The 54,614-nt window shown below is 29.9% G+C and carries 45 protein-coding genes, 1 pseudogene and 1 riboswitch; of the genes and pseudogenes, 45 read left to right on the top strand and 1 reads right to left on the bottom strand.

Going from position 1 to position 54,614, the window contains the following annotated elements:
• The first annotated feature begins 143 nt into the window (after positions 1-143).
• The 34 genes from BM384_RS00575 (at position 144) to BM384_RS18085 (ending at position 41,610) form a co-directional block, all read left to right on the top strand.
• Positions 144-734 (top strand): DUF1836 domain-containing protein, encoded by a 591-nt coding sequence (locus tag BM384_RS00575; RefSeq protein WP_090009534.1) that lies wholly within the window; start codon positions 144-146, stop codon positions 732-734.
• 72 nt (positions 735-806) lie between these two features.
• Positions 807-3,095 (top strand): ATP-dependent DNA helicase, encoded by a 2,289-nt coding sequence (locus BM384_RS00570; RefSeq protein WP_090009531.1) that lies wholly within the window; start codon positions 807-809, stop codon positions 3,093-3,095.
• A gap of 60 nt (positions 3,096-3,155) precedes the next feature.
• Positions 3,156-3,995, top strand: coding sequence for a YihY/virulence factor BrkB family protein (locus BM384_RS00565; RefSeq protein ID WP_090009528.1), 840 nt, complete (start codon positions 3,156-3,158; stop codon positions 3,993-3,995).
• Between the two features lie 69 nt (positions 3,996-4,064).
• Complete coding sequence (locus tag BM384_RS00560; RefSeq protein ID WP_090009525.1) at positions 4,065-4,421, top strand: single-stranded DNA-binding protein; 357 nt, start codon at positions 4,065-4,067, stop codon at positions 4,419-4,421.
• 350 nt (positions 4,422-4,771) lie between these two features.
• The gene (locus BM384_RS00555) at positions 4,772-5,062 is read left to right on the top strand and encodes a DUF6514 family protein (protein ID WP_090009522.1); all 291 of its coding nucleotides are present in this window, start codon (positions 4,772-4,774) and stop codon (positions 5,060-5,062) included.
• Between the two features lie 30 nt (positions 5,063-5,092).
• Positions 5,093-5,470 (top strand): holo-ACP synthase, encoded by a 378-nt coding sequence (gene acpS / locus BM384_RS00550; RefSeq protein ID WP_090009519.1) that lies wholly within the window; start codon positions 5,093-5,095, stop codon positions 5,468-5,470.
• Entirely contained in the window at positions 5,471-6,964 is a 1,494-nt protein-coding gene (locus BM384_RS00545) for an NAD(P)H-hydrate dehydratase (protein ID WP_090009516.1), read from the top strand.
• 57 nt (positions 6,965-7,021) lie between these two features.
• The gene (locus tag BM384_RS00540; protein ID WP_139232018.1) at positions 7,022-7,630 is read left to right on the top strand and encodes a germination lipoprotein GerS-related protein; all 609 of its coding nucleotides are present in this window, start codon (positions 7,022-7,024) and stop codon (positions 7,628-7,630) included.
• Between the two features lie 216 nt (positions 7,631-7,846).
• Positions 7,847-8,065 carry a hypothetical protein gene (locus tag BM384_RS00535; protein ID WP_090009509.1) on the top strand — a complete coding sequence of 73 codons (219 nt, stop codon included), beginning with the start codon at positions 7,847-7,849 and terminating at the stop codon, positions 8,063-8,065.
• An 8-nt stretch (positions 8,066-8,073) separates the two neighbouring features.
• The gene (locus BM384_RS00530) at positions 8,074-8,427 is read left to right on the top strand and encodes a type II toxin-antitoxin system PemK/MazF family toxin (RefSeq protein WP_090009506.1); all 354 of its coding nucleotides are present in this window, start codon (positions 8,074-8,076) and stop codon (positions 8,425-8,427) included.
• 231 nt (positions 8,428-8,658) lie between these two features.
• Complete coding sequence (locus BM384_RS00525) at positions 8,659-9,483, top strand: transketolase (protein ID WP_090009502.1); 825 nt, start codon at positions 8,659-8,661, stop codon at positions 9,481-9,483.
• Positions 9,483-10,424, top strand: a complete 942-nt coding sequence (locus BM384_RS00520) for a transketolase family protein (RefSeq protein WP_090009498.1) — start codon at positions 9,483-9,485, stop codon at positions 10,422-10,424. Before BM384_RS00525 ends, BM384_RS00520 begins: the two co-directional genes overlap by 1 nt.
• A 142-nt stretch (positions 10,425-10,566) precedes the next feature.
• Positions 10,567-11,415 carry a YitT family protein gene (locus tag BM384_RS00515; RefSeq protein ID WP_090009494.1) on the top strand — a complete coding sequence of 283 codons (849 nt, stop codon included), beginning with the start codon at positions 10,567-10,569 and terminating at the stop codon, positions 11,413-11,415.
• Positions 11,416-11,431: 16 nt separating this feature from the next.
• Complete coding sequence (locus BM384_RS00510; protein ID WP_090009492.1) at positions 11,432-12,277, top strand: YitT family protein; 846 nt, start codon at positions 11,432-11,434, stop codon at positions 12,275-12,277.
• Positions 12,278-12,411: 134 nt separating this feature from the next.
• On the top strand, positions 12,412-13,098 hold the full coding sequence (ftsE, locus tag BM384_RS00505; protein WP_090009489.1) for a cell division ATP-binding protein FtsE: 687 nt from the start codon (positions 12,412-12,414) through the stop codon (positions 13,096-13,098).
• Complete coding sequence (gene ftsX, locus BM384_RS00500; RefSeq protein WP_090009486.1) at positions 13,088-13,981, top strand: permease-like cell division protein FtsX; 894 nt, start codon at positions 13,088-13,090, stop codon at positions 13,979-13,981. Before ftsE ends, ftsX begins: the two co-directional genes overlap by 11 nt.
• 69 nt (positions 13,982-14,050) lie before the next feature.
• Positions 14,051-15,271, top strand: a complete 1,221-nt coding sequence (locus BM384_RS00495; protein WP_090009484.1) for a S41 family peptidase — start codon at positions 14,051-14,053, stop codon at positions 15,269-15,271.
• Between the two features lie 17 nt (positions 15,272-15,288).
• A complete protein-coding gene (locus BM384_RS00490) occupies positions 15,289-16,569 on the top strand; it encodes a PDZ domain-containing protein (RefSeq protein WP_090009481.1) in 1,281 nt (426 codons plus the stop codon).
• Positions 16,570-16,703: 134 nt separating this feature from the next.
• The gene (gene uvrB / locus BM384_RS00485) at positions 16,704-18,674 is read left to right on the top strand and encodes an excinuclease ABC subunit UvrB (protein ID WP_090009478.1); all 1,971 of its coding nucleotides are present in this window, start codon (positions 16,704-16,706) and stop codon (positions 18,672-18,674) included.
• Positions 18,675-18,707: 33 nt separating this feature from the next.
• Positions 18,708-21,530 (top strand): excinuclease ABC subunit UvrA, encoded by a 2,823-nt coding sequence (gene uvrA, locus BM384_RS00480; protein WP_090009475.1) that lies wholly within the window; start codon positions 18,708-18,710, stop codon positions 21,528-21,530.
• A gap of 93 nt (positions 21,531-21,623) precedes the next feature.
• Positions 21,624-22,061: an FHA domain-containing protein gene (locus BM384_RS00475; RefSeq protein ID WP_090009472.1), complete on the top strand. Its 438-nt coding sequence runs from the start codon at positions 21,624-21,626 to the stop codon at positions 22,059-22,061.
• Between the two features lie 21 nt (positions 22,062-22,082).
• Positions 22,083-23,303: an FtsW/RodA/SpoVE family cell cycle protein gene (locus BM384_RS00470; RefSeq protein WP_090009469.1), complete on the top strand. Its 1,221-nt coding sequence runs from the start codon at positions 22,083-22,085 to the stop codon at positions 23,301-23,303.
• Between the two features lie 6 nt (positions 23,304-23,309).
• Complete coding sequence (locus BM384_RS00465; RefSeq protein ID WP_090009466.1) at positions 23,310-24,770, top strand: peptidoglycan D,D-transpeptidase FtsI family protein; 1,461 nt, start codon at positions 23,310-23,312, stop codon at positions 24,768-24,770.
• 76 nt (positions 24,771-24,846) lie between these two features.
• Positions 24,847-26,706 carry an excinuclease ABC subunit UvrC gene (uvrC, locus tag BM384_RS00460; protein WP_090009463.1) on the top strand — a complete coding sequence of 620 codons (1,860 nt, stop codon included), beginning with the start codon at positions 24,847-24,849 and terminating at the stop codon, positions 26,704-26,706.
• An 88-nt stretch (positions 26,707-26,794) separates the two neighbouring features.
• On the top strand, positions 26,795-27,709 hold the full coding sequence (gene murB, locus BM384_RS00455) for a UDP-N-acetylmuramate dehydrogenase (protein WP_090009460.1): 915 nt from the start codon (positions 26,795-26,797) through the stop codon (positions 27,707-27,709).
• A gap of 188 nt (positions 27,710-27,897) precedes the next feature.
• Positions 27,898-28,776, top strand: a complete 879-nt coding sequence (rapZ, locus tag BM384_RS00450; RefSeq protein WP_090009458.1) for an RNase adapter RapZ — start codon at positions 27,898-27,900, stop codon at positions 28,774-28,776.
• Positions 28,773-30,116, top strand: coding sequence for a gluconeogenesis factor YvcK family protein (locus BM384_RS00445; RefSeq protein ID WP_090009455.1), 1,344 nt, complete (start codon positions 28,773-28,775; stop codon positions 30,114-30,116). Before rapZ ends, BM384_RS00445 begins: the two co-directional genes overlap by 4 nt.
• Positions 30,117-30,264: 148 nt before the next feature.
• The gene (whiA, locus tag BM384_RS00440) at positions 30,265-31,212 is read left to right on the top strand and encodes a DNA-binding protein WhiA (protein WP_090009453.1); all 948 of its coding nucleotides are present in this window, start codon (positions 30,265-30,267) and stop codon (positions 31,210-31,212) included.
• 27 nt (positions 31,213-31,239) lie between these two features.
• The gene (locus tag BM384_RS00435) at positions 31,240-34,818 is read left to right on the top strand and encodes a DNA polymerase III subunit alpha (RefSeq protein ID WP_175537237.1); all 3,579 of its coding nucleotides are present in this window, start codon (positions 31,240-31,242) and stop codon (positions 34,816-34,818) included.
• Between the two features lie 393 nt (positions 34,819-35,211).
• On the top strand, positions 35,212-36,171 hold the full coding sequence (pfkA, locus tag BM384_RS00430) for a 6-phosphofructokinase (protein WP_090009446.1): 960 nt from the start codon (positions 35,212-35,214) through the stop codon (positions 36,169-36,171).
• A 66-nt stretch (positions 36,172-36,237) separates the two neighbouring features.
• On the top strand, positions 36,238-37,656 hold the full coding sequence (gene pyk, locus BM384_RS00425) for a pyruvate kinase (RefSeq protein WP_090009443.1): 1,419 nt from the start codon (positions 36,238-36,240) through the stop codon (positions 37,654-37,656).
• A gap of 704 nt (positions 37,657-38,360) precedes the next feature.
• Positions 38,361-39,068: a GntR family transcriptional regulator gene (locus tag BM384_RS00420; RefSeq protein WP_090009440.1), complete on the top strand. Its 708-nt coding sequence runs from the start codon at positions 38,361-38,363 to the stop codon at positions 39,066-39,068.
• 240 nt (positions 39,069-39,308) lie between these two features.
• On the top strand, positions 39,309-40,676 hold the full coding sequence (rlmD, locus tag BM384_RS00415) for a 23S rRNA (uracil(1939)-C(5))-methyltransferase RlmD (protein WP_090009437.1): 1,368 nt from the start codon (positions 39,309-39,311) through the stop codon (positions 40,674-40,676).
• 538 nt (positions 40,677-41,214) lie between these two features.
• Positions 41,215-41,610: a hypothetical protein gene (locus BM384_RS18085; RefSeq protein WP_090009434.1), complete on the top strand. Its 396-nt coding sequence runs from the start codon at positions 41,215-41,217 to the stop codon at positions 41,608-41,610.
• Positions 41,611-41,674: 64 nt separating this feature from the next.
• On the opposite strand, the gene BM384_RS00405 is transcribed toward BM384_RS18085, so the two are convergent.
• Complete coding sequence (locus BM384_RS00405) at positions 41,675-42,082, bottom strand: YtxH domain-containing protein (RefSeq protein WP_175537236.1); 408 nt, start codon at positions 42,080-42,082, stop codon at positions 41,675-41,677.
• Between the two features lie 185 nt (positions 42,083-42,267).
• Positions 42,268-42,382, top strand: a riboswitch (FMN riboswitch).
• Between the two features lie 132 nt (positions 42,383-42,514).
• On the opposite strand from BM384_RS00405, the gene ribD reads away from it, so the two are divergent.
• The 11 genes and pseudogenes from ribD to BM384_RS18080 all read left to right on the top strand — a co-directional run.
• A complete protein-coding gene (gene ribD, locus BM384_RS00400) occupies positions 42,515-43,609 on the top strand; it encodes a bifunctional diaminohydroxyphosphoribosylaminopyrimidine deaminase/5-amino-6-(5-phosphoribosylamino)uracil reductase RibD (RefSeq protein WP_090009429.1) in 1,095 nt (364 codons plus the stop codon).
• A gap of 3 nt (positions 43,610-43,612) precedes the next feature.
• Positions 43,613-44,266, top strand: coding sequence for a riboflavin synthase (locus BM384_RS00395; protein ID WP_090009426.1), 654 nt, complete (start codon positions 43,613-43,615; stop codon positions 44,264-44,266).
• Positions 44,267-44,279: 13 nt separating this feature from the next.
• Positions 44,280-45,479, top strand: coding sequence for a bifunctional 3,4-dihydroxy-2-butanone-4-phosphate synthase/GTP cyclohydrolase II (locus tag BM384_RS00390; protein WP_090009422.1), 1,200 nt, complete (start codon positions 44,280-44,282; stop codon positions 45,477-45,479).
• A gap of 55 nt (positions 45,480-45,534) precedes the next feature.
• Positions 45,535-45,996, top strand: a complete 462-nt coding sequence (ribE, locus tag BM384_RS00385; RefSeq protein ID WP_090009419.1) for a 6,7-dimethyl-8-ribityllumazine synthase — start codon at positions 45,535-45,537, stop codon at positions 45,994-45,996.
• A 147-nt stretch (positions 45,997-46,143) separates the two neighbouring features.
• Positions 46,144-47,637 (top strand): 4-alpha-glucanotransferase, encoded by a 1,494-nt coding sequence (gene malQ / locus BM384_RS00380; protein WP_090009416.1) that lies wholly within the window; start codon positions 46,144-46,146, stop codon positions 47,635-47,637.
• Positions 47,638-47,815: 178 nt separating this feature from the next.
• Positions 47,816-48,772, top strand: a complete 957-nt coding sequence (locus BM384_RS00375) for a PucR family transcriptional regulator (protein ID WP_175537235.1) — start codon at positions 47,816-47,818, stop codon at positions 48,770-48,772.
• 41 nt (positions 48,773-48,813) lie between these two features.
• A complete protein-coding gene (locus tag BM384_RS00370; RefSeq protein WP_090009410.1) occupies positions 48,814-51,177 on the top strand; it encodes a glycogen/starch/alpha-glucan phosphorylase in 2,364 nt (787 codons plus the stop codon).
• Between the two features lie 154 nt (positions 51,178-51,331).
• Complete coding sequence (locus BM384_RS00365; RefSeq protein ID WP_242945919.1) at positions 51,332-52,234, top strand: cation diffusion facilitator family transporter; 903 nt, start codon at positions 51,332-51,334, stop codon at positions 52,232-52,234.
• A gap of 215 nt (positions 52,235-52,449) precedes the next feature.
• Positions 52,450-53,169, top strand: coding sequence for a peptidoglycan recognition protein family protein (locus BM384_RS00360; protein WP_090009407.1), 720 nt, complete (start codon positions 52,450-52,452; stop codon positions 53,167-53,169).
• 321 nt (positions 53,170-53,490) lie between these two features.
• Positions 53,491-54,183: a DNA/RNA nuclease SfsA gene (sfsA, locus tag BM384_RS00355; protein ID WP_090009404.1), complete on the top strand. Its 693-nt coding sequence runs from the start codon at positions 53,491-53,493 to the stop codon at positions 54,181-54,183.
• A gap of 115 nt (positions 54,184-54,298) precedes the next feature.
• Positions 54,299-54,415: pseudogene (locus BM384_RS18080) on the top strand (hydrolase); the annotation flags it as partial.
• Between the last annotated feature and the right edge of the window lie 199 nt (positions 54,416-54,614).

The raw sequence follows: 54,614 nt of genomic DNA, 5'->3' as shown, positions 1-54,614 counted from the left end.
GAAAAAATACTATTCTTTAGAACAAATATACTATAAATATGAAAAATTATCAATAGGAAAATACAAAAATGGATAAAATAACTTGTAATAAGTTTTCGTATACTATATAATATAATCAAAATAATAATGAAGGTGGAATTTGTATGGGTGATAAGCTTAATATTGACTACATAAAAAGTTTGGCTAAAGAAATATCCGAAAATAACATGATTCCATATAGCGATTTGCCACAATATGATTTATTTCTTTCTCAGGTAATAGACTTTTTAAATGATAAGTTTACAGATGAAAAGTATACGAATAATATAGTACAGAACTATATTAAGAGTGAAGTAATAACTAGACCTGAGGATGGAAAAAAGAGAGGTTATACAAAGCTACATTTAGTACAGCTTATATTATTAAGTTATATGAGACCAGTACTTACAACGGAAGAAATTAGAAAAGTTTTTAGCCTTGCATTTAATGAAATAAATGATAGAAATGACGATATAATATCATGGGAAACTGCTTATAAAATTTTCACAGAAATTCAGGAAGAAAGTTATGATTCTATATTGGGAAAACCGCTAGTTGATGAATGTAAACTTGATGGTATAATGGGTAATTTAAAGTTAGATGAAAAAGATGAAGATAGAATTAGAGTGTTTGTTAGTGTTATTTCATTAATAGCACAAGCTAGTGCCATCAAAAAATTAGTACAAAAAATTGCAAATGAGTATAATGTTGAATAGGAGAAATTTTTTCTCCTATTTTTAATGTTTAAAAATGAAAATTTTACAATTACAGAATTAGGGTGATTTTTTGTGAAGATAGAGATTAAAAAGTCAGTTAGAGAATTTGTTGAACTTACATTAAAAAGTGGAAGTTTAGATAATACTTTTAAAACAAATGCAAGAGCAATTGAAGGGGTAAGAGCCCATCAAAAACTTCAAAAAAATAATGAAGAAATATTTAAAAATTATGAAAAAGAAGTTTATTTACAAACAACCATAGATGTAGGAACCTTTTTATTAAATATAGAAGGAAGATGTGATGGGATAATAATAGATAATGATAAGGTAATAGTTGAAGAAATTAAATCAACATATGTTACATTAAGTGCAATATATGATGACTTTAATATTATGCATTGGAGTCAGGGAAAAATATATGCTTATATGATTTCTAAAGAAAGAAATTTAAATGTAGTATATGTTCAATTAACTTATTATAATCTTGAAAGTAATGAAGTAAAATCATTTTTGAAAAAGTACTCTAAAGAAGAGTTAGAAGATTATATGTGGGAACTTATCAATTATTATAAAATTTATGTAGAGACTCAAGTTAATAATAGAATACTTCGTAATAGGAGTATAAAAAATCTTAAATTTCCTTTTAATGAATATAGAGAGGGACAATTATCCTTTATAAAGTCTTGCTATGGAACTATTAGAGAAAAAGAAAAAATATTTATTCAAGCACCTACTGGTACTGGAAAAACTATTTCAACTATATTTCCAAGTATTAAAGCTTTAGGAGAAGAGCTTGGAGAGAAAATTTTTTATTTAACATCTAAAGGTGCAAATAAGGGTGTGGCAGAGCAGACAATAAAAATTTTAAAGGAAGAGGGACTTAAAGCAAAAAGTATTACTTTAAATGCAAAGGAAAAAATATGTTTAAATGATTGTGTGAATTGTAATGCTGAAGAATGTGAATATGCCAATTTATACTATGACAAATTAAAAAAATCTATTTTGGAGATAGTAAGTAATGAACACGAGTTTTCTACAGAAAAGATAATTGATTATGCTAAGAAATATAAGATTTGTGCCTTTGAATTATCTTTAGATTTAATAGAATGGTGCGATATAGTAATTTGTGATTACAATTATATATTTGATCCAAGAGTATCTTTAAGAAGAGTTGTTGATTATGCTGACAATATTATATTGCTAATAGATGAAGCTCATAATTTAGTAGAAAGAAGCAGGGCTAGCTATAGTTCTAGTTTATCTAAAAGAAAATTTATGGATTTAAAAAAAGAGCTTAAAGGCATAGCTCCAAAACTTTATAGAATCACAAATAAGATTAATAAATTATTTGTAGAGGAAAGACTTTATTCTGAAGAAAAAAATGAGAAGTATTCATATTATAGAGAAGTACCAAAGGAGTTGTGTAAAGAATTAAGAGTAATGGCAAGAGAAATAGATAAAAGTTTAAGCGAAAAGAAAGATAACAACTTTAATAATAAACTTTTAGATATATATTTTGATATTAATAACTTTTTAGGAATTTCAGAATTATATGATGATGATTACTATACATATATAGAGAGTACAAAAGATGAAGTTAAAATATCTCTATTTTGTGCTAATCCATCAAAAAAGTTGAAGTCTACAATGGATAAGTTTAGAGCTTCTGTATTATTTTCAGCTACTATGTCTCCCTTTAGATATTTCATAAATATTTTAGGAGGAAAAGAAGATGATTATAGATTGACTTTAAAATCACCATTTCCAAAAGAAAACTTTAAAGTATCTTTGTATAAAGCTAATACAAGATATAAGTTTAGAGATAAAACTATTCCTGAAATATGTCAGGTAATAAGTAAATTTATATTAAGCAATAAAGGTAATTGGATGGTATTCTTTCCTTCATATGAATATATGAAAAAGGTTCAAGAATATATAGAAGAAAATAATATGATAGATAGTATTTTATCTCAAGAGGCTAATATGACAGTTGAAAGCCAAGAAAGGTTTATTAATGAATTTAAGACTAAAGAAAATATTACTGGATTTTGTGTGATGGGAGGAAGTTTTTCAGAGGGAATAGACCTTCCAGGTGAAGATTTAATAGGAGTTATTATTATTGGTGTTGGATATCCTAAAGTATCTATTGAGGGGCAAATAATAAGAGAACATTTTGGGGAAGAGGAAGAAAATATTGCATATATTTATCCTGGCATTAATAAAGTTTTGCAAGCAGCAGGTAGAGTAATAAGAACAGAATGTGATAAAGGAAAGTTACTTCTAATTGATGATAGGTATGTGGAAAAAAGATATTTTGATTTATTACCTGAAATATGGAAACCTATAAATATTATTAAATAGGATGTTAGCTAGGCAAAATTAATATATAATTAAACAGAAAACTTATTTTCTTTAGGCAATATGAGAAGAAGGAGAATATCTGAAATGGAATTATTAATACATCTTATAGTAAAAGTAAAAAAAGATGATATTTTTGCACTGGCATCACAGTTAGCATATTATCTAATGTTATCATTTTTTCCATTCTTAATGTTTTTATTTACATTAATAGGGTTTATGCATTTAGATGGTAATGCAGTTTTAGAAGTACTTAGCACAGTGTTACCAACGTCAGTTTTTGAGCTTACAGAAACTATAGTCTTAGAAGTTGTAAGATCACAGAACACAGGATTATTAGGAGCATCTGTACTATTAGCTATATGGACAGCATCATCTGGATTTAGAGCAGTAATAAAAGGAGTAAATAAAGCTTATGAATTAAATGAACAGAGAAGTTATATAAATAGAGCTATCATGGCATTCTTTAGCATAATAGCATTAGCCGCTACTATATTATTATCATTGAGTTTATTGGTTTTTGGAGATGTTATAAGCGATAATTTAATAGCTTACCTTCCTTTTCCGGATATTGTGAGAACGGTTTGGAATATTCTTAGATATGTTGTAATTATTTTTGTATTCATATTAATATCAGCTACTATTTATAGATATAGCCCTGCAGAAAAAGTTAAGTGGAGATATGTATTTCCAGGTGCTATTTTTTCAACTATAGGATGGTTAATAGTATCAATAGGATTTTCTTTCTATATTAATAATTATAGTAATTATTCTAGATTTTATGGGAGTTTAGCTGCTGTTTTCATACTTATGATTTGGCTATTTCTAATGTCCATAATATTTATGCTAGGAGTAGAAATAAATTCGGTAGTACAAATTAGTAAAGATAAAGCCAAAAAATAACTTTTTATTGAATAATATATAAAAGTCATGTCAACACTTAATGAATGAAGATATTCAGGAGGTGTTGATATGAATAAAATAATATTATTAGGAAGGCTTATAAGAGACCCTGAACTTAGAACAACTGAATCAGGAGAAAAAGTTTTTACAAGATTTATTGTTGCAGTAGAGAGAAACTTTAAATCTGCAGATGGAACTAGAAAATCAGACTTGATTCCAGTAACAGTATGGGGTAAAAAGGCAGAGATTATATGCAAGTACTTAAAAAAAGGTAGTTCCTTAACTTTAAGCGGAAGATTAAGAACTGGAAGCTACGAAGATAAAGATGGAAATAAAAAATATATAGCAGAAGTAGTAGCGGAAGATTTTAAATTCTTAGGAGGTAATAAAGAGTTTTCAGACGAGAATAATAGGACTGTGCAATAAAATTTTTGGAAAAGATAACATAGAAGTTGATATTTTATACAAATGTGTTATAATAAGTATATAGATGATAACGTATTCATTAATCAACTATGGTATATTGAATTTATGGGGAAAAAGGCAAGTCTTAGAACTTGCCTTTTTAAATATTAAAAAAGTACTATATGTCGACAGACCTTTTGATTTCTCATATAAAAATAAACAAAAAATACAGATAAAAGGTATATTGAGTTTTTTTATGTCAGTAAATAAACAATATTTCTTGTGATTACTGGACATGCTTTGACAATGTTTTGATAATGACTGTGATAAGATAGAATTCATAAAAGGGTAGAATCTATAGGGGGGATAAAATGATAGAAGAAAAGAGTGTTAGGACAAAGTATTCTGAAGGTATTGAGAGAATATACACCTATCAGATAACTAAACAATATGAAGAAAACATTATTGAGTATGGTATTGAGGCCAAAAGAGAAGATAAATCACAAGGAAGCATAATAAAAATTGTGAAAAGTCAAATTAAAAATATATCTTCAGATCAAGATAGAATGGATGAAATAATAAATTTATTATGGAGAAATGAGGTATCTCCAATTCACTTACAGGATATTTTAAGTGATTATATAGATAAATATGTATCTTAAAAAAACTTAGATAAACAAGGGAGGAGTATAATGATAATTGGTATAGGAACAGATATAGTTGAAGTAGAAAGAATAGAAAGAGCAATAAATAGGACTCCTAGTTTTATTAATGGGGTGTATACTGAAAATGAAATAGAGCATTTTTCATCTAAAGGTAAACATAAGTATGAAAGTGCATCAGGAATTTTTGCAGCAAAAGAAGCAGTAAGTAAAGCATTAGGAAGTGGAGTAAGAGGATTTGGATTAAAAGATATAGAAGTTAATCATACAGAGATTGGTATGCCAATTATAAAATTAAGCAACAAAATAGAAGAATTATTTAAATTAAATAACTACAAAATACACGTTACTATTTCGCATACTAAAGAAAATGCTATTTCGTTTGTTGTAATCGAAGAGGTGAATTAAATGGAAATTATGAGTGTTAAACAAGGAAAAAGTATAGATAGAGAGACTATAGAAAAAATAGGAGTGCCAGGAATAGTTCTTATGGAGAATGCTGCTCAAGATATTTTTAATGGTATAGTACATAAGGGAAAGGCTTTTCTCTTTTTTTGTGGTGTAGGAAATAATGGTGGTGATGGATTAGCGATTGCAAGAAAGCTTTTCTTGTCAAATAAAGGTATAAGAGTATATATAATTGGAAATCTAAAAAAAGCTAGTAAAGAGTTTTTGATTAATTATAATATTTTAAAAAATATGGGTGTGAGTATTGAAGTTATTGAGGAGAAAATAACTTCTAAAGTATGTTTAGATATTGAAAAGGCAGATGTTGTATTAGATTGTATTATGGGAATAGGATTAAATCGAAATATTACGGGTACAATGTATGATTTAATTACTATAATTAATAAGTATGCTAAATATATAGTATCTGTAGATAATCCTACTGGATTAAATGCGGATAATGGGCAAGTTATGGGAGTAGCAATAAAGGCAAATGAGACTTTTGTAGTTGAGGTCCTAAAAAAGGGATACTTTAATTTAAGAGCAAAAGAATATTTAGGTGAAACTCATATTGTTCAAATAGGTATTCCAGAAGTAGTAAAAGAAAAGAATTCTGACAATGTAAGAATATTATCTAAAGAAGATTATAAAAATATGATTCCAAGTAGAGGGATATATGGTCACAAAGGTAGTTATGGAAGAACACTTATATTGTCTGGAAGTAATGGAATGACAGGTGCATCTTATATAACAACAGAATCAGCAATAAAAGCAGGGGCAGGATTAGTATCATTAGTAGTAGAAAAAGAAATTCAGCCAATATTATCATCTAAACTTATTGAAGCAATGACTGTTAATTACTCTGAAGAGGAAAAGATAAATAAGCTTATTAATGAAGCAGATGTTATTATTTGTGGCCCTGGATTAAGTAAAAATAAGGCTAATAAAGATATGCTATATAAGTTTATAAATGAGAGTAAGTGTTCGATGATTTTAGATGCAGATGCATTAAATATAGTAAGTGAAGATAAAGAACTTTTAAATAAATTAAAAGGAAGAACAATATTTACTCCACATTTAGGAGAGATGTCTAGACTTACTAATAAAACAATTAAAGAAATTGAAAGCAGTAGAATAGATGCATGTAGGGAATATGCAGATAATGGTTTAGTTATGCTTTTAAAAGGGTATAACACTGTTATTTCAAATGGTAGAGAAGTATTTGTGAATAATACTGGAAATAGTAAGATGGCATCAGGAGGAATGGGTGATTGTTTAACTGGAATAATAGGAGGATTGGTTTCACAAGGAATAGATCTTTTTAATGCTACTATTTTAGGAGCTTATATTCATGGTGCTATTGGCGATAAGCTATCAGAAAGTAGATATGTAGTAACGGCTAGAGACATTATAGAAGAAATACCTAAATTTATGCAGGAGATGCTTAGTGAATAGAATATTTCATATACCAATGTAATATAAGTATAAAGAATAATTTACATTGGGGGAATTATGAAATTGACACTAAAAAATAATAAAAAACTTTATTTGTTATTTCTAATACCATTTATATCAATTATTGCAGTTATTATTTACAGACATGTTTGTATTCCTACAAATGAAGATATAGTTAAATATGTGAAAAATGCAGAGATATATTCTTCAAAGGTACGATATTATATAAAAAATACTAAAAGAGAATATAAAGAAGACACTAATATATATTATTGCAGAAATCAAGGGATGAGAATAGAATTTGAGGGAGATAGAGTTAAGATATATAAAGATGGATTTATAAGCATGAATGATAATGGGGATGAGTATGAAATTGATGAAAATTTAGATCAGGTTTATCCATTGTCCTTCATGAGTAATATATTATCTAATAATATAAAAGAAATAAAAGAGGGAGCTGAAGAATGGGGAGACACTAAGTATATAGAAGTAAATGTAGAGATCCCATTTAAAAATAATCACATGAATTTGGCAAAATTATATATAAATAAAGATAGTAAAAAACCAATAGTTACAAAAGTATTTGATATTAACAACAAAGAAAAGATGGATATTATTTATGATGATTTTGAATATTTAAGAAAAATAGATAATGATTTGTTTTAGACAGCAACATAAGAGAAATTAATGAAGTAATAAGATTAATAATAACAAGTCTTTAATTATTCAAATTAACTTTAAGTTTAAAAGGTAAGAAAATAAAGGGATTATACTTATGAGTCATCAACTAGTAAAATAAAGATTAGTATACATTTTTTGACAAGAACATGTTTTTTGCATATAATTTAATTATACATACTCGTACTATCAGGGGGAAAAAACATGTCATCTATAGAAAAAATAAAAAGTAAAAATGTAAAAGGTAGCACATTATGCTGTGAATTAATACAATGTAATGAGGAAAAGCATAATGCTAGATTTTATACAAAAATGAGAGATGGGTATATAAAGATGGGAAAAATCAATCTACAACTAGCTAGTGATGATGAATGTGAATTAGTTGAGATTAATAATTATGAGACGTGGCTTTGCGGAGTGTGATTTTTCAAATGACGACTATGGTAGTAAAAAGAGGAGATATATTTTATGCTGATTTGAGCCCAGTAATAGGTTCAGAACAGGGGGGGATTAGACCAGTTATTATTATGCAGAATGATATAGGAAATAGATATAGTCCAACTGTTATTGTAGCTGCTATAACTTCTCAGATTAATAAGGCTAAGTTGCCGACACATGTAGAAATATCATCAGAAGATTATGGTCTAAATAGGGATTCAGTAGTACTTTTAGAGCAGATACGTACCCTAGATAAAAAGAGATTGAAAGAAAAAATAGGTCATATGACAGATTCTGATATGATAAAGGTTAATAAGGCACTATTGATTAGTCTTAGTTTAGCATAAATAGATTTTAAAAGTGATAGTTTTAAGTCTTTTAGATTTAAAACTATCACTTTTTATTTATAAATAATACTAAATATTTAAATAGTATATACTATTTGGTTAATTTATGTTAAAAAATATAACAAATATATAGAATAGAGTATGCAAACAATAAAGATTGTGATAAAATAGTTTTAGAAAATTGGATAAAATAAAGTATGTATCATAATAACTATCTAGGAGGAAATGATAATGAAAAAGAATAAGGAAGAGCTAATTCAAATATCTAAACAGATTAGAACAGATATAGTAGAAATGCTGACAGAAGCAGGATCAGGACATCCAGGAGGATCATTATCAGCAGCAGATGTTATGACAACATTATTCTTTAATGAGTTAAACATTGATCCACAAAACCCAAAAGACGAAAACAGAGATAGATTTGTATTATCTAAAGGACATGCAGCACCAGTTTTATATAGTGTTTTAGCAAGAAGAGGTTTCTTTAATCCTGAAGAATTAAAGACATTAAGAAAGTTTGGGTCTAAATTACAAGGACATCCAAATATGAATGACGTTCCAGGTATAGATATGTCAACTGGTTCATTAGGACAAGGAGTATCAGCAGCTGTAGGAATGGCTTTAGCAGGTAAACTTGATAATAAAGATTATAGAGTTTATTCAGTATTAGGTGATGGTGAACTAGAAGAAGGTCAGGTTTGGGAAGCAGCGATGTCTGCAGCACATTATAAACTTAATAACCTTACTATTTTTATAGATTTTAATGGTCTTCAAATAGATGGAAATATAACTGAAGTTATGAACCCTTCTCCAATCGATAAGAAGTTTGAAGCATTTGGATGGAATGTATTAGTTATAGATGGTCATAATTATGATGAAATACTTGATGCAATAGAAAAAGCTAAAGAATGTAAATTAAAACCAACAGCAATAGTATGTAAAACTATTAAGGGTAAAGGAGTTTCATTCATGGAAAATGAAGCATCATGGCATGGTGCAGCACCAAGTTTAGAACAATGTGAAATAGCAGTTAAAGAATTAGGAGGAGAAAGATAATGGGTAATAAACAAGCAACAAGAGAAGCATACGGAAAAACTTTAGCAGGATTAGCTAATGTTAATCCTAATATAGTAGTTTTAGATGCAGATTTATCTAAATCAACAAAGACTGCAGAATTTAAGGCAGTAGCTCCTGAAAGATTCATTAACATGGGTATAGCTGAAGCAAACATGATGGGTGTAGCAGCTGGTCTTGCAACATGTGGAAAGATACCTTTTGTAAGTTCTTTTGCAATGTTTGCAGCTGGAAGAGCATTTAAACAAATAAGAAACTCAATATGCTATCCAAGATTAAATGTTAAGATTTGTGCCACTCATGCTGGATTAACAGTAGGAGAAGACGGTGCAACTCACCAAGCAAATGAAGATATATCATTAATGAGAAGTATTCCTAACATGGTTGTTATCAATCCTTCAGATGCTGTTGAAACTGAAGCGGCTATTAAAGCAGTTGCTGAATATGAAGGACCTTGTTATGTAAGACTTGGAAGAATGGCAGTAGAAACTATAAATGATAAAGAAAATTATAAGTTTGAAATTGGAAAGGGAATTACTCTTTCAGAAGGAAATGATATAACTATAATAGCAACAGGAATAATGGTTGAGGCTGCTATGAAGGCAAAAGAAATGTTAAAGGACCTTAAAATTAACGCAAGAGTTATTAATATTCATACTATAAAGCCAATTGATAAGGACTTAGTCATAAAAGCAGCAAAAGAAACAGGTGTAATAATTACAGCAGAAGAACACAGCGTTATAGGTGGACTTGGATCAGCTGTATCAGAAGTAGTATCTGAAAATTGTCCTGCTTATGTTTATAAGATAGGAATTAATGATACATTTGGAGAAAGCGGAAAACCAAGTGAATTATTAGAAGCTTACGGATTAACAGCAGAAGCTATAGTAGAAAAAGCAAAAAAATTAGTTTCTGAAAAATAGTTTTTGACAAAAAAAGAGTGCCTATATGGCACTCTTTTTTTATTTTATTGGCAAAAAATTAAAAAAGTTAACTATTAGGATATTTTTTTTCCTATAGAGGAATTATAATGATATAAAGAAAAGAATAATGGAGGTAGCAGTTATGAACAAAAAAATATTTAAAGAATATGCATTAATAGTTTTTGGCTTAATACTTGTGGCTATATCAGTTGAATACTTTTTTGCGCCAAATAATCTTGCTGCAGGAGGGATTACTGGATTAGCTATTGTTATTAATGCTTTGATGCAAGGATTAAATATAGGAACTATAACACTAGTATTAAATTTAATATTATTTGTTGCGGCATTTGGCGTTATAGGAGGAGGCTTTGGGGGGAGAACCGTTTTTGCAAGCCTTGGACTATCCGTAATTATGTGGGTAATAGAAAGGTTTTTTAATCCTTTTGCAATAACAACAGATCTTGTTATAGCTACTGTTTTTGGAACATTAATTTCAGCTTTTGGTATGGCGGTAGTATTTAATAATAATGCATCAACTGGAGGGACAGATATACTAGCAAAGATATTAAATAAGTTTTTTCATATAAACATAGGAATATCTTTACTTATAGTAGATATAATAATCACAGTTGCTGGAGCTATTGTATTTGGAGTTGATACAGGTTTTTATGCTATGCTTAGTGTAATCATTTTAGGAATTACAGTAGATAGATTTATTGATGGATTTAATACTAGTAAGGAAGTAACTATAATTAGCAAAAATTATGAGCTTATAGGTAAATATATTCTTGATGAATTAGATAGAGGATGTACATATCTCCATGGAGAAGGGGCTTACAGTGGAAAAAATGTGAAAGTAATATACACTATCCTTAGCAGAAATGAATTTATAAAACTTAAGGAATTCATAAAGGAAAATGATAAAGATGCTTTTATTAGTGTTAGAGAGTCCTATGAAGTAATGGGAGAAGGATTTATGAAAATAGAGTAGTGAGAGGTTAAAACAAATGAAGAAGGTAGAAGAGTTTTTTTTTATAACTATAGGAATTATTTTAATATCACTGGGACTTGAGTTTTTTCTTTTCCCTAATAATATTGCAGCAGGAGGGGTATCTGGGCTTGCACTTGTAGTGCAAAATATCCTTAATATTCCTGCTGGAATAGTAATGTGGGTTGTTAATATAATATTATTTGTTATTGCATTTATTTTTATTGGTGGAAATTTTGGAGCAAAAAGTATATATGCTGCTTTTGGTTTATCAACTATACTTTCTGTAATGGAGAAGGTAGGTATGACTTATGCAGTTACTAATGATTTATTCTTAGCTACAATTTTTGGAAGCGCTTTAGCTGCTTTAGGAAATGCAATTGTATTTAATCAAGGTGCCTCTACAGGGGGAACAAGCATTACTGCAAAGTTAATGAATAAGTATTTAAATATGGATATAGGAAAAGGATTATTAATTTCAGATTCTGTAGTAATACTATTAGCAATTTATAACTTTGGAATAGAGCTTGGATTATTTGGATTAGTGTCAGTATATTTATCAAGTAACTTGGTTGATAAGTTTATAGATGGAGTAAATTCATGTAAACAGGTAATGGTCTTTACAAATAATGAAGAAATGGTATCGCAGTATATAATTAAGGATATTGATAGAGGATGTACTGTATTTAATGGAAAAGGTGGATACACTCACAAAGATAATAGTGTAGTATTTACAGTACTAGATAGAAGACAATATATAAAATTAAAAAAGTTTATTAAAGAAAATGATCCTACTGCTTTTATAACAGTAAATGAATCAGCAGAGGTACTAGGAAAGGGATTCTCAAGCATTGTAGAAGACTAGAAGTATTGATTGGAAATAGGAAAAAAAGTATATAAAGTAGCAAAGTATGGTCTCGACTTGATTAATTATGTTATAATGTCACTATAAAAAGAACTGAGAAATTTGTATCTATATAAAGAAATAGGAGTGTTAAAATGATTAGGTTTAAGAATGTTTCGAAAATATATAAGAATAATGTAAAGGCTCTTTCAGATGTTAATGTAGATATAGAAAGAGGAGAGTTTGTGTTCTTAGTTGGGCCATCTGGTGCTGGAAAGTCTACATTTATAAAAATGATATTAAAAGAAGTAGAGCCAACTACAGGTAAAGTAATCGTTGGAGATACTGACTTATCAGAATTAACAAGAAAACAAGTACCTTATTTCAGAAGAAAAGTTGGAATGGTTTTTCAAGATTTTAGATTGATACCTAATTTAAATGTATACGAAAATGTTGCATTTGCTATGAAGGTTGTAGAGGCATCACCTAGAGAAATAAGAAAAAGAGTGCCTATGGTACTATCCTTGGTAGGACTTTCCCATAAGTACAAAATGTTTCCACATGAATTATCAGGTGGTGAACAACAAAGAGTTTCACTAGCTAGAGCTATAGTAAATAACCCTAGCGTTTTAATAGCTGATGAACCTACAGGAAATCTAGATCCTGAGACTTCAAAGGAAATTATGACTCTATTAGATGATATAAACAAAGCTGGAACAACAATATTAATGGCTACACATGCCAAAGAAATTGTTGATAATATGAAGAAGAGAGTTATAGCTATTGAAGGTGGAGAAATAGTAAGAGACGAAAAGAGAGGTATGTACGAAAATGAAGATTAATACGATTAACTATTTAATAGGTGACGCATTTAAGAGTTTGAAGAGAAATAAAACCATAAGTATTGCATCAATGATAACTGTATTAATTACTTTTGTGGTTCTAGGTGTCTTTTCACTTGTTGCGCAAAACGCTAATTTAGCTATAGAAGGTGTTCAGTCTAAAGTTGAATTAAAAGTTTTCTTGAAAGATGACATTAAGCTTATAGATAAGAGAGAAATAGAAGTTAAGTTAAGAGAACAACCAGGTGTAAAATCAGTAGAGTTTGAATCTAAAGAAGATGCTTATAACAATTTTGCAGAAAGTATGGGAGATAATTCAGGAATTCTACAAGGGTATACAGTAGATAATAATAATCCATTTCCAGAATCTTATATTGTAAAATTAGATGATGCAGATGATGCAGAAGAAGTAACTTCAGCTATTCAAGAAATGGAAGGTGTTGAAAGCGTAAGTGATCAACAAGAATTAATAAACACTGTTCAAAATGTTGTTAAAGGAATAAGAATTGTAGGTGCAATTTTATTTATAGTATTAATTGGAGTATCAATTTTCTTAATTATGAATACTACAAAGTTAACAGTTTATTCAAGAAGAAGAGAAGTTGGAATAATGAAGTTTGTCGGAGCAACAGATTGGTTTATAAGATGGCCATTCATAATAGAAGGTATGGTAATTGCATTAATAGGAGCATTACTATCAACAGTAGTAGTATTCTTCTTATACAAGGCTACAGTTGGTGTTATAGCGTCTAAGATGATAATGGTTAAGTTAGTAGCACCATCTTATGTATTTGTATCACTTCTATGGAAGTTTGTACTATCTTCACTTGTTGCTGGAGGAATTGCAAGTTATGCAGCTCTAAGAAAATTCTTAGTAGTATAAATACAGAAAATAAGAATACAATAGTTAATGTGAAAAATGTAATATTAGGACAAGGAAGGAAACCACTAAATGAATCTACATGATGATAAAAAACGAAATAAAAAGTTTTACATAATCTGTACAATAAGTATTCTGGCAGTATTTATGTTAGGAAATATTACAGCAAGGTTTGGATTCATTATAGGTCCTGATTTTATAAAATATTATAGAGCTGTTAAATATGCAGATGTCTATAGTGAATATGCAGGATTATTTCAAGCTAGAGATATTTTAATGAGCAAATATAATGGAGATGTTGATGATTCAGTACTTCTTAATGGAGCGATTAAAGGTATGGCATCTAGCTTGGAAGATCCATATACTGTTTATATGGATAAAGATGAATATAATCAGTTTAACATGTCTAATTCAGGTTTAAGGGTTGGGATTGGTGTAACAGTATCAGTTAAAGATGATAAAGTAACAATAATGGATGTTGAAGAAGGAACACCAGCAGATAAAGGAAAATTAAAATCTGGTGATGTTATTGAGAAAGTTAATGGTGAAGAGGTAGGAAATGATTCAAGTAAAGCTGTTTCATTAATTGGCAGCAGTAATGATACTGTAACTTTAACTATATTAAGAAATAACGAACCTTTTGATGTGACTTTAACTAAAGAAGAAATAAAAACTAGCTCTGTAGAATCAGAAATGGTAAATGATGAAGTTGGTTACATAAAATTGAAAACATTTAATGAGGGTTCATCAACAGAATTTATTGATGCACTAACTAATTTGAAAAACCAAGGGATGAAGGGTTTAATATTTGATTTAAGAAGTAATGGCGGTGGATTTTTATCTGAAGCAGAAAGTATAGCATCTCAGTTCATACCAAAGGGTGAAGTAATAACTACTTTAGATAATAAGTATGGTAATAAAAAGACTAGTGTTTCTAAAGGTGGAATAGCAGAAGGTATGCCTGTAGTACTTTTAGTTAATGGTAATACTGCTAGTGCATCAGAAGTTGTTACAGGAGCCTTAAGGGACTATGAAATTGCACAAATCGTAGGTGAAAATACTTATGGAAAAGGAGTTGCACAATCAACCTTTGGCATAAAACCTACTGAAGGTGCTGTAAAAGTAACAGTAGATAATTTCTATACTCCTAATGGTGAAAATATAAATAAAATAGGAATTAAGCCAGATTATGAAGTTGCATTAACTAAGGATGATGTAGCAGGAGGATATAGTAAAGATAAAGATCCTCAGTATAAAAAAGCATTAGAGGTAATAAATGAAAAGCTAAAATAGGAGGCTTAAGAGTATTTATGAATTTAATTATATATACATTAAGGTCGCTATCGTATGTAATTACAGAGCCTTCTTTAATGATTGTATTAGTTTTGTTAGGAGTATTATTTTACGGTAAAAACCGTAAAATAGTAACTATGCAGAAAATTATAATAGGAGATAATGTTAACTCTGCTTTAGAATTAACATTATCTCAAATAGTTTTAGGAATATTTGCAGGTGTATTTGCAAGTATTATTCTTACAAACTTAGGAGTAATTTTTAGTGAGAATTCAGGAATAGAATTGATGTTTGTTATATCAATAGTATTGGCTTTTGTTAAGCCTAGATATATATGCTTTTCTTATTCAGGAGCAATCTTAGGAATTATCTCATTAATATTTACATACTTTAATATAACAACAAGTAGAGGAACTCATTTATTTGATTTAGATATTACAATGCTTATGACTTTTGTTGGAGTATCTCACTTTGTTGAAGGAATTCTTGTTATGTTTGATGGATCAAGAGGGTATGTACCTGTGTTCTCAAATAAGAATGGCAAGATAATAGGTGGATATGCATTAAGAAGATATTGGATTGTTCCTATAGCTATTTTTGTAGCTTATTCATCATTATCCATAGGAACAGCTGGAACAGAAAGTATTTCAACTCCAGACTGGTGGCCAATTTTAGGATATGATAGTGTAATTAAATTAATAGAAACAAGTATATTAACATTGTCACCTTTAATTGGTATGATTGGATACTCATCAGTAAGCTTTACAAGAAGAAAAAAGGCAAAAAGTTTATCTTCAGGAATATTTATTTGTGTTTATGGAATATTGCTTACATTAGTTGCTCAAGTAGCTAAACTAGGAATAGCTGGTGAAATATTAGTTATAATATTTGCACCACTAGGTCATGAAGCAATGCTATTATTACAGAGAAAATTAGAAGATAGAAGAAAACCTCTTTTTGTAAGTGATGAAGAAGGCGTGGCAGTACTAGACGTTGTACCTTATTCTACAGCTTACAACCTTGGATTAAGAGAAGGGGATAAGATTGCCTTAGTAAATGGAGTAGAGATTAATTCAGAAGCAGATATATATACTATTGCAAAAGAAAATTTCAATTCTCTTGAATTTGAAGTTATTGATAGAAAGAAAAATAAGAAAAATATCAAATTTAGATATGAAAATAATACAAGATTAGGTTTTGTTTTGGTTCCTAAATTTGTTGATATGAAGAGAGTAGTTTCTTTTGAAGGTGATAAATTTTCAAAGGTACTAGATAATATAAAAAAGAATAAGAAATAAATAAGAAAACTCTTTTTGAAAAGTGGTAATACTATTTCAAGAAGAGTTTTTAATTTAGATTTCTTGACGTCCATGAATTCAAAAAGTAAAATATATATACGAATGTAAGTTCGATTAATGAAAGAGGTGTTGTTATGGGAGAGTTTAAAATACATTCAAAATTTAAGCCCACGGGAGATCAACCTCAAGCTATAGAAAAACTTGTTGAGTCTATTGAATCGGGGAATAGAGGACAGACATTATTAGGAGTTACAGGTTCAGGAAAGACATTTACTATGGCTAATATTATAGAAAAGGTTCAAAAGCCAACAATAATTTTAGCTCATAATAAAACTCTAGCTGCACAGCTATGTTCAGAATTTAAAGAGTTTTTTCCGGATAGTATAGTTGAATATTTTGTATCATACTATGACTATTATCAACCAGAAGCTTACGTTCCTCAAACAGATACATTTATAGAAAAAGATGCATCTATTAATGATGAAATTGATAAATTAAGGCACTCAGCTACATCTGCTTTATTTGAAAGAAAAGATGTTATTATAGTTGCTTCAGTATCTTGTATATATGGATTAGGTAATCCAGATGAGTATAAGAAACTTACAATTTCTTTAAGAGTAGGAATGGAAAAGGATAGAGATGATATAATTAGAAGACTTATAGAAATACAATATGAACGAAATGATATTGATTTTTCTAGAGGTACCTTTAGAGTAAGAGGAGATTCTTTAGATATTATTCCAGTATCATCATCAGATCATGGAATAAGAATAGAGTTCTTTGGAGATGAAATAGATAGAATTAGAGAGTTTGATGTTTTAACAGGAACTATAATTGGAGATAGAGATCATGTTGCTATAACACCAGCATCCCACTTTGCTACATCACCAGAAGTAATAGAAAAATCTATTAGAAGAATAGAAGATGAACTTGAAGATAGATTAAGAGAACTTAATGCTCAAGATAAAATATTAGAAGCTCAAAGATTAAAACAGAGAACTAATTTTGATATAGAAATGATAAGGGAAATGGGATATTGTACAGGAATAGAAAATTATTCGAGAATATTAGATAATAGAGCACCTGGGACTCCACCTAAAACATTATTAGATTATTTCCCTGATGACTATTTAATGTTTATAGATGAAAGCCATGTTACCCTTCCACAGGTAAGAGCAATGTATGCTGGTGATAGATCTAGAAAAGATACTTTAGTTGAGTATGGATTTAGACTTCCATGTGCTTATGATAATAGACCATTGAAATTTAATGAATTTGAAGATAAGATAAATCAAGTTGTATATGTAAGTGCTACACCAGGTCAATATGAATTAGATCATTCTTCAGAAATTGCAGAACAGATAATAAGACCTACTGGACTTTTAGATCCAGTTATAGAAATTAGACCTGTTAAAGGACAGATTGATGATTTATATCAAGAGATAAAAAAGACAACAGAAGCAGGATATAGAACATTAATAACAACTTTAACTAAACGTATGGCAGAAGATTTAACAAAATATCTTACAGAGCTTGGAGTAAAGGCAACCTATATGCATTCTGATATAGATACTATTGAAAGAATGAAGATAATTAGAGAACTTAGACTTGGAGAGCAAGATGTTCTTGTGGGAATAAACCTTTTAAGAGAAGGACTAGATATTCCAGAAGTAGCACTTGTAGCCATACTTGATGCTGATAAAGAAGGTTTCTTAAGATCTGAAACATCCATGGTTCAAACTATAGGAAGAGCTGCGAGAAATGCAGATAGTAAAGTAATAATGTATGCAGACACTATTACAGGTTCTATGGATAGAGCTATTAAAGAAACTAATAGAAGAAGAGCAATTCAAGAAGAGTATAATGAAGAACATGGAATTGTTCCAAAGACTATTATAAAAGAAGTAAGAGACGTAATTGAAGCTACAAAGGCTTCAGAAGAAAAAGAAACTTACGAAGCTAAAGAAAATAATGATAAGCTAAGCAAGAAGGATAAGGAAGAGCTTATTAAGAAGTATACTGCAGAAATGATGGAGGCAGCTAAAAATCTTCAGTTTGAAAGAGCAGCGGAACTTAGAGATATAATAAATGATTTAAAAGAATAATAGATTTTAGACGAAAGAAGGCAGCATTATATTATGAATGATAAGATAGTAATTAAAGGAGCTAAAGTACATAATTTAAAAAATGTAAGTTTAGAAATACCTAGGGACAAATTAATTGTGTTTACAGGACTTTCAGGATCGGGTAAGTCTTCATTAGCATTTGATACACTTTATGCAGAAGGGCAAAGAAGATATGTAGAATCTTTATCTGCTTATGCAAGACAGTTTTTAGGACAAATGAATAAGCCTGAAGTTGAAAGTATAGAAGGGCTTTCACCAGCTATTTCAATAGATCAAAAGACAACAAGTAAAAACCCAAGATCTACAGTTGGAACAATAACAGAAATATATGATTATTTAAGACTTTTATACGCAAAAGTTGGTACTCCACATTGTCCTAAGTGTGGGAAAGTAATAAGTCAACAATCTGTAGATCAAATAGTAGATCAGATAATGGCTTTAGGAGATAGAACTAAGATTCAAATTTTAGCTCCTCTTGTAAAGGGAAGAAAGGGCTTTCATGAAAAAATAATTGAAAATATAAAGAAAAATGGTTTTGTAAGAACAAGAATTGATGGGGAAGTTCTTGATTTAACTGAAGATGAAATAAAATTAGATAAAAATAAAAAACATAATATTGAAGCAGTTGTAGATAGAATTATTGTTAAAGAAGGAATAGAAGGAAGACTTACAGATTCTATTGAAACAGCACTAAAGTTAGGTGATGGCCTTGTAATAGCTAATATTATAGGAGAAAAGGATATATTATTTAGTGAAAAGTTTGCATGTCCTGACTGTGGAATAAGCATTGGAGAAATTGCACCTAGAACATTCTCATTTAACTCTCCATGGGGAAAATGTGATTATTGTGATGGCCTTGGAAGTCTTTATGAAATAGATGAAGATTTAATTATACCAAATAAAGAACTAAGTATAATGCAAGGTGCTATAGCAACTTGGGGAGAAGGAAGATTAAAAGAAGATTCTTGGACTTATGCCATTTTACAAGCATTAAGTAAAGAATATGATTATTCTTTAGATACTCCAGTAAAGGACCTTTCAAGAGACATTCTTGATATATTATATTACGGAACAAAGGGTAAAAAATTAGATATTGAATATACAAAAGATGGCGTAAGATCAATATATCATTATGCATATGATGGTGAAATAAATTCATTAAAGAGAAGGTATAATGAAACTAATTCAGATGTTATAAAAAGTGATATAGAACAATATATGAGTGATAATAAATGTCCTAAGTGTCATGGAGCAAGATTAAAACCTGAAGCTTTATCTGTAAAACTAGGAGATAAGAACATATATGAGTTTACTAATTTATCTATAAAAGAAGAATTAGATTTTATAAATGGAATAGAATTCTCAGAAAAGAATAAGATTATTAGTGAACAGATTGTAAAAGAAATTAGAAGCAGACTTGAATTTCTTATTAATGTAGGACTTGATTATCTTACTTTATCTAGAAGTTCTGGAACCTTATCAGGAGGGGAGTCACAAAGAATAAGACTTGCAACACAGATTGGTTCTTCACTTATGGGAGTTTTATATATCTTAGATGAACCAAGTATAGGACTTCATCAAAGAGATAATGATAAGCTTATTGGAACTTTAGAAAATCTAAGAGATGTTGGAAATACAGTAATAGTAGTTGAACATGATGAAGATACAATGAGAGCTGCAGACTATATAGTAGATATAGGTCCACGTGCAGGAGAACATGGAGGACAGATTATTGCAGCTGGTACTTTAGATGACATAATGAAAAATGAAGAATCAATTACAGGTCAATATCTTACTGGTAAAAAGAAAATTGAAGTTCCAAAAGAAAGACGTGCAGGTAATGGTAATAAGATAACAGTTAAGGGTGCTAAAGAAAATAATTTAAAGAATGTTAATATATCTTTCCCATTAGGAACACTTACTATGGTTACAGGAGTTTCAGGTTCAGGTAAGAGTACATTAGTTAATCAAATTTTATATAAGGGATTAAATAGGCTTGTAAACAAAAGTAAGAATCCGGTTGGAAATCATAAAGAAATTATAGGCTATGAAAATATTGATAAAATAATAGATATAGATCAAAGTCCTATCGGAAGAACACCAAGATCTAATCCTGCTACTTATACAGGTACATTTGACATAATTAGAGAATTATTCTCACAAACTCCAGAAGCTAAAATGAGAGGATATAAACCAGGTAGATTTTCATTTAATGTTAAGGGTGGAAGATGTGAAGCTTGTTCAGGTGATGGAATCATAAAGATAGAAATGCAATTCTTATCAGATGTATATGTACCTTGTGAAGTTTGTAAGGGAAAAAGATATAATAGAGAAACTCTAGAAGTTAAATATAAGGGAAAGACTATAGATGATGTATTAAATATGACAGTTGAAGAAGGATTGGAGTTTTTCGAAAATATTCCTAGAATAAAAAATAAACTTCAAACTTTATATGATGTTGGTTTAGGTTATATTAGATTAGGTCAACCTTCAACACAACTTTCAGGTGGTGAAGCTCAAAGAATAAAATTAGCATATGAATTATCTAAGAGAAGTACAGGAAAGACATTATACATTTTAGATGAACCTACTACAGGACTTCATATTGATGATGTTAACAGATTAGTAGAAATACTTCAAAGACTTGTTGATGCTGGAAATACTGTAGTTGTAATAGAACATAATTTAGATATGATAAAATGTGCAGACTATATTGTAGACCTTGGTCCTGAAGGAGGAGATAAGGGTGGTACAATAGTATTTAAAGGAACTCCAGAAAAAATTGTTGAGTGTAAAGAATCATATACAGGTAAGTATTTGAAAAATCTGCTTTAATAGTTGTGGTTAAATAATGATACATTTTTATGGTTTTATGTAGAATTTGTTGTATAATCTATTTAGCAGGGAAAATAGATTTGAGGTGAAGTAATGAGTTTTTCGAAAATTTCAGCTTTAGTTTTTGGTGTAGCTTTTATTATAATCCTGTATTCAATTATATTTTTTGCTTTAAGAATAATGTATAAAGATGTTAAGAGTGGCGGGAGAAGAAGGCCAAACAATTCGAAAAAGAGCTATGGAATTGAAGTTATTAATGTAACAGATGGTTCTAATATTAAAAAAGGTTCTGTAATTCCCATACGAGGTGTGGTGAGTATTGGGAGGAAAGAAGATAATTCAGTAGTGCTATCAGATCAACATGTATCTGGGAATCATGCCAAGTTTATAATAAAAAATAATATATTATATGTTGATGATTTAGAGAGCACAAATGGGACGTTTGTAAATGGTAAACGTATTTCAGGAAGAGTTAAGCTTTTTGGAAAAGATGAAATAAGAATTGGTACAACTGTATTTAGAGTTTTATAGGAGCATTATAGAGGTGATTATATGAAGGTTCGTAGAGATGAGAGAAATTTGTTGATAATTACTTACATTTTGTGTATAGCTCTTTTTACAAAGTTAGCAATTTTAACAAAACCAATTGATACAAAAGCTGCTGGAATGGGCGTAGTTTTATGTTTGGTAATAGGATTATCACATTTTGTAATAAGAAAATTTTATCCTGATGGAGATAAATTTTTATTAATTTTTGCCTGTATATTATCAGTTATAGGGATAGCTATGATATACAGGATTAATCCGGATGAAGGATTAAAACAAATACTTTGGTTCATATTTGGTGTGGCAGTATATATATTAACAGTTGTCATTTTGCCTGAAATGAATAAATTAGCAAAGTATAAGTATTTTTATATGGCAGTAACAATAGTTGTTATGCCATTAGCATATTTATTTGGAAAAGAAACATTTGGAGCAACTAACTGGGTGCAAATTGGAGGTTTTAGTTTTCAGCCTTCAGAATTGTCTAAGATAACATTAGTTTTATACTTAGCATCTGCCCTTAAGGATTTTGATGAAACTAAAAAGGGGTTTGAAAATATCAAGCAATTAGTTATACCAGCTCTTGTGGTTGCTTATTGTTTAGGATGTCTAGTATTGCAAAAAGATTTAGGTTCTGCATTAATCTTCTTTGGAGTTTCAGTTTCAATTCTTTATGTTGTTACTTCAAAAAAGAAATATGTATTGGCAGCTTTAGCATTATCTGCAGTTGGATCTTATGTTGCTTATAACTTATTTGGACACATAAGAGAAAGAGTAAAGATATGGATTAATCCATGGGCTTATGCTAATAATGAGGGATATCAAATAGTTGAAGGATTATATTCAATTTCTTCTGGAGGAATGCTTGGTTCTGGATTAGGAAATGGATATCCTAGATTTGTTCCAGTTCCTACATCTGACTATATTTTTGCAGCTATATGTGAAGAATTTGGAATGGTGTTTGGAATAGGAATTATGATTGTTATGTTCCTAATGTTTTATAGGGGAATTAGAGCTGCATTTGTAACAGATAATAAGTTCTCACAAATTACAGCTGTGGGGTTAAGTATAATGATTGCATGTCAGGTACTTGTAATTGTTGGAGGAATTTTTGCTATTATACCACTAACAGGAATAACTCTTCCTTTTGTAAGTTATGGTGGTAGTTCAATATTAACTACTTTCTTTGCTTTAGGTTTATTACAAAAGGTATCAGAGGAGGGCTAAAATATTATGAATGATTTTAAAAATAGCGTAAAGCATGTTATGGCAGTGTTTTTGGTGTTGTTTATAGGCCTTATTTCTTATATTGCATATTTTCAAACATTTAAAGCTAGTGATATAGCGGCAGATTCAGGAAATAAAAGATTATGGGCTAATAGAAATGAAGTATTAAGAGGTACTATTTATGATTCAGAAGGTGATCCATTAACAGCAAGTGCGAAGACAGGTGATTTAACCCAATCTCGTACATATTTAAAAGGTGATTTATATGTTCATGCTTTAGGTTATGTAAGTACTAAATATGATTTGACAGGTCTAGAAAGATCTTATGATACTGAATTAAGTACTTATACAAGTAAGATGGAATCTGGAGTAAGATCATTTATTACTAATTTTAGTATTGATGCTTTGAAGGATGCCTATAATAATAGAGATGAAGAAGAAGATCAAAAGATAGGTAATGGAGTTGTTACTACATTAAAAAGTAAGGTTCAAAAGGCTGCTTATGATGCGTTAGGAAATAGAAGAGGGGCAGTTGTAGCATTAGACCCTTCTACTGGACAAATACTAGCAATGGTATCTAAGCCAACTTATAATCCTAATGATCTTGATGGAGCAATGGCAGCAGCAAATGCAGGTACAGCAGAAGAAAGTCCTCTTATTAATAGAGCAACTTCAGGGCTTTATGCACCAGGCTCTACATTTAAGACTGTAACAGCAGCAAGTGCATTAGAAAATATATCAGGAATCAAGAATAAAACTTTTGAAGATAATGGTTCTCTTCAACTTAGTTCTACTCAATCCTTATCTAATGATAGTGGAGAAGTAAATGGAGATATCGACTTAGAAACAGCTTATGTTAGATCAAGTAATGTTGTCTTTGGTACATTAGCATTACAACTTGGAAATCCAAAGTTAAAGGCTACTGCTGAACAATTTGGATTTAATAATGATATTCCTACAAATGGTTTTTACTTAAGTAAGAGTACATTCCCAACATTATCAAGTAATGATAAGGGATTAATAGCTCAAACAGGAATAGGACAAAGTAGTATTCTTGCAACTCCAATGGAAATGGCTCTTGTATGTAGCACTGTTGCAAACAACGGAGTAATGATGGAGCCAACTCTTGTAAAAGAAGTTGTAGATAAAGATATGAATGTAATTAAGAAGGTTGATGCTAAAAAATATGCTCAGGTGCTATCATCATCTGATGCTAAAACACTTCAAACTTATATGAAGGGTGTAGTTGATGACCATTTAACAGATAAATTTTCAGGACTTAATGCTGCCGGAAAAACAGGAACAGCAGAAAATAGTGCTGGTAAATCACATTCATGGTTTATAGGATTTGCGCCAGCTAATAATCCTAAGGTTGCAGTTGCAGTAATAGTTGAAAACGCAGGATATGGAGCTGAATCAGCAGCACCAGTAACAGCAGCAGTTATGAGAGCTGCATTGAATAGTTAAAGATAGTTATAAGTTATAGGGTGTTTAAGATTGTCTGATTTTAAACACCCTAAAATATTCTAGAAAGGATGGTTTTATGTTTGATTTTGAGTACCAATTAAAGATTTTGCCTGACAGACCAGGTGTTTATTTAATGAAAAATTCTCTTGGTGAAATTATTTATGTAGGTAAAGCAAAAGTATTAAAGAATCGAGTAAGACAATATTTTCAAAATTCTAAGAACCATTCTCAAAAAGTTAGAAGTATGGTTAAAAATATTGTAGAGTTTGAGTACATAGTTACAGATTCTGAAATGGAAGCTTTAATATTAGAAGGAAACTTAATAAAGAAGTATAGACCTAAATATAATATTGCATTAAAGGATGATAAGTTTTATCCCTTCATAAAAGTTACACTTAATGAGGAATTTCCAAGAGTTTTTATGACTAGAAATTTCGTTAAGGATGGAGCAAAATATTTTGGGCCATATACAAATGTTACAGCAGTTCATGAAACTATGAGTCTTATAAGAAAGGTATTTCCTATAAGAACATGTAAGATGAATATTACTGAAGGCATGGAACCTGTAAGGCCATGTTTAAATTATCATATAAAGAAATGTAATGCCCCTTGTGCAGGATACATATCTAAAAAGGATTATAGAGTTATAATTGATGAAATAGTAGATATACTATCAGGCAAAGATAAAAGTATGATTGCAAAATTAAAAGAAGAAATGCAGAAGGAATCAGAAGCATTAAACTTTGAAAAAGCAGCATCTATAAGAGATAAGATATTAGCAATTGAGACCTTAGTTAAAAAGCAAAAAGTATTTAGAGTGGTTGAAGGCGATGAAGATTTTATCAATTTATATAAAGATGAAAAAGATACATGCATTCAAGTATTTTTTATGAGAGAAGGAAAAATTACTGGAAGAGAGCATTTTATGATAGAAAATAGTGCAGATGAAGATGATGGAGAAATTTTAGAACAATTTATAACAAGTTTCTATTCTGGTGCAGCACAAGTCTCAAAAAATATATATGTACCAGTTATTTCAGAACAAGAGCTTTTAGAGAAATTTCTTACAATAAAAAGAGGCTCTAAAGTATGGCTAAAGGTTCCTCAAAAAGGTGAAAAGAAAGATTTATTAGAGCTTGTTAAGAATAATGCTAAATTAACACTAGAACAGTTTAAGGATAAGATATTGATGGAAAAAGAAATAAATTCTACAGCCTTGAATGAATTAGTAGAAGCTTTAGATTTAGAGGAAGTTCCTCATAGAATTGAGGCTTATGATATATCCAATATTCAGGGAACAGATTCTGTAGGAACTATGATAGTTTTTGAAGAAGGGAAGGCTAAAAATAGTGATTATAGAAAATTTAGAATAAAAACTGTTCAAGGTGCTGATGATTATAGCAGTATGCGAGAAGTTTTGACAAGAAGATTTGAACATGGACTTAAAGAAATTGAAGAGATAAAAGAACGAAAATTAGAGTTTTCAAAGGGCAAATTTTCTACATTTCCTGATCTTATTATGATGGATGGAGGAAAAGGTCAGATTAATATAGCATTAGAAGTGCTAGAATCCTTAGGAATAAAAATTGATGTATGTGGTCTTGTAAAAGATGATAAACATCAAACAAGAGGAATAATATATAATAATCAGGAAATAATCGTTAATAGAAATTCCAATTTAATGCAGATGATAAGAAGAATTCAAGATGAAGTACATAGATTTGCAATTACTTATCATAGAAATTTAAGAGGAAAAAATGCATTACATTCTGTATTAGATGATATACCTAATATAGGCAAGAAGAGAAAATTAGATCTTTTAAAAAAGTTTGGAGGTGTAGAGAATATAAAGAAAGCAACTTTAGAAGAACTTATGGATGTACCAAGTATAGATAAAAGAAGTGCAGAAAGCATAGTTGACTTTTTTCAAAAGTAATTTGTACCTTGTTTTCTAGAATGTTATAATTTATACTTAGTTAGTGAGTTTAAACAGAAAAAGTTATTAAGATTTTGAGGAGCTAGATATGAATCAGTATTTAAAATATGAACCTTTATTTAAAAAAATTTATTTAGAAAATGAAATTATGATAGATGAAGATATGAGTAATCATATTTATTTTAAAGTTGGAGGAAAAGCAGATTTTCTACTTACTCCATCTAATGTTGAGCAATTAGCAGAAACAGTAAAGATATGCAAGGAGAACAGTATACCATACTACATTATTGGAAATGGTTCTAATCTTTTAGTTAAAGATGGTGGTATAAGAGGAGTTGTTATTGAATTAACAGGATTAAATAAGATTCAGTCAAAAGGTAACTTTATAAAAGCAGAAGCTGGAGTATTATTAAAAGATGTTTCAGATAAAGCAGTAGAAAATTCTTTAACAGGCTTTGAATTTGCATGTGGCATACCTGGTTCTGTAGGTGGTGCTGTATTTATGAATGCTGGAGCTTATAATGGTGAGATAAAAAATGTGATTTTAGAAGCAGAAGTGCTTGATGCTGATGGTAATATTATAGTTTTAAATAAAGATAAACTTGAACTTGGTTATAGAACTTCAAAGGTTATGCAAGAAAAGCTTATAGTTGTAAGTGCTATATTCCAACTTGAATTAGGAGATAAAGATGCTATTCAAGAAAGAGTAGATGAACTTACAAGAAAAAGAGAAGAAAAACAACCTTTAGAATATCCATCTGCAGGAAGTACATTTAAGAGACCTGAAGGATATTTTGCAGGAAAGCTTATACAGGATGCAGGATTAAAAGGTTATTCTGTTGGAGGAGCAGCTGTTTCTGAAAAACACTCTGGTTTTGTAATTAACAAGGGTGGAGCAACAGCAAAAGATATTTTGGACTTAATAAAACATATTCAAGAAGAAGTATTAAATCAATTTGGTGTTGAATTACATCCTGAAGTAAGAATATTAGGTGAAGATTAATAAGAAAGAAGATGGGTGTGTCTAAAGAATTTGTAATTCAAAAGACACACCCTTATTGTGTTTTTATCTGAGAATTTTAGAAGAAAAATTCTTCTCTTCTAAAATTCTTTTGTTTGCCAATATAATGATTTTTAAAGTAGGTTCTATGATATAATTATAATATATTATTTTGCGATAGGAGGATCAGTATGAGATTTGTTATAGTTACAGGACTATCTGGAGCAGGTAAAACAGAAACAACTAAGAGTCTTGAAGATATAGGATATTTTTGTGTAGATAATTTGCCACCAAAGCTTATACCGAAATTAGCAGAAGCTTGTAGTGGAGGACATATAGAAAAAACAGCATTAGTCATAGATATAAGAGGGGGAATATTCTTTGATGATTTATTTGAATCACTAATGTATTTAAAGAAAAATAATTTCCAATATGAAATATTATTCTTAGATTCAAGTGATGAAGTGCTTATAAAGAGATTTAAGGAAGCAAGAAGAGCTCATCCATTATCACCAGAAGGAAGAGTTATAACAGGAATAGATGAAGAAAGAAAAAAATTAAGAGAGGTTAAAGATAGAGCAGATATAATAATAGATACATCTAAGTATGCAATAAGAGATTTAAGAGGCAAAATCAATGAATACTTTGGAGATATTACAGTGCCTGAAAGACAATTATCTGTAACTGTATTAAGCTTTGGCTTTAAATATGGTATACCTGTAGATTCAGATTTAGTATTTGACGTTAGATTTATTCCAAACCCATTTTATATACCAGAATTAAAGAAGTATTCCGGAACAGATGAACCAGTAAAGAAATATGTTCTTGAACAAACTGAAACAAAAGAATTTATAAGTAAACTTGATGATATGTTAAAGTTCTTAATACCTAATTATATAAAAGAAGGTAAAAGGCAGCTTATAATTTCTATTGGATGTACTGGAGGAAGACATCGTTCTGTTGCCATAGCTAATGAAGTACATGAGCGATTGCTTGAAAGTGGCTTTGATTCTAAAATAGAACATAGAGACATAACTGAGGATCTCCATAAGGGAGTTAAGAAACTATGAGAATAATAGATTGGCTTAAACCTGGTATAAAGGTTAAAAGGTGGATAGCCTTTGGAGTTTTTGGAGTACTATTAATAGCCTTTGGGTTTACAGAATTAGTTACAAGAAGAGTTTATGATACTTACTATAAGGTATTTTATATATGTCTTAATTTAACAGGTATTTTTGTTATATATGTTGCTGTAACTGAAGCAATGAAATCAATTATAGTAATGATTAATAAGGGATATCTAAAAATGTCCCTAGATAGTAAGAAGATAGAAAGTCTTATTTATGAGAAGAGGCTTCTAGTAAAGGGACCTAAAGTTGTAGTAATTGGTGGTGGAACAGGGCTATCTACTATGCTTAGAGGGCTTAAGTATTATACATCAAACATTACTGCAATTGTAACTGTTGGAGATGATGGAGGAGGTTCTGGAGACCTTAGAGAAGACCTTGGAATACTCCCACCAGGAGATATAAGAAACTGTATTTTGGCATTAGCAGATACAGAACCATTAATGCATGACCTTCTTCAATATAGATTTCAAGACGGAAAGCTTAAAAATCAAAGCTTTGGTAACTTATTTTTAGCTGCAATGAATGGAATATCAGATAATTTCGAGGATGCAGTTCAAAAAATGAGTTCAGTATTAGCCGTAACAGGAAAAGTAATACCTGTTACCCTAGATGATATGCAGCTTGTGGCCAGTCTTGAAAATGGTAATACTGTTTATGGAGAATCACAAATACCTGAAGAAGCAATTAAACAAAAATCAAAAATAAAGAGACTTATGATTGAACCAGAAAATGCTGAGCCTTTAGGAAAAGCATTAGAAGCAATAAGAGAAGCTGATGCAATAGTCATGGGTCCAGGAAGTTTATATACAAGTGTAATTTCAAATCTTCTTGTTAAGAAAATCAGTTCTTCAGTACGTAGAAGTAATGCATTAAAGATATATATATCAAATGTAATGACTCAGCCAGGAGAAACTGATAAATTTACTGTATCTGACCATGTAAAGACATTAAGAAAATATGGTGGTAGAGATATAGTTGATTGTGTAATTGCTAATTCAGGAGAGATTCCTAAAAGTGTTCAAGAAAAATATTTAAAAGAGGACTCTATTCCTGTTAAAATTGATGGAAAAGAAATAAAGGAATTAGGAGTGGATTTAGTTTTAGATAATATAGCTAAGGTAAGGAATGATGTTGTAAAGCATGATTCTGATAAACTTGCAGAAGTTCTTATAGATACTATTATGGAAAAGAAATTATTGTATGATAAGAAGAAGATTTTTGAATATATGTACTTATCGCAACGTATTAAAGAGAGAGAAAAAGAAGAAAAGAAAAAATAAATTTTTCTTAAAACCGCTGGAATAATTTTGTTCGGGCGGTTTTTTAAATAATTAAATATTCAATCAAAAGAATTAAATTTATGATATAATTAATTGTTATACGAGTAGGATTAAATATATTAATTTTATAGATAAAAAGGAGAGTCATATGTCATTTTCAGCGAAAGTAAAAGGAGAGATAGCTAGATACTCTGAACTTACTAAATCAGAGGCATTAGCACAAATTTCAGCTATTATGAAAGTTAGTGGGACTATTGGATTTAGCGGTAGTGGACTATCTTTCAAAATAACAACTGAAAATCCTTCAAGTGCAAGATTAATATTTACGCTATTAAAGATTCATTTTGATATACATTCAAGACTAATGGTAAAGAGAAGTAATTCTTTAAAGAAGAATAATATTTACATGGTTGTAATAAATGAAGAAATGGGTGTTAGAAGATTATTACAAGAGACTGGAATACTTACTGAAGTAGATGGAGTTATGAGTCTCAATTATAGAATACAAGAGGAAATGATAAAAACAGATGAAGAAAAAAGAGCTTATATAAGAGGTGCTTTTTTAGGTGGTGGAAGTATAAGTAATCCTGAAAAAACATACCATTTAGAATTTGTAACTCATAGTGAAGAATATGCAATAGACTTATGTAAGCTGATAAATACTTTTAGGCTAAACTCAAAGGTTATACAAAGAAAAAATTCTTTTATCATCTACATAAAAGAAGGAGAACAAATAGTTGACCTTCTAAATATAATAGGAGCACATTCATGCTTGTTAGAACTAGAAAATATTAGAATTATGAAAGAAATGAGAAATAACGTAAACAGGCTTGTAAACTGTGAAACTGCCAATCTTTCAAAGACAGTAAATGCTGCTGTAAGACAGGTGGAAAGCATTAAGCTTATACAAAGAGAAATAGGACTTAAGAGACTTCCAAAGAATCTTAGAGAAGTTGCAGAACTTAGATTGAATTATCCAGATGAATCATTAAAGGATTTAGGTGAAATGTTAGATCCTCCTGTAGGAAAATCCGGAGTTAATCATAGATTAAGAAAAATAGAAAAAATAGCTGAAGAATTACGTACTAGTAAATAAATATTTAAATTTAGGAGATGATGAATTTTGAATGATAAGAAATTCTGCCATCTTCATCTTCATACAGAATATAGTTTGCTTGATGCATCAGGCAAAGTAGATAAATTAATAAAAAGGGCGAAAGAGCTTGGAATGGACAGCATAGCCATAACAGACCATGGAGTCATGTATGGCTGTGTTGAATTTTATAAACAGGCTAAAGCTAATGGGATTAAACCAATATTAGGCTGTGAAGTATATGTAGCTAGCAAATCAATGGATATAAAACGTCCAGATAAAGAAAATCGTACAGCTCATTTAGTACTTTTAGTGAAGAATGAAGTTGGTTATGAAAATTTAATGAAAATAGTATCAGAAGCTTCTATTAGAGGCTTTTATTATAAGCCAAGAGTAGATCATGAATTCTTAAAAGAGCATAGTGAAGGAATAATAGCTTTAAGTGCATGTCTTGGTGGAGAAATACAAAGATATATTTTAGATGATGAATATGAAAAAGCAAAGGAAACAGCTTTATTATATAAAGAGATTTTTAAAGATGGTTTTTATTTAGAAATACAAAACCACGGAATGGAAGAGCAGAGAAAAGTTAATGAAAATAATATAAAGTTATCTAAGGAAACAGGTATTCCTTTAGTTGCAACTAATGATGTTCATTATATAAATCAAAGCGATTCAAAAGCACATGATATTTTAATGTGTATACAAACAGGAAAGACTGTTGATGATGAAAATAGAAGAAGATATGCTTCAGATCAATTTTATTTAAAGTCTCCTGAAGAGATGTGGGATATGTTTTCATATGTTCCTGAAGCTCTTGAAAATACTTCAAAAATTGCAGAAGAATGTAACTTTGATTATAAGTTCCATGAATCTAAACTTCCGAAGTTTCCCCTTCCGGAAGGTACAGATCCTTATGAGTATTTAAGGGATAACTGTTATAAGGGACTTATTGAAAGATATGATGTTTTTAAGGAGTTTACTAAGAAGGAATATAATCTTTCAGAAATACAGGCTCTAGCAGAAAAGAATGAAGAAGCAAAGAGCTATGTAGATAGACTTGAATATGAACTTGGAATCATAAAGCAGATGGGATATGTTGATTATTTCTTAATTGTATGGGACTTTATAAGATTCTCTTATGAAAATGGAATTCCAACAGGCCCAGGTAGAGGTTCTGCAGCAGGTTCTATAGTAGCTTATACCTTGGGAATTACTAAGATAGATCCAATAAAATATAGTCTTATCTTTGAACGTTTCTTAAATCCAGAAAGAGTTAGTATGCCCGATATTGATTCGGATTTTTGTTATGAAAGAAGACAGGAAGTTATAGATTACGTTGTAGAGAAATATGGTGCAGATAATGTGTCACAGATTATAACTTTTGGTACTATGGCTCCTAGAATGTGTATAAGAGACGTAGGAAGGGCTATGAATTACTCTTATGCAGAAGTAGATGTAATATCTAAGATGATTCCTACAGTGCTTAATATAACAATAGACAAGGCGCTAGAAATGAACCCAGAGTTAAAGGAAGCTTACGATAATGATGAGAGAGTAAGAAATCTTATTGATATCAGTAAGAATTTAGAGGGGCTCCCAAGACACTCATCAACCCATGCAGCAGGTGTAGTTATAGCTTCAAGACCTTTAGTTGATTATGTACCACTTCAGAAAAATGAAGAAATGATAGTAACTCAATTTGGTATGACAACTCTTGAAGAGCTTGGCTTATTAAAGATGGATTTTCTTGGCCTTAGAACTCTTACAGTAATGAGTGATGCTGTAAATATAATTAAGGAAAATAGAGGCGTAACTATTGATTTAGATAAAATAGATTTCGATGATAAAGAAGTTTATCATATGATTGGAGAAGGTAAAACTTCTGGGGTATTCCAGTTAGAATCTCCAGGAATGACATCCTTCATGAAGGAATTAAAACCAGATAACTTGGAAGATATCATAGCAGGTATTTCTTTATATAGACCAGGTCCAATGGCTGAAATTCCTAAATATGTTGAGTGTAAAAAGAATCCTGATAAGGTAGAATACCTTACTCCAGAACTTGAAAGCATATTAAATGTTACTTATGGAGTAATGGTATATCAAGAACAGGTAATGGAAATAGTAAGAAAGCTAGCAGGATACTCTCTTGGACGAAGTGACCTTGTTAGAAGAGCTATGTCTAAGAAGAAACATAAGGTAATGGAAGAGGAAAGAAAAAACTTCATACATGGTATTGTTAATGAAAATGGTGAAGTAGAAGTACCTGGGTGTGTGAGAAATGGAATAAGTGCAGAAGTAGGAAATAAGATATTTGATTCCATGATGGATTTTGCATCTTATGCATTCAATAAAAGTCACGCAGCAGCCTATGCGGTAGTAGGATATGAAACAGCATTTTTAATGAAATATTATCCTGTTGAATATATTGCAGCTATGCTTAACTCTGTTATGGGGTCAAGTGAAAAAGTTGCTCATTATATAAAATTTGCAGAAAGTCAAGGGATACAGGTTCTTCCTCCAGATATAAATGAAAGTTACTCAAAGTTTACAGTAAAAGGAGATACCATAAGATTTGGTATGGCTGCTATAAAGAACGTTGGAGTAAATGTTATTGAAAGTATAGTAAGGACAAGAGAAGCTAAGGGTGAGTTTACTTCCTTGGAAGATTTTGTGGATAAAATTGATATTTCTGCTGTAAATAAAAGAGCAGTTGAAAGTTTAATAAAAGCTGGAGCATTAGATTGTTTTGGTGTATTTAGATCAAAACTTTTAGGTGTATATGAAAAAGTAATGGATGGAACAGCTAATGAAAAAAGAAGAAATATAGACGGGCAAATGAGCTTGTTTAGCTTTGATGAAGGTGAGTTAAATATTCCTAAGATTTCTTATCCAAATATAAAAGAATTTAAAAAGATGAATTTATTAGCTATGGAAAAAGAAATGACAGGATTATATTTATCAGGACATCCATTAGATGAGTATAAAAAGAGCTTAGAGCTACAAACTTCAACCACTATAGATACAGTATTTAAGTCTTATGAAATGATTCAGGAAAGTATTTCAAATGATATGGATGGAGAAAATTCAATTCAAGAGGAGTCTTTAATAAATGATAATGATACTGTTATTATGGGTGGAATATTAACTGATGTTAAACAGAAGGTAACAAGAAATAATACAATTATGGCATTTTTAACTCTTGAAGACTTATCAGGATCTATTGAAGTAATAGTTTTTCCAAGAACTTTAGAGAGACTTAGAAATTTAATTAAGCCAGATTCAATAGTTAGAATAAAGGGAAGAATAAGCATAAAAGAAGATGAAATGCCAAAGCTTATATGTGAAACTATAGAAGGCTTAGAAAAGATTAATTCTGAAAAATTATATATAAGAGTAAATACTGAAGAGGATGTTAGAAATATAAATAGAGAAATAAAAAATTTAATATCAGGTTATGAAGGAAATACTGCTGTTTATATATTTGAATCAGAAAGAAGACAGAGTTTCAGATTACAAAAAGACAGATGGATTGATTCGGGAAGCGGTATTGTTGAAATATTAAAAGATAAATACGGCGAAGAAAATGTTAAGCTAGTAGAGTAGTTAAGAACTTTTAAAGGAAATATTTCTTTAAAATAATTATTTGCAAAATAAAAATATATTTTGTGAAAAAAATAAGAAATATTTCCTTTTTATTTTTTAATTAAGTAAAAAAGATGCAAAAAATAATAAAAAAGTAAATGAAAATTGTTACAAAAATTAAATGATAAAAAATATTTAAATAGTATATAAAATATTTTAACCTGGGGTATAATAGATTTAAGGTAAGCTATATATAAATAACGAGTTTTTATGTCAAGAAGTTGTAAAAGTTACGCAATATCCATTGATAAATCTTCATAATTTTTGTACAATAGAATACGGTAATTGATATGTGGATGGATATAACATATATGGGACGAATATTGTCCCAGTGGTGTGTAAGGAGGAACGATTATGAAAAAAATAGCTATTTTAACAAGTGGAGGAGATGCTCCTGGAATGAATGCTGCTATCAGAGCAGTTGTAAGAACAGCTTTAGATAATGGCATAGAAGTAATGGGAGTTAAAAGAGGATATGCAGGGTTAGTTAATGGGGAATTATTCAACATGGACAGAACTTCTGTATCTGATATAATCCAAAGAGGTGGAACTGTTTTAAGAACAGCTAGACTACCTGAATTTAAAGATGAAGAAGTAAGAAAAAGAGCTGTTAAAATTTTAAAAGCGTATGGTGTTGATGCACTAGTTGTTATTGGTGGAGATGGTTCATTTACTGGAGCCAAGCTTTTATCAAAACTAGGTGTAAAGACAGTAGGTCTTCCTGGAACTATCGACAACGACTTAGCTTACACTGATTATACAATAGGCTTTGACACAGCATTAAATACTGTAATTGATGCAGTAAACAAGATAAGAGATACTTCAACATCCCATGAAAGAGTTTCAATAGTTGAAGTAATGGGTAGACGTTGCGGAGACATAGCTTTATATGCAGGACTTGCAGGTGGAGCAGAAGCTATATTAGTACCAGAATTAGGATTTGAAAAAGATGCTTTATGCAGAAAGATTCTTGAAGGCAAAGCTGCTGGAAAGATGCATAACTTAGTAATGTTAGCAGAAGGTATCGGCGGTGCTTTTGAATTAGCAAAGGATGTAGAAGATGTTACTGGAATAGAAACTAGAGCTACAATATTAGGACATACTCAAAGAGGTGGAAGCCCAAGCGTGTTCGATAGAGTATTAGCTTCAAAAATGGGAGCTAAAGCTGTAGAAGTTCTATTAGAAGGTAAAACATCTAGAGTTATAGGTATAAGAGAAAACAAAATCATAGATGATGATATAGATGAAGCATTAGCTATGGAAAGAAAGTTTGATCAAGAATTATACAATATAGCAGAAGTATTATCAAAATAATTAGTTATAATTTTAATTTATTATAAATAAAGGTGAATTTTTAGACAAAAAAGGAGTGTATTTTTCATGAGAAAAACTAAAATGATCTGTACAATTGGACCAGCTAGTGAAGATGTAGCAGTATTAAGAAAGGTTATAGAAGCAGGTATGAACGCTTCAAGACATAACTTTTCACATGGTGACCATGCTGAACATGGTGGAAGAATAGCAAACGTTAAGAAGTTAGCTAAAGAACTTAACAAAGAAATAGCTATCATTCTTGATACAAAGGGACCAGAAATAAGAACTGGAAACTTCGAACCAAGCAAAGTTGAATTAGAAAAAGGTTCAGACTTTACAATATTCGTAAAAGAAGACGTAGTTGGAGATACAACTAAGTGTTCAGTATCATATGACGGTTTAGCAAACGATGTTAAAGCTGGAGATACTATATTAATAGATGATGGTCTAGTAGGATTAACTGTTAAATCAGTAGAAGGAAACCAAATACACTGTGTAGTTAACAATACAGGTCTAGTAGGAAGTCACAAAGGAGTTAATGTTCCAGGTGTTTCAATAAAATTACCAGCATTAACTGAAAAAGATGCTGACGACCTTAAGTTTGGATGTGAAGTAGGAGTAACTGCTATCGCAGCTTCATTCATAAGAAAAGCTGACGATGTTCACGCTATAAGAAAAGTATTAAAGGAAAATGGCGGAGAAGATATATTAATAATTTCTAAGATAGAAAACCAAGAAGGTGTTGATAATATAGATTCTATATTAGAAGCTTCTGATGCAATAATGGTAGCTAGAGGAGATTTAGGTGTTGAAATCCCAATGGAACAAGTACCAGCAGTACAAAAAATGATCATCAAGAAATGTAACGAAGCAGGTAAGCCAGTTGTAACAGCAACTCAAATGCTTGATTCAATGATCAGAAACCCAAGACCAACAAGAGCAGAAGTATCTGACGTTGCTAACGCAATCTACGATGGTACAGATGCAATAATGTTATCAGGAGAAAGTGCTAATGGTACATATCCAGTAGAAGCAGTTTCAACAATGGCTAGAATAGCTGAAGAAACTGAAAAGGGCTTAAAATATCAAACAGCTGTATCTTCTGCTAAGAACCATACACCAGCTATATCAGGTGTTATATCAAGAGCTGCTTGTAACGCTGCTAACGAATTAGAAGCTGCTGCAATAATCTCTTCAACTCAAAGCGGAGCTACTGCTAAGAGATTATCAAACTGCAGACCAGAATGTCCAATTATAGCAATTACACCATCTGAAACAGTTGCTAAGCAATTAGCATTCTCAAGAGGTGTATATGCAATAGTTGCTGACAAAATGGAATCAACAGATGAAATGATGGCAAAATCAATTGCTATAGCTGAAGAAAATAACTTCGTTAAGAAAGGTGATACAGTAGTATTTGCTGCTGGAGTACCAGTTGATAAGACTGGTGCAACTAACTTAATGAAGGTTAGTGTTGTAGAATAATATTCTGTTTATTAAACTCTGAGCTTATGCTCAGAGTTTTTTTGGTTTAGGAAAGTTTAAAATTTTCAAGAAAGCAAAACATGATAAATAGGGACTTTCAGCTATCTAAAATTGTAAAAATATTAAAAAATTAATTATGTACTTGTTAGGCTCAATTACAAATAAAACGATAAATGAAGCTAGCTATTTCAATATAGATGGACACCCTTTAAATTTTTCTGTCGATATTAAGAAAAGTAAGAACAAAAAATGTAGATGATAAAAGATGTTTTTACTAAAAATATAGTGTAAAAAGTATATTGGAAATACTTTTACTAAAAATTACATGTTTATTAGAAATTTATAAATTTATATAGTTTTTTAGATGAAAAATATAAAAGAAAAAAGCTTATATTTGCAACAAGTATTTACAATATTGTATAAATGTTGTAAAATATATTTGTACCTATAAGTGATAGAGTTAAAAAGTTTATTAAACAGGTATATGATATATTATATCAGTAATGAATAATTAAATTTCTGGGGGGAAATTTAGTTGTTTAAAGCTATTTTGTTATGAAACAAAGGAGAGGGAAACTAGTACCTAAATAAAATTATAATTGTGTTGTTAAAATTTTATATTTATATTAGGTTGAGAAAAACATGAGAAAAAGAATATATTTATTAGATTTAATGGCTAGTCATCAGTTAGGAGGCGTAGAAGCGTGTCGGTAAAGTATAAGGAAATTGCTAAATTAATTGAAAATGCAATAATACATGAGGAATATGCAAAAAGTGCTAAGCTTCCTACTGAAGAAGAGCTTATACAACAATTTCAGGTAAGTAGAAACACTATTAGAAAAGCAATTGGGTTATTAGTTGATAGAGGATATGTTTATCAGGTACAAGGTAGTGGAATATTTATTAGACAAAGATCAAAAGAAGGTTATATTACATTAGGTAATATGAGAGGTCTTACTGGAGATTTTGCATCTAAAGTCATTACTACTAAACTATTAACATTAGAACAAACCAAAGCAGATGAAGAAATTGCACAGAAGATGAGGTGTGCTGTTGGAACAGATCTTTATCATGTGAAGAGACTTAGATATTTAGATGGAGTTAATTTTGCAATAGAGTGTTCATATTACAATAAGAATATCATACCTTACTTAAATACTGATATTGTAGAAAAATCTATATATTCTTATGTATTAAATGATTTAAAGCTCAATATAGGCTTTGCAGATAAAATAATATATTGTGATAAATTGGATAAAAAGCATAGTGAACTTCTAAAATTAGAAGAAGGAGACCCTGCAACTATAATTGAAGATACGGTATTTTTAACAAATGGATTAATATTTGACATTTCCAAGGTTATTTACAATTATAAATTGGCAAAAATGTTAAGCTTAGCGAATTACAAATAAAAAGTTAACAAAAAGTTTACAATTAGTCCTTATGATATTAGGATATAATGTATATTATCGGCTCAAAAGAGTCATAATTTTATTAAGGAATTAATTGGCAACTGATTCTGAATGGCACCTTATAATGGGTGCTCTTTTTTTGCATTTAAATTCATTATTGAGATAAAATAATACAATAATGAGTTTAAAGTTATTATGTGATATAATTTATTGAAGTTAATAATAAAGGGTGATATAAAATTGATTGAAAAGAATAAAGAGTATATTTTAGATATAAAATCTCAAGGATACGAAGGAGAAGGTATAGCAAAAATAGAAGGATACCCTATTTTCGTTCAAGGAGCACTAACAGGAGAAAAAGTTAAAGTAAAGATAGTTAAAGTTAAAAAGAACTATGCTTATGGAAAGCTTGAAGAAATAATTGAAGCTTCAAATGATAGAGTAGAACCAAAATGTCGTTATTTTAAAAGATGTGGAGGCTGCTCTGTGCAGCATATGACTTATGAAAAACAACTTAACTTTAAATGGGAAAGAGTAAAGGACTGTATATCTAAGATAGGAGGACTATCAGAAGATATAGTTAAATATCCTCTAGGTATGTCTGAAAATCCATATAGATATAGAAATAAAGTTCAACTTCCAATAGGAAAAGTAAGTGGTGAAGTTGTTATTGGATTTTATGCTCCAAGAAGCCACAATATAATAGATATAGAAGAATGTTTAATTCAAGATGAAGTAGCTGATAAAGTAAGAGCTATAACAAAGGAATGGATAATTAAAAATAACATAGAACCTGCTACAAGAGATGGAGAGTTTTATGATAAGGGTATATTAAGACATGTAATGATAAGAAAGGGATTTAAAACAGGAGATGTGATGGTTGTGCTAGTAGCATCTACTAATAAAGTTCCACATTTAGATGAGTTTGTAGAAAATATAAAAACACGTATAGACAACATAAAGAGTATTGTGCTAAATGTTAATCCTAAAAATACAAATGTTATTTTAGGTACTGAATGTATAACTCTATATGGACAGGATACAATTCAAGATTACATAGGTGACTTTAAATTTAATATATCACCATTATCATTCTTCCAGGTGAATCCTATTCAAACAGAAGTTTTATACAATAAAGCTTTAGAATACGCTAAGCTTACAGGAAAAGAAACTGTATTTGATGCTTACTGTGGAACTGGTACAATAACTTTATTTTTATCTCAAAATGCTTCAAAGGTATTTGGTGTAGAAATAATAGAACCTGCAATAGTTAATGCAAGAGAAAATGCACGTCTTAATGGCGTTCAAAATGTGGAATTCTTTGTAGGAAAATCAGAAGAAGTAATTCCAGAGCTTATAAATGATAATGTAAAAGCTGATGTTATAGTTGTAGACCCTCCAAGAAAGGGATGTGACCAAAAACTATTAAAGGCTATAGGAGAAACTAAACCAGAAAGAGTTGTATATGTTTCATGTGATCCAAGTACTTTAGCTAGAGATTTGAAGATCCTAGATGAGTATGGCTATAAAACTGTAGAAGTGCAACCAGTAGATATGTTTCCACAAACAAGTCATATAGAAAATGTGTGTTATCTTGTTCGTAAATAAAAAATAACTGTATAAAATCTTTGTGAGGAAGATAGATTTTATACAGTTAAATTATACATTAAATTAATTAATACAGGTTAAGTGTAAACTAGGAGGAGTTAAAATAAATATAGTGAATAGTCAAATTTAACTTGGGCAGTTATATTGATGTATATCTCAATAAAACACTACATAATATTTTAACCAATTAACCTGTGGGGAATTGCTTAATTTAATATTAAATATAGATAATTATATATTTTGTGCTTATAGTAAAGAGTTACTTGTATACTTGAATCTGGTGGGTGAATAATTCTGTACAACCAAAATAAAGCAAATATTAAAAAATATGTAATTATCTTATATATATATATATAATAGCGTATTAAAGCTAAAGAGTAAATGAGAAAGTCGTGAAATAGAAAATTTAAGGCGTGAACTTGTATACTAATTTTTAGAAGAAGATTTTAGCCTATTAAACGAAAAAAATTTAATATTTGATATATATATATTACGAATAAAATTGGAAAACAGTAAAAAATAGATGAGGAGATAAATAATGAATAAAAATAGTATTGAAATGATGAAAAAACTTATTGAAGAAAAAAAGAACAAGAGCAATAATACAAAAAATACTATGAGAGCTAAAAAACAGTTGGAAGCTTTTCTAAAGGTGTTAAAGGAAGCAATAATGGTGGGGGATTATTTCTTAGAAAAAATAGAAATAATAATGCTTATTATATCTTTTATTACTCCTAAATCATCTGCTAAATTATCTTTTACTTCAATAGCTTCTGCAGTTACTTCTGTTAGAACTTCACTTACATTTTTTATATTATCAGAAATATCAGGAAGATCACCACATAGCTTGTTTATATTAGATTTATTAGTTGATATAATATCATTTAAAGATGATATTAAGCCAGCAAATCTACGTAAAACGATAATTATATAGATAAGAGCAATGAAACCCATTATTCCTACAATTCCCCAAAATAAATTATATAGGGATATGTACATTAGTTTTCACCTTCAATTTTAGTTTCAGCTTTAGCTTCAACGTTAACTGATTCTTCTTCTTGTCCTTCTTCAACAACTACATCAGTATTTTCTTTTTGTTTTCTCTTTGATAAATATGAAGAAATCTTTTCCTTAGCTTCATTAATATCAGATTTTCTCTTATCAACTCTTCCAGAAATATTCTTTTTAACATCAGATGTTTTATTTGAGATAGTTTCTTGAACTTCCTTAGTTTTATTAGAGATATCATTTCTTGTTTCTTTTCCTGATTTAGGTGCAAGAAGTACTCCTGCTAATGTTCCAGCAGAAGCTCCTAGAACAGTTACTCCAGCAACTTTAGCTTTTTTAATATTTTCTTTTCTCTTTTGTTCTCTTTTCTTTTGCTCAATAATTTTTTGTATTCTCATAAATATAACCTCCATAGTCCAATGTTTAAAATAATTATAGCAGGGCTAAGAAAAATGTTCAATATTTTCCTTAATTATATTTAAAATTTATGAAAATAGGAATTAAATGCAAGAAGATGTCGATATACATGTGATTGACAAAAGAAGGAAATGATTGTAGTATATATTTGTAAAATAAAAAAATAAGAATTCTTCGGGGCAGGGTGAAATTCCCTACTGGCGGTACAGCCCGCGAGCTATAATAGCAGATTCGGTTAAATTCCGAAGCCAACAGTAAAGTCTGGATGAAAGAAGAGTATATAATTTTCATTGTAAAATACGTTATGATTTTATATATTGGCTCTGAAATAATATTATTTCAGAGCCTTTTTAATTATAAAGTAGGGCTTCGAATTTTAAGTTCGGGGTCTTTTTTAGTGGGGAGTGAAAAGGATGGATGAAAAATGGATGAGAATTGCTTTAGATTTAGCTAAAAAGGGAGAAGGTTTTGTTAATCCTAATCCTATGGTTGGAGCAGTAATAGTAAAGGGCGAAAGAATAATAGGAGAGGGGTTTCATACTAAATTTGGACAAGAGCATGCTGAAGTAGAAGCTATTAAAAATGCATCAGAATCAGTTAAGGGAGCAACTATATACGTGACATTAGAACCCTGTTCTCATTACGGAAAAACTCCTCCGTGTGCAGATTTGATAATAAGTAAGAAATTTAAAAGAGTTGTTGTTGGTACATTAGATCCTAACCCTTTAGTAGCTGGGAGAGGAATAAACAAAATAAAGGCTGCAGGAATAGAAGTTACAGTTGGGGTACTAGAAGATGAATGCAGAAAGATTAATGAAGTATTCCTAAAGTATATAAAAAATAAAGAGCCCTTTGTACTTATGAAAAGTGCAGTCTCTCTTGATGGAAAGATAGCTACATCAAAGGGAGAATCTAAATGGATAACATCTGATGAGGCAAGAAGAAAAGTTCATGCATCTAGAGGAAAATATGCAGCTATTATGGTTGGAATTAATACTGTTTTAGAGGATAATCCAAGTCTTACCTGTAGATTAGAAGGAAAGAAGAGTCCTATAAGAGTTGTAATAGACAGTGCTCTTAAAATTCCTTTAGATTCAAATATAGTAAAAACGGCTAAGGAAATTCCTGTAATAGTAGCGTGCACAAAAAAAGCAAATGAAGAAGTTATAAGAAAGCTTGAAACTTTAGGGGTAAAGGTTATTGCAACTAATGATAAAGAAGGTAGAGTTGATTTAAAAGAATTAGTTAAAAAAATTGGAGAAATGAATATAGATAGCATTTTACTTGAAGGTGGAGGAACATTAAACTATTCAGCATTATCAGAAGGAATTATTGATAAGGTTCAGTTTTATATAGCACCTAAGATAATAGGAGGAATTAATTCAAAAACATCTGTAGAAGGTATAGGAATAGATAAATTAAAGGATGCATTTAAGATAAAGATTAGTGAAGTTTCTAAGATTTCAGATGATATTTTCATAGAAGGTTATGTAGACAGGGGGGAGTAATATATGTTTACAGGCATAGTAGAAGAGATTGGAGTAGTTTTAAATATACAAAAGGGTGAGAAATCAACAAGCTTATTAATAGAAGCTAAAAAGGTAATAGAAAATACAAAGGTTGGAGACAGTATATGTACAAATGGTGTATGTCTTACAGTAACAAGAATAACTGATAATTATATGGATGTTGATGTAATGCCTGAAACTCTAAGAAGGACAGACCTTGGAAAACTACAGGTAGGAAGTAAGGTTAATCTTGAGAGGGCCTTAACTCTTAACTCTAGACTTGGAGGACATATAGTTAGCGGTCATATTGATGGTGTTGGAACCATTTCTCATATAGAAAGAGAAGATAATGCAATTTGGTTTAAGATAGATGCACCTATGGATATCTTAAGATACATTGTGGAAAAAGGTTCAATAACTGTGGATGGAATTAGCTTAACAGTTGCATATGTAGATGAAAAAAGCTTTAAAGTATCAATAATTCCTCACACAGCAGAAGAAACAATTCTTATTACTAAATCAGTAGGAGAAGAAGTAAATCTTGAGTGTGATATCTTAGCAAAATATATAGAAAAATTAATTAAGCCTAAAGAAGAGGTTAAGAGCAGTATTTCAGAGATAGATGAGAAGTTTTTAATAGAAAATGGGTTTATGTAAGGGGAGGATTAAAATGTATAAGTTTAGCACAATTGAAGAGGCAATAGAAGATATTAAAAATGGAAAAATGATAATTGTCATAGATGATGAAGATAGAGAAAACGAAGGAGATTTAATTGTAGCAGCAGAGAAAGCAACTCCAGAAGTAATAAACTTTATGGCTAAGTATGCAAGAGGGCTTATATGTATGCCTATGGAAGGTGAAATTCTTGATAAGTTAAAAATAGGAGATATGGTTAAAAATAATACTGATAATCATGAAACAGCTTTTACAGTATCAATAGATCATGTAAGTACAACAACAGGTATATCTGCTTTTGAAAGATCTCATACAATTATGAAAGCCATAAGTGATAGTGCAAAGCCTGAAGACTTCAGAAGACCAGGACATGTATTTCCATTAAGAGCTAGAGAAGGTGGAGTATTAGTAAGACAAGGACATACAGAAACAGCTGTTGATTTGGCTAAACTTGCAGGGCTTAAGGGGGCTGGAGTTATATGTGAAATCATGAAAGATGATGGAACTATGGCAAGAACTAATGATCTTATGGAATTTGCAGAAAAGTTTCAATTAAAGATAGTTACAGTAAAAGATTTAGTTGAGTATAGAAAAAGAAAAGATGACTATTTAGAAGTTGCAGCAAAGGCAAAAATGCCAACAAGATATGGTGAATTTATGATATATGGCTTTGTTAATAAGATAAGTGGAGAGCATCATGTAGCTTTAGTAAAAGGAGATATAAGTGGAGATAAACCTATATTAGCAAGAATTCATTCTGAATGTTTAACAGGTGATGCTTTGGGTTCTAAAAGATGTGACTGTGGTGAACAATATGATGCTGCCATGAAAAAAATAGCTGAAGAGGGAGAAGGAGTTCTTCTTTACATGAGACAGGAAGGAAGAGGAATAGGACTAATAAATAAAATTAGAGCCTATGAACTTCAAGATAAGGGATATGACACAGTAGATGCAAATTTAGAATTAGGTTTTCCTATAGACATGAGAGAGTATGATTTTGCAGCGCAGATTTTAAGAAATTTAGGAGTAAATAAAGTAAGACTAATGACTAATAACCCAGATAAAATAGAAAAGCTAGAAAGTTATGATATAGAGGTTGTAGAAAGAGTTCCAATTCAAATTAAAGCCAATAATAATGATTTATTTTATTTAAAAACAAAGCAAGAAAGAATGAACCACATAGTTGACTACTAATTAAGATTATAGAATTTTAAATTAAATTAAGGATAGATTTTAGGAGGAAAGAAAAATGAAAGTTTATGAAGGTGAGTTAGTTGCAGAAGGATTAAAGATAGGAATAGTAGCATCAAGATTTAACGAATTTATAGTATCCAAGTTATTAGGAGGAGCAGAAGATGCACTTTTAAGACATGGAGTTAAAGATGAAGACATAGAGGTAGCATGGGTTCCAGGAGCTTTTGAAATTCCATTAGTAGCAAAGAAAATGGCAGCTTCAAAAAAATATGATGCAGTTATATGCTTAGGCGCTGTTATTAAAGGAGCAACATCACATTATGATTATGTATGTGCAGAAGTTTCAAAGGGAATTGCTCAGGTATCATTATCACAAGAAACACCTGTAGCCTTTGGAGTAGTAACAACAGATACTATTCAACAAGCTATAGAAAGAGCAGGCACAAAAGCAGGAAATAAGGGATATGATGCAGCAGTAACAGCTATAGAAATGGCCAATCTTTTAAGGAACCTATAAAAATAGTAGGTATAAATTTTAAGATTAAGAATACTAATTAAATATGGTTATTTATAACATATGTGATAAAAGAGCCTGTATGTCAAAGTTGATAATATAGGCTCTTTTTAATTAATAAGCAATAAATATGTTTGGAGGTCAGTATTTATGGTAAGAGGTGCAGGGGTTTTAATGCATATATCTTCGCTTCCTGGTGATTTTGGTATAGGAACTTTTGGAGAAGAAGCATATAAATTTGTTGATTTTCTAAAGAAATCAGGATTTCTTTATTGGCAGATACTTCCTTTGGGACATACAGGATATGGTGATTCGCCTTATCAGTGCTTTACTGCATTTGCAGGTAACCCATACTTTATAGACTTTAATGAACTTAAGAAAGATGGGTTGTTAGAAGAAAGAGATTATATCAATAAGAACTATGGACAAAACAAAGAAAGAGTGGATTATGGCGCAATTTACATGGCAAAGTATGAAGTCTTAAAAAAAGCTTATGCAAACTATAATAAGAAGAAAGATGCTTATGAAGATGTTGAAGAATTTAAAGAAGAAAATAAAGAGTGGCTTGAAGATTATTCATTATATATGGCACTCAAGGCTAAGTTTAATTATAAAAACTGGATAGACTGGGATGAGGATATTAAGTTTAGAAAAAAAGAGGCTTTAGAGAAGTATAAAGATGAAGTTGAAGATGAAGTTGAGTATTGGTCATTTATTCAATACTTATTCTTTAAGCAGTGGAAGAAGTTAAAAACTTACGCTAATGATTTAGGAATAAAGATTATTGGAGACATACCTATTTATGTATCAACTGATAGTGTAGAAACTTGGAGCAGTCCTGAAAACTTTAAATTAGATCCAAAGACATTAGAACCTAAAGTGGTTGCAGGATGTCCACCAGATGCATTTTCAGCTACAGGTCAGCTTTGGGGAAATACAATTTATGATTGGGATTATATGAATAAAAATGATTATAAATGGTGGGTTAATAGAGTAAAACAAAATTTAAAATTATATGATGTTTTACGTATTGATCACTTTAGAGGCTTTGAATCTTTCTGGGAAATTCCATATGGTGAGGAGACTGCTATAAATGGAAAGTGGGTAAAAGGACCTGCTATGGAGCTATTTAAGTCTATAGAGGATAAGCTTGGAGATGTAGACATTATTGCAGAGGACTTAGGTTTTTTGACAGAGGATGTTATTAAGTTTGTAAAGGAAAGTGGATATCCAGGTATGAAGGTGCTAGAGTTTGCTTTTGATGGTTCTTCTGAAAACCCATATTTACCACATAACTATGATAAAAAATGTGTAGCTTATACTGGAACTCATGATAATGACACCTGCATGGGATGGTTTAATGAAACAGCAGGGGAACATGAAGTAAAAAATGCAAAATTATATTTAGGGTTAAACAAAGAAGAAGGATATAATTTTGGAATAATAAGAGGAGTATGGGCAAGTATAGCAGACACTGCAATTGCACAGATGCAGGACTTTTTAGGCATAGGAAATGAAGGTAGAATGAATCTTCCATCAAGCATGGGAGGAAACTGGAGCTGGAGAATGAAAAAGGGAAGTATAACTAAAGAACTTACTGAAAAAATAGCAGCATTAAATTATAGATATAGAAGAAGAAAATAGAGTGTACTAGGAGTTCCTTTTAGTTAAGAGAAAAATCTAAAAGGCTCCTTTGTTACATTTATTTACAAAGGGTGCTATGATATAATTTATTATAAGTTTAAAAAATGTAATTAAAGTATATTTTTTACATATTAACAAATTACATTAAAAAGGTATAAGGGAAAGCTGGTAGATGGGTATGAAGAATTATAGAAAGATATTTGAGGTGGCTAATGAGGCGGCTAAGATATCCTTTAAGGTTTTAAGTGAAAAAGGAGAGATATATACATCTGAGGGGTTTAACATAAAAAGTACTTTTGCTAAGGAATCTATAGATGTATTTGGAGAAGAATTTATTATAATTGTTAATTCAAAAGATAAAAGTGTATTACCACTACTTGGACAATTTATTTTATCAGCTATAAGAGAAGAGGTAGAGAAAGAAAATTCATTAATTAAAGATATAATCCAAGGCAGTGATTATTCTAAAAGTGAAATTAAAAGGTTATATCCATTTATGTGCAAGGACTTCATATTGATTGTTATAAGTATAGATAACAGTATAAAAGAATGTATTGCAGTTATTGAAGATGGATATGAATCTGAAGACATATGTATTTTAAATTATAAAAATAATATTCTTATTTTAGGAAATTTAGATGAGCCTTATGAACATGCAGAAAGTTTAAAAGAAACTTTAGAATATAACACAAAAGAAAAATGTGTAATATCATACATGAATGTGTCTGGATATGAGAATTTATCAGATGCGGTTAAAAAGAGTATAAGAAAGATAGATATTGCAAAAAAATATGATATTAAAAATAAGATTATTAATGAAAATTCCATTGAGTTTGAAGCAATATTAAATAGTATTGATTTAAATAAATTATTAGAAGTAGTTAGACCTTATGAAGAGGGATTAGATAAGCTAGATGAAGAAATGATGAAATCTATAGAAACATTTTTGGATTGTGGATTAAATGTAAGTGAAAGTGCAAAGAGATTGTATATTCATAGGAATACATTAATTTATAGAATAGAAAAATTAGAGAGGTATACTGGCTTTGATATAAAAAATTTCAATGAAGCAGTGACATTTAAAATTTTATATACACTATGGAAAGAGAAAAATAAGCAAAAGATTTTTAGATAAAGTTTATAAAATTAATAAGATGTATGGAAGGTGTAATTGAAATGAATAAAGAAAATCTAAAAATCAGTATGTTACGATACTTAAAAGTTAAGTATGGTAAAGGGATAGAGGAAGCTTTAAGTTATGAAATCTTTAATTCACTATCAATGGCTTTACTTGAATTTATAATTGATGATTGGAAGAAAACACAGGAATTATACTTAGAGGGAAAGCAGGCTTTTTACTTTTCAGCAGAGTATTTAATGGGAAGAGCTCTTGGTAATAATCTTATTAATATGGGATGTTACGAAGTAGTAAAGGAATTATTTGATGAACTCAATATAGATTTAAATGAAATAGAGGAAGTAGAAGAAGATGCTGGTCTTGGAAATGGAGGGCTTGGAAGACTGGCCTCCTGTTTTATGGATTCAGCAGCAACTATGGAATTGCCACTAATGGGGTATGGCTTAAGATATAGTAATGGATTATTCAAACAATCTATTAAAAATGGAGAACAGGTAGAAGAAGCTGATAGTTGGCTAAGTCACGGAGAACCTTGGAGTATTAAGAAGGAATCAGAAGCTCAGACAGTTGAATTTTCAGATATAAAGGTTAAAGCTGTGCCTTATGATGTGCCTATCATTGGATATAATACTAGAAATATTAATACCTTAAGGTTATGGAAATGTGAAACTTTAGAAGAGTTTGATTTTGAATTATTTAATAAGCAACTTTATGATGATGCTTTAAAAACTAAAAATAGAGCAGATGATATCACAAGAATCTTATATCCAAATGATTCAATAAGAGAAGGTAAGCTTTTAAGATTAAAGCAACAGTACTTTTTAGTAAGTGCATCAATAAAAGATATAGTAGCTAAGTATAAAAGAAAATATGGTGCTATTACAAAAAGCTTTGCAGATATGAATGCTATTCAGTTAAATGATACACATCCAACATTAGCAATACCAGAACTTATAAGAATATTAATAGATGAAGAGAAAATTGAGTTTGAGGATGCTTTGGATATAGCTGATAAAGTATTTAGTTATACAAATCATACAATACTTGCAGAGGCTCTTGAAAAGTGGGATGTAGATTTAATGGATGAGCTTTTCCCTAGAATTCTTGAAATAATAAAAATGATAGATAGAAGATTTATAGAGGAATTGAAGGGTAAAGATTTTACTGGACCTGAAATTAAGACTTATAAAATAATATCTAAAGGTCAAGTAAGAATGGCAAATATGGCAATTCACATTGGATCTGCAGTTAATGGTGTTGCTTCCCTTCATACAGAAATATTAAAAAAATCAGAACTTAAAAATTGGTATGAATTATATCCAGAAAAATTTCAAAATAAAACCAATGGAATAACTCCAAGAAGGTGGATTAGATTATGTAATTCAGAATTATCTAGTATGATAACTGAATTATTAGGAAGTGAATCTTGGGTTACAGACCTTGCAAAATTAAAAGAGCTAGAAAAGTATGCTGATAACAAAGATATAATAGATAGATTTTTAAAGATTAAGAAAAAGAAAAAAGAGCAACTTTCTGCTTACATTAAAGAAAATGAAGGTATAGAGATTGATCCAGATTCTCTTTTCGATATTCAGATAAAAAGATTACATGAGTATAAGAGACAACTTTTAAATGCATTCTATATTTTAGATTTATATTATAGATTAAAAGATAATCCAGATATAGATATTCCTAAAGTTACATTTATATTTGGAGCTAAAGCCTTTCCAGGGTATGTTAGAGCTAAAACAATAGTTAAGTATATAAATTCCATTGCAAAATTAATTAATAATGATGAATCGATTAAAGGAAGAATTAAAGTAGTATTTATTCAAAATTACAGAGTTAGCTATGCAGAAAAATTATGTCCAGCAGCTGATTTATCAAAACAAATATCAACAGCAGGAAAAGAAGCATCTGGTACTGGAAATATGAAGTTTATGCTAAATGGAGCCCCTACCTTTGGAACTTTAGATGGAGCTAATATAGAAATATTTAAGGAAAGTGGAGAAAATAATAACTTCATATTTGGATTAAAGGTAGATGAAATTGATAATATGAGAAATAGCTATGATGCAAGGAAATATTATAATGAAAATCCATCATTAAAGAGAGTTGTAGATTCTTTAGTAAATGGAACCTTTAGTGATGGTGGAACTGGAGAATTTGAAGATTTATATAATGCTTTGATTAATGAAAATGATCAGTATTTCTTATTAGCAGATTTTCAAAGTTTTAAAGATACTGAAGAAAAAGTATTTAAAGCTTATAAGAATAAATATGAGTGGGGCAGAAAAGGCTTTATGAATATTTGTAATGTAGGAAGGTTCTCTAGTGATAGGACAATAATGGAATATGGAAATGATATATGGCGTATTTCTAAGAAGACGCTTAAGGATTAAAAATAACAAATTTAAGGACTATTGTGCTATTTGAAATAAAAAAAGCAACTAAATATATGTAGTATTAGTATAAAAAACACCTCGAATCAGTCAGTTGTTCTATATTTTTAAACAAAATATAATATATATAGATAAAAAAATGAGAGGTGTAATAATGAAAAGTGAAAAAAGCATGCTTGCTTTTTCTGCTGTAGGGGGATTATTCTTTGCAGTTTTAGGTACAGCATGGGGGATAGTAGTAAAGTCTGATATGATTATGTTTGATGGACTTTATTCATTAATAAGTTTATTTTTATCAATACTAGCACTATATATTTCAAATTATATAAATAAAGCAGATTTTGAGAAGTTTCCTTTTGGAAAAGGTGCTCTAGAACCAATTATGGTAGCAATTCAGTCATTAGTATTGATAGCTATGTGTAGTATAAGTTTAATAAATGGAATTAAAGAATTTGTGGCAGGAGGGAATAATGTTGATACAGGATTAGCGCTAATGTATTCCTTAATATCAACAGTAGGATGTGCATTTTCTTATTATATACTTAATAAAAATGGTAAGAAGGTATCATCAGAAATGGTTAATGCAGAAAGCAATCAATGGCTTATGGATACTATATTAAGTGCAGCAGTATTAATAGGATTTGTTGCTGTAAGCATAATGTCAAAGGCAGGCTATGCTCATTTAACAAGATATGTTGACCCAGTGATGGTTATAATATCATCTGTATTTTTTATAAAAGTTCCTATAAAGACACTCATAAAATGTTTTGGAGAAATTGTAAATAAAAATGCAGATAAAAATATTAATGATGAAATCTATACTATAGTAAAAGATATAGAAGAGGAATATAATTTTGAAGACTCTATTACAAGAGTAAGTAAAGTTGGAAGAGAACTTAGAATAGAAATTGATTTTGTATTTAATGATAATTCAAGATTAAAAGAGCTTGAAGAAATGGACAAAGTAAGAGAAGAAGTTTATATGGGAATGAAAGATATAAAATTAAATAAGTGGCTAAATGTGAATTTTACAGCTGATAGAAAATGGGCTGTGTAGATAAGTAAAACCGTACTGAAGGATAGAACTTTAGTGCGGTTTTTTATATCTTTTGACTAAATTATAGAATTAATTGTGTGGAACTTAAATAATATGGCTTATTTATTTTAAAAAGAGAATAAATTTGTAAACAACAATCTATTTCCAATATTTTACAGCTGAGATATAATATTATGTGAAGTTAAATTTAAAATAAGTGGGGTGACATTATTGATATGCTAAACGTTCAAAGATTAGGAAGAGACGAATTCGAAAGAATAATGAAGAGAAGAAGAATACGTACCTGTATATTCATAGTGTTTATAATAATGTTATTCATATATGTGGTAGGAGTTAAGTCTTATGAATATGCAGTTAATAAAAGTTATTGCAAGTATTTAATTAACATGGATTCAGGAAATTATGATATTGAAAAGCTTAGAGAAAAAAAGGTGAGCTTAGAGAAACAAATTGATATAAAGAATATTGATTATAAATTAGGTAATGATATAGAGGTGGGTAATAAACCTAAAACCTTAATAATTCACCATACTGCAGCAAATGGCCTTACACCAGATAATATAAATGAAGATCATAAGAGTAAGGGGTATGGAGGTATAGGGTATCACTTTTATATAAGAAAAGATGGAAGCATTTATAGGGGGAGACCAGAAGATTATATTGGAGCTCATACTATTGGCAGAAATTACGATAGTATAGGAATATGTGTGGAAGGAAATTTTGAAGATGATGTATTACCTACAGAAGAGGAAAGATCTTTAATATTGCTTTCAGCAGATATGGTAATTAAGTATAATATATCAGATATTATAGGCCATAGAGATGCATATCAAACTTTATGCCCTGGAGAAAATATTTCTATAGAAGATATTAAGGAAAAGGTTAAGGAAGAAATTTTGAAAATGGATAACGAGTACAAGCCTGTAAGTTATTAACATATGCCTGTGAATAATTGTGGATAAAATAGTGCTTAAAAACCACTTCAAACAAGTATTCATCAAGGGGGAGGTTATATGTTGATAAGTTAATGACACCTGTGGATAACTTTAAAAATATATGAAAAAATAATAAAAAAACTTGACACAATATGTATTGCTTGCAAAAAAAACTAACAACAATATAATGAGTATTGCGCAAATAAAGATTATCCGATAAAATTTATTATACATTAACAAAAAACGCAAAAAATTAACAAAATTATTCACAAAAACCTGTTGATAACGGATGTGGATAATGTGGATAAGTGAGGTGCCATTGTGGAATATAACAAGAATATATATGTTGCAGAGTTTATAGAAAGGCCAAATAGATTTAATGCAAGAGTTAATCTAAATGGAGAAGAAATAGTAGTGCATGTTCCTAATACTGGAAGGTGCAAAGAGATACTAATTCCAGGCTGTGAGGTGTTTTTGAGGGAAGAGAATAATCCAAATAGAAAAACAAAATATGATTTAATAGGTGCCTATAAAGGTGATAAAAATATATGTATAGATTCGCAAATACCTAATAAAGTTGTGAAGGAAGCTCTAGAGAATAAAGCTGTGGATAAGTTGAAAAAATATACCAATATATTAAGTGAAAAAACTTTTGGAAATAGTAGATTTGATTTTAAATTATCATCAGATGATGGAGAAGAATATTATTTAGAAGTTAAAGGAGTTACATTAGAGGAAAATGGTAAGTGTAGATTTCCAGATGCTCCAACTGAAAGAGGAAAAAAGCATTTATTAGAGTTAATAGAGGTAAAGAAAACTGGTAGAGGTGCTGGGGTGCTTTTTCTAATACAAATAGAGGATGTTAATGAATTTAGTCCTAATGATGATACAGATCCAGAGTTTGCAAATGCATTAAGATTAGCAGCAAAAGAAGGAGTAGATATATTTGCATATTCTTGTAGTGTGACAAAAACAGGAATAACTTTGAAAAAAACTGTTTTGATTAGATTATAATAAATTTAAAAAAACATCTTTAAAATTCGCTGAAAAATAGTATAATATTCTCCATGATTAAAAACTTGGATGAGGAGATAGAATTGAAGCTGGTGCTACTATATTAAATGTATCTGGAGGACCAACTGATGCAAGTATTAGAGAAACAATACAAGCAGGTGCAAATGCAATAACATATACTCCTAGATCTACTGCTGATATTATGAGAGATATAATGGATAATTACAGATAAAAAATAATAATAGCTTTAAATATAGACCACAGGATTTCTGTGGCTTTTTTAATGCATAGAAAAATACAAAATTTGGACTGTCACTTATATGGAATTATTTTACTTGGCTGTATTTTTAAATAGAGTGATAAGTAAAACTAGCTATTCAAATATAGGTGGACGTCCCTTAAAGTTCGTGCTTAAATAAGGATGTTCTCCT

The organism is Clostridium sp. DSM 8431, assembly GCF_900116755.1.
Classification (GTDB): Bacteria; Bacillota; Clostridia; order Clostridiales; family Clostridiaceae; genus Clostridium.
The sequence above is the reverse complement of the archived record's forward strand: the minus strand, read 5'-3'. Positions and strand labels throughout refer to the sequence as shown.

What these genes read in the sequence shown, in the direction of transcription:
- ribE (WP_090009419.1), top strand. Translation starts at nt 45,535, where the DNA reads ATGAAAGTTTATGAAGGTGAGTTAGTTGCAGAAGGATTAAAGATAGGA.
- BM384_RS00520 (WP_090009498.1), top strand. Translation starts at nt 9,483, where the DNA reads ATGGGTAATAAACAAGCAACAAGAGAAGCATACGGAAAAACTTTAGCA.
- rapZ (WP_090009458.1), top strand. Translation starts at nt 27,898, where the DNA reads ATGAGATTTGTTATAGTTACAGGACTATCTGGAGCAGGTAAAACAGAA.
- whiA (WP_090009453.1), top strand. Translation starts at nt 30,265, where the DNA reads ATGTCATTTTCAGCGAAAGTAAAAGGAGAGATAGCTAGATACTCTGAA.
- BM384_RS00375 (WP_175537235.1), top strand. Translation starts at nt 47,816, where the DNA reads ATGAAGAATTATAGAAAGATATTTGAGGTGGCTAATGAGGCGGCTAAG.
- BM384_RS00535 (WP_090009509.1), top strand. Translation starts at nt 7,847, where the DNA reads ATGTCATCTATAGAAAAAATAAAAAGTAAAAATGTAAAAGGTAGCACA.
- BM384_RS00545 (WP_090009516.1), top strand. Translation starts at nt 5,471, where the DNA reads ATGGAAATTATGAGTGTTAAACAAGGAAAAAGTATAGATAGAGAGACT.
- malQ (WP_090009416.1), top strand. Translation starts at nt 46,144, where the DNA reads ATGGTAAGAGGTGCAGGGGTTTTAATGCATATATCTTCGCTTCCTGGT.
- uvrA (WP_090009475.1), top strand. Translation starts at nt 18,708, where the DNA reads ATGAATGATAAGATAGTAATTAAAGGAGCTAAAGTACATAATTTAAAA.
- BM384_RS00465 (WP_090009466.1), top strand. Translation starts at nt 23,310, where the DNA reads ATGAATGATTTTAAAAATAGCGTAAAGCATGTTATGGCAGTGTTTTTG.
- uvrC (WP_090009463.1), top strand. Translation starts at nt 24,847, where the DNA reads ATGTTTGATTTTGAGTACCAATTAAAGATTTTGCCTGACAGACCAGGT.
- BM384_RS18085 (WP_090009434.1), top strand. Translation starts at nt 41,215, where the DNA reads ATGAATAAAAATAGTATTGAAATGATGAAAAAACTTATTGAAGAAAAA.
- BM384_RS00365 (WP_242945919.1), top strand. Translation starts at nt 51,332, where the DNA reads ATGAAAAGTGAAAAAAGCATGCTTGCTTTTTCTGCTGTAGGGGGATTA.
- BM384_RS00390 (WP_090009422.1), top strand. Translation starts at nt 44,280, where the DNA reads ATGTATAAGTTTAGCACAATTGAAGAGGCAATAGAAGATATTAAAAAT.
- BM384_RS00540 (WP_139232018.1), top strand. Translation starts at nt 7,022, where the DNA reads ATGAAATTGACACTAAAAAATAATAAAAAACTTTATTTGTTATTTCTA.
- BM384_RS00490 (WP_090009481.1), top strand. Translation starts at nt 15,289, where the DNA reads ATGAATTTAATTATATATACATTAAGGTCGCTATCGTATGTAATTACA.
- BM384_RS00370 (WP_090009410.1), top strand. Translation starts at nt 48,814, where the DNA reads ATGAATAAAGAAAATCTAAAAATCAGTATGTTACGATACTTAAAAGTT.
- uvrB (WP_090009478.1), top strand. Translation starts at nt 16,704, where the DNA reads ATGGGAGAGTTTAAAATACATTCAAAATTTAAGCCCACGGGAGATCAA.
- BM384_RS00510 (WP_090009492.1), top strand. Translation starts at nt 11,432, where the DNA reads ATGAAGAAGGTAGAAGAGTTTTTTTTTATAACTATAGGAATTATTTTA.
- murB (WP_090009460.1), top strand. Translation starts at nt 26,795, where the DNA reads ATGAATCAGTATTTAAAATATGAACCTTTATTTAAAAAAATTTATTTA.
- BM384_RS00565 (WP_090009528.1), top strand. Translation starts at nt 3,156, where the DNA reads ATGAGAAGAAGGAGAATATCTGAAATGGAATTATTAATACATCTTATA.
- pyk (WP_090009443.1), top strand. Translation starts at nt 36,238, where the DNA reads ATGAGAAAAACTAAAATGATCTGTACAATTGGACCAGCTAGTGAAGAT.
- BM384_RS00405 (WP_175537236.1), bottom strand. Translation starts at nt 42,082, where the DNA reads ATGAGAATACAAAAAATTATTGAGCAAAAGAAAAGAGAACAAAAGAGA.
- BM384_RS00395 (WP_090009426.1), top strand. Translation starts at nt 43,613, where the DNA reads ATGTTTACAGGCATAGTAGAAGAGATTGGAGTAGTTTTAAATATACAA.
- ftsE (WP_090009489.1), top strand. Translation starts at nt 12,412, where the DNA reads ATGATTAGGTTTAAGAATGTTTCGAAAATATATAAGAATAATGTAAAG.
- BM384_RS00515 (WP_090009494.1), top strand. Translation starts at nt 10,567, where the DNA reads ATGAACAAAAAAATATTTAAAGAATATGCATTAATAGTTTTTGGCTTA.
- BM384_RS00445 (WP_090009455.1), top strand. Translation starts at nt 28,773, where the DNA reads ATGAGAATAATAGATTGGCTTAAACCTGGTATAAAGGTTAAAAGGTGG.
- BM384_RS00360 (WP_090009407.1), top strand. Translation starts at nt 52,450, where the DNA reads ATGCTAAACGTTCAAAGATTAGGAAGAGACGAATTCGAAAGAATAATG.
- BM384_RS00555 (WP_090009522.1), top strand. Translation starts at nt 4,772, where the DNA reads ATGATAGAAGAAAAGAGTGTTAGGACAAAGTATTCTGAAGGTATTGAG.
- BM384_RS00470 (WP_090009469.1), top strand. Translation starts at nt 22,083, where the DNA reads ATGAAGGTTCGTAGAGATGAGAGAAATTTGTTGATAATTACTTACATT.
- ftsX (WP_090009486.1), top strand. Translation starts at nt 13,088, where the DNA reads ATGAAGATTAATACGATTAACTATTTAATAGGTGACGCATTTAAGAGT.
- BM384_RS00495 (WP_090009484.1), top strand. Translation starts at nt 14,051, where the DNA reads ATGAATCTACATGATGATAAAAAACGAAATAAAAAGTTTTACATAATC.
- BM384_RS00575 (WP_090009534.1), top strand. Translation starts at nt 144, where the DNA reads ATGGGTGATAAGCTTAATATTGACTACATAAAAAGTTTGGCTAAAGAA.
- BM384_RS00525 (WP_090009502.1), top strand. Translation starts at nt 8,659, where the DNA reads ATGAAAAAGAATAAGGAAGAGCTAATTCAAATATCTAAACAGATTAGA.
- pfkA (WP_090009446.1), top strand. Translation starts at nt 35,212, where the DNA reads ATGAAAAAAATAGCTATTTTAACAAGTGGAGGAGATGCTCCTGGAATG.
- BM384_RS00560 (WP_090009525.1), top strand. Translation starts at nt 4,065, where the DNA reads ATGAATAAAATAATATTATTAGGAAGGCTTATAAGAGACCCTGAACTT.
- BM384_RS00530 (WP_090009506.1), top strand. Translation starts at nt 8,074, where the DNA reads ATGACGACTATGGTAGTAAAAAGAGGAGATATATTTTATGCTGATTTG.
- acpS (WP_090009519.1), top strand. Translation starts at nt 5,093, where the DNA reads ATGATAATTGGTATAGGAACAGATATAGTTGAAGTAGAAAGAATAGAA.
- BM384_RS00475 (WP_090009472.1), top strand. Translation starts at nt 21,624, where the DNA reads ATGAGTTTTTCGAAAATTTCAGCTTTAGTTTTTGGTGTAGCTTTTATT.
- ribD (WP_090009429.1), top strand. Translation starts at nt 42,515, where the DNA reads ATGGATGAAAAATGGATGAGAATTGCTTTAGATTTAGCTAAAAAGGGA.